This is a genomic window from Ensifer sp. Root127, from assembly GCF_001425225.1.
Lineage (GTDB): Bacteria > Pseudomonadota > Alphaproteobacteria > Rhizobiales > Rhizobiaceae > Ensifer > Ensifer canadensis.
Window position 1 is genome coordinate 230,025 of sequence record NZ_LMDX01000023.1, and the last position, 57,671, is coordinate 287,695.

Here is a 57,671-nt window from a genome sequence, read left to right on the forward strand (position 1 = left end):
ATATTTGCTTGATCGCTTCGCGCGGAACGAAATTGCGCCCGGTAACGTCCTTGAAAATCGTCAGCGCCAGTACAATGCTGTCGGGAGGTAGCTCGGCGGCTCGCTTGGTGAACTCTTCGATCGTCAGGTCTTCCAAGTATGTCGTTTCAAACGTTCTTGAGAAAACCGCAAGATCGGCTCGCGCGGTAGCAAGCCATGAACGGTCGAATTCGGATGATCCTCCAACTATGAAGAGATGCCGCGCATCAGGCTGGAGACCGCGGGCCATCTCAGCGGTCTTTACGATGTCAAATTCGCTGAAAGCTCCGATCACGTCGCTGGGCAAGTCCATTGCTTCGGCAGCGGAACTGCTGAAGCCCGCGACGATTATCCTTGCATCGCCCGAGATTTCCTTGCGGTTGGCAGAGATGAACCGAGCCGACTCCTCGCCGAGCGCAATCACCACGTCAGGGCGGCGATCGCCGTACTTGGCCGTAAGATATTCAGCCATACGGCGCATGTGCTTCGGCTCAGGAAATCGCGAAAGGTCGAGAAATTCGGAGAAAAGATCGATCCGGCCTTTGGTTGCGTCGAGAAGCCGCGACCTGACGGCCTCCCCGGCTGCGGTGGTCGCCGCGATCCGCTCGTCATAAGGATAGAGCACCAGCACACGCGGCACACTGTCAACAACTGCCTGACCGGCCGTCGCCGCTGACGCAGTCGCCAGGAATGCACACAGGCCCGGAACCACACCCCTGATCAGCCAGTGCGATTGCCTGGTCCGGTTACCCAGAACGCCCATGACTTTCCCCCGACAGATAGGCGCAATCTACCAAGGCGAACTTGCTAATACAACCAGAGCTTTAGAATTCAAGCGCAAGCTAACGAAGTGCGGTTTTGCCCGATGGTACAATATCCCCGCCGCAAGACGTCCGATAGTTTCACCGTCGTGGGTGGCCTCGCGCTGGCCACAGGCATCCAGACGAGAGGCCCTCGATCGAGGGCGTTCAGGCTACAGCATTGCTTCAATTTGCTTCGTTTCGATACAGCAAGGACAGGCGGCGGATCCCCTTAAACGCATCAGAACTCGTGCGTTTGGTGAACCCGATCCGCCCAAGCCTTCGGAGGAGTAGTCAATATGAATTTTCGCTTCATGTGCTCTGTCGGAGCCTTGGCGGCTTCGACATTTCTCGTTGGGGCCGCATCCCAAGTGCAAGCCCAGTCGCCGTCAAAACCCAACATTCTCTTTATCGTTTCCGACGACACGGGCTATGGCGATCTGGGCCCCTATGGCGGCGGCCAAGGACGCGGCATGCCGACGCCGAACATCGACAAGCTGGCCGATGAAGGCATGACCTTCTTCTCCTTCTATGCCCAGCCGAGCTGCACGCCAGGCCGGGCTGCAATGCAGACCGGGCGCATTCCGAACCGGAGCGGCATGACGACCGTGGCTTTCCAGGGGCAGGGTGGTGGTCTGCCGGCAGCGGAGTGGACGCTGGCGTCAGTGCTGAAGCGCGGCGGCTATCATACGTACTTCACCGGAAAGTGGCATCTCGGCGAGGCGGACTATGCGCTTCCGATCGCCCAGGGCTATGACGAGATGAAATATGTCGGCCTTTACCATCTCAACGCCTATACCTATGCGGATCCGACCTGGTTCCCGGACATGGACCCGGCACTGCGGGCTATGTTCCAGAAGGTGACGAAAGGCGCGCTTTCGGGCAAGGCCGGCGGCGAGGCGAAGGAAGACTTCAAGATCAACGGCCAGTATGTCGATACTCCGGTGATCGACGGCAAGGAAGGCGTTGTCGGCATTCCGTTCTTCGACGGCTATGTCGAGAAAGCGGCCATCGAATTCCTCGATGAGGCTGCAAAGAAGCCGGATGAGCCGTTCTTCATCAATGTCAACTTCATGAAGGTGCATCAGCCGAACATGCCGGCACCGGAGTTCGAGCACAAATCGATGTCCAAGTCGAAATATGCCGACTCGGTCGTGGAGCTCGACACCCGTATCGGCCGGATCATGGACAAGCTGCGCGAAACCGGAATGGACCGGAACACGCTGGTGTTCTACACAACCGACAACGGCGCTTGGCAAGACGTCTATCCGGACGCGGGATACACTCCGTTTCGCGGCACCAAGGGCACATTGCGCGAGGGTGGAAATCGTGTTCCCGCAATCGCAGTTTGGCCGGGCAAGATCAAGCCCGATACCAGGAACCACGAACTCATCGGCGGTCTCGATCTCATGGCGACGTTCGCTTCGGTCGGCGGTGTCCCACTGCCCGAAAATGATCGTGAAGACAAGCCAATCATTTTCGACAGCTACGATATGACACCGGTCCTGACGGGTAGCGGCCCATCGCCACGCAAATCCTGGTTCTACTTCACGGAGAACGAACTTTCACCCGGCGCAATCCGCGTAAACAACTACAAGTTCGCGTTCAATCTTCGCGGCGACGATGGAGCCCAGACCGGCGGACTGGCCGTTGACTCAAACCTTGGATGGAAGGGCGCGGAGAAATACGTGGCCACCGTACCTCAGGTGTTTGACCTTTGGCAGGACCCTCAGGAACGCTACGATATCTTCATGAACAACTTCACTGAGCGGACTTGGATGGGCGTTGTCATGGGGGAAGAACTGAAGAAGATCATGGCGACATACGTGAAATATCCTCCACGCAAGCTGCAGAGCATGGGATATACGGGCCCGATTACGCTTTCAAACTATGAGCGTTTCCAATGGGTGCGGGACTCCTTGGCGAAGGAGGGTGTTAGTATTCCGATGCCAACCGGCAACTGACCTTGGCGCGGCGGCTCCGTTCGTTCGGGGGCCGCCGTTTCTTTAACGGTCTGAGATTGCACACAGTTAGTCGACGGAGGCTCTGATGATTGCAACATGTATTTTCTTTAAATTCACCCGCACCGTGCTGCTCGGCATGGCAGCCTGCCTGTTTGTCACGACATCCGTGCTCGCCCAGACAGATCCATTGCCCTCGTGGAACAACACCGGGGCCAAGGCGGCCATCGTTGCCTTTGTGGACAGGGTAACCGCGGAAGATACGCCTGGTTATGTGCCCGAGGTCGAACGCATCGCGGTCTTTGACAATGACGGCACACTGTGGACCGAGCAGCCGATGTACGTGCAACTCGCCTTCGCACTTGATCGTGTCAAGACGGAAGCTGCCACCCACCCGGAATGGAAGGACACGCAGCCGTTCAAGGCCGTGCTCGACAACGACATGAAAGCCCTTGCCGCAACGGGAGAAAAGGGACTTGTGGAGTTGGTCCTGGCGACCCATAGCGGGATGACAACGGAGGAATTCCAGAAGATCGCCTCCGACTGGATCGCCACGGCGCGCCAACCGAGGTTCAATAAACCCTATACCGAGCTGGTCTATCAGCCAATGCTCGAACTGCTCGCCTATCTGCGTGAAAACGGCTTCAAGACGTTCATCGTCTCCGGTGGAGGCGTGGAGTTCATTCGCCCCTGGGCCGAGCAGGTCTACGGGGTCCCACCTGAGCAAGTCATCGGGTCGACCATCAAAACGCAGTTCGAGATGCGTGAGGGCGTGTCGACCTTGTTTCGCCTGCCACAGATCGACTTTATCGATGACAAGGCCGGCAAGCCTGTTGCGATCAACCAGTTTATTGGCCGCCGGCCGATCGCCGCCTTCGGAAATTCTGACGGCGACCTCGAAATGCTCCAATGGACCACGTTGGGCGGCACGACCACTCGCTTCGGCCTGATCGTCCATCATACCGATGCGGAGCGCGAATACGCATATGACCGCGACAGCCCGTTCGGCCGCCTCGACAAGGCACTGGATGCCGCGGCCGACAACAATTGGACGGTGGTCGACATGAAGGCAGACTGGAAGCAGATCTTTCCCGCGAAATGAAGCCGAGCGTTTCGCACGCGGCATCGCCGATATTTCCAATGGGGAGGAGAAATCACAATGAGGATCAATCGCATCGCGGGTTTGATAGGCTGTGTCGTCTCCCCCTTCCTCCCTTCTACTAGCCGGAAGCCTATTCCAGTAAACAGAAGAGCAATTGGTCCCGAGAAACGTGCCAAGCATCGCTGACCAAGGCTACCTCGGTTCGTTCCTTTGCCGATGCTTCGGCTGCGCCGCTCCGTGCGTCCTGATCATTTTTGGAGTAGTGGGAGGCGTGAGATTGAAGATTGCATTCTGTCTAGCGGCTGTTTCTCGGACGGCACTGCTGACTTGCGGATTATCGGTGTTCGCCGCCGCCGCTACGGCGGAAATGGCTGTGCCGCCTGCCGCGGACCCGCAGATCGAAATTCACGATAGCTTCGTAGATGAGAAGGCGTGTGCTTCCTGCCACGCTGGTCAAGCCGCCGCATTCGCGAAATCCCACCATGCAAAGGCGATGGCTCTTGCCAACGAGAAGACGGTGCTCGCCGATTTCAACAATACCCAGTTCGAATGGAACAGCGTCAAGGCAGTTTTTTCCCGCCGGGATGGCCGCTTCTTCGTTAGCACCGAAGGGCCTGACGGCAAACCGGCGGACTTCGAGGTGAAGTACACGTTTGCCTACGAGCCTCTGCAGCAGTACCTGGTCGATATTGGGGGTGGCAAGCTGCAGGCTCTCGACATCGCCTGGGACACGCAAAAGCAAAAATGGTTCTGGCTCGGCGAAGGCTCCTCGGCGAAACCTGGCTCGACGTTTCACTGGACAGGCCCGTTCTATCGATGGAACCGCACCTGCATCGACTGTCATTCCACCGATCCCCAGACCAACTTCCAGCCGCAGACGGACGAGTATCAATCATCCTATGTCGCGACCAGCATCGGCTGCCAGTCCTGCCACGGCGGCGGTGCAAAACATGTCGAATGGGCGAGAGCCAAGGTCGGGAATGCTCAAACGGCAGCAATTGCGGGCCTCGGCCTGTCGAAGGTCGATGCGAACACTTGCTTCGCCTGCCACGCGCGGCGCGCCCGGCTTGTCGATGGCTATCAGCCGGGAGGCTCCTTTCTCGACAATTTTTCCCCGGCGTTGCTGCGTAGCGATCTCTACTTTCCGGACGGACAGATTCTGGATGAGGTCTTCGAATACGGATCGTTCCAGCAGAGCAAGATGGCAAGAGCAGGTGTGACGTGTTTCGACTGCCACCGTCCGCATGAGGGCAGCGTCAAGGCCGTTGGAAACGCGCTATGCACCCAATGCCACACCCAGGATGCGCCAAAGCGCTTTGCCAGCACCGATCCGGGCGGCGCTTTCGACACTCCAGCCCATACGCATCATCCGGAAGGCTCCGCTGGCGCGCTCTGCGCCAACTGCCATATGCCCGAGCGGACATACATGAAGGTCGATCGTCGGCGTGACCATTCTTTCGTGATTCCGCGCCCAGACCTTTCCGACATGTACGGAACGCCGAACGCCTGTACGTCGTGCCACGACGGTAGGTCGAACAAGTGGGCATCGGAGACCCTGGATACTTGGTTTGGTGCAGGCTGGCGCAAGCGCCCGACGATCGCACATGCGTTCGCCGCCGCGGCGAAAAACGACGCTGCCTCGATCGAGGCCTTGCGGGCATTCGTCGGGGACGAAAAACAAGCTGGAATAGTCACAGGAAGCGCCATTGCCGAGATGAGCAGGCTCGCTGGAGCTGACGTCGCCGCAGACGTGAAGGCGGCGGCGGAGAGCCCCGATCCGCTGGTGCGTCTGGGGGCAGCCGAGGCTGCTGCCAACCTGCCGCGGGAGTATCGGCTTGATGCCATCGGCGGACTTGTCAGCGACGACGTACGCGCAGTGCGGGTGGCTGCTGCCAGGGCACTAGGAAGCACGCAGTCGCTGGACTTGCTCGGTGATCGACGTCGTGATTTCGACCGTGCGGTGGCCGATTTGAAAACGTATGTTCAAGCGAACGCGCACGTTGCCGAGACACAAAGCAGTTATGGAACGTTTCTGCTTGAACAAGGACGTCCAGAGGAAGCGGAGAAGGCGCTCCGTCAGGCGATCCATCTCGATCCAACCCTTGCGGGCGCGCGCATCAACCTCGCCGAACTCTACCGCGCAACAGGGGAGGGCGAGAAATCCGAACAGACCTACGCTGAAGCCGTGGCAACCGATCCGGATCGAGCCGACCTTCGCTACGGGCATGGCTTGTCGCTTGTGCGTCAGAAGGCAATGGAGGAGGCGACAGAAGAACTGAACGCGGCCGTTCGCCTGGATCCCGTCAATTCCAGATACAGGACGACAGCGGCGATTGCCCTGGATTCAGTCGGGAGAACGGAGCAGGCGTTTGCGCTCTTCGATGCTGCTGCCTTAAGCGGAGCAACGGACGCCAGTCTGCTCGGCACGGCAATTCAGATCGGTCTCAAACTCCGCCGTTATGCCGATACGCTCCAATTTGCACAGGCCTTGGCCCGTCTGCAGCCGGACAATTTACAGATTGCAGAACTCATCAGGCAATTAAAGGATGCAGTTGAGCATGGTCGATAAACTCTGAGTTTGCATTCGTGGCGGTCGGATCGTGCGCTAGCCTTCTTACGACGTGACGGGATGCCGGCCAGGCTTGGATTGGTCGCGGATTGGCAGCTTGCTCTCTAAACCTGCCCGGTGGTGTGGGCTAGCGGCAGCTTGATGGCATGCGGTCCGATGTTCAGGCCAATCTGCAGGCTGTCGGCGATGCGCCTCGCTCGGTCGAGAAAGAAGGCAGCGGCCTCGCCCTTGCAATGTTTGCCGACAGTCCCTTCGAAAATTTCCAGCCAGTGATTGAAATGCTCGGGAACAAGATCGAGACCCTGGTGGGCGACATGGGGCTTCCCGCCATAGTGTCCCGTTTTCAGGGCTATCGACGACCAGAAGTCGACCAGCGTTGAAAGGTGCAGATCCCAATGTTCGCCAATGCGGGCGTTGAAGATCGGCCCGAGCATGGGATCGTGGCGGATGCGGCCGTAGAAGTCGTGAACGACCGCCCTTATCAGTTCTTCGGACATGCTGGCTGGAAGCAGTGTCGCACACATGGTCTTCACCGATGCTTTGTGGTTCACCATTCCCTACAGCGCCGCGCGTCTTATTAGGCGCGCAAAGGTCGTTGTAGCACTTTGAATGGCTGCATGTTTTATCCTTAAATCGAATAGGATTTAAGGAAACATGCAGTAGGCCACGAGGTCGGCGCTGTAAATCCGCGGCCATGCGGCATGGTGTCGTCCTGACATAGGCCGTTCGGGTGGTCGAACGATGATCGCTTGCGTCAGCGCAAAGAGGCTCCACCGCTTTGCGCCTACCAAGGACGTGGACGAGCTCGCGTGGAGAAACCGTCTTCACGGACTAGGCGGAGATGCAGGACATGATCGAGTTTGGGATGAGGGATGAGACATTGTGCGATTGCACGATCGAGGTCGCCGAGTGGTTCGCCTGCATGCCGGGGTATAATGCTGAGGCCGGGCAGTTACTCGATCTTCTGGCGCACCGCCTCGAGAGAATACGCGACCGCTCGGAACGGGCGAGAACCATGCCGGACGCGCGCCTGTCGACCTCGACGACACTCGTTTGAGGGTGGCCATTGAGATCATCGCTAGATGCTGTTTGCATACCAGAACGTCTCGACACGCCGTCAATGTCGGGCCCCGGCTTGAGATATTTGCGAATGGCGCTCTATCCTTCATGACGAAAACCTGGTCCTCAGAGAGATCCGTTCAATGCTGACATTGACCAATAGGCGGGTTATCCGCGTCGAACGCGACCCCGAGGGCGATTTTTCCGTGCCGGCGCCAACGATGTCATCGGCACTCCGCCTGCCCCCGGCGGAGTTGAAAAACCGCCTGAGCCGAGGCGAGGTCAAGAGCCAGGTCGAGGTCGGTCAGGGCGAGCACGTTGGAACGTTCAGGCTAACGCTGCGATGTGGCGGTCGCTGCTGGACTGCGACGGTGTCTGCGGACGGAACGGTCATCGACGAAGTCTTTTCGTTTGATCGCGAGCGCTTGGCGAACTGGCGCCGGCGTCACCTGGACGCAAGCCAGCGTCGCTGACAGGCGCCAGGTTTGTCTTGGCATCGGGTGCGTCGGCCTCGTTACGCGCCGAGACCAAAGCGCCTCCGAGTGCCTGCCTGGCTCAAAAGATCCGCGCCAAGATCGGTCCGGGTATCGATCAGGGCCTTTATCTCTTGCGGCTCCATGAGGCTGAAGGCTGTCGACAGCGCATCCGCTGTGACCGCGTCATCGGCGACAACGCTCACGCGCCGATAAGACTGCATCGTCAAGCCGGTGCGGGGATCGAGAATATGCGACAGCCGTCCCGCCTCATCAAAACTGAAGCCTGCAATGCCAGACGTCGCGACCGCCCTGTCGACGAGCGGTAAAACGATGTCTGAGGCAGCGTCCACGTCGCTTGCCGCCAGCCCAACCTGCCATGGGCTGCCATCTGCGCGGGCCCCGATCGTCCGGCTTTCCCCCATATGGACCAGGCTGCTCGCCACGCCGTTTTGACGAAGCAGATCGACGATGCGATCGGTAATGTAGCCCTGTGCTATGCCGTTCAGAGTCAGAGCCATGTCAGGCATTGCAAACGCGATCCGGTCGCCATTGAACCGGACACGGGTGAGGTCGACGTAAGCCAGTGCCTGTCGGATTGCGCGTGCCGACGGACCGCGCTGATCGGAGGACGGTTTGGCGAAATGATCGGCATAGAGCGTCCAGAGCGGTTGAACCGTCGGATCGAATGTGCCGCCGGTCATTTTGTGAAAGGACGCGCAGATTTCAAGAAGATGTACCAGTTCCGCCGGCGGGGCGACGAGCGCGCCCATCCTGTTCAAGACCGAAAGGGCTGAATCACTGCGGTAGAGGCTGAATATCGCCTCCAGACGGTCAATTTCGACCACGACTCTGTCCAGCAGTCGGCGTGCCACTGCTTCGTCTTCATGATTAAGGATCAGTGTTGCCGATGCCCCAAGCGCCTGGCCACTCCACGTGACCGGACGCAGGGCCGCTCTGGCTGCGCCGGGTAATGGCAGCAGAGGCAGGCCTATGGTCGCCCCGATGATAGCGATTGCACGCCGCCGCCCGATAATCCTAGTCATGACTAGCCTCCGTCGGTTCGGAAAATGATGTCAACGCAGGCGATGCCCCATCTGCTCCCAGCACATAGTCTTGCGGTATGTTGCCAAAGCCGACGATTTGGCCGCCATGCCTTTCGGTGAAGCTGAGCGCATCTTGCCTTGAGGAGAAGGGAACGGCCTCGGCTGCCCCCATGCCGCCACGCAATCTGCTGCCGACGACATAAAAGGCGCTTTTGGCGTCGATCCAGTTGTCCGCTCCGGGCTTCTCCCAGGTCGGCGCCTTGCCCATGTCAGACACGTAGATAGCGGCGATCTCCTTTGGTTCTTCTGGCAGCAAGGTGAAGGCGACTGTGTCGCGGGCCGACGAAAACCAGATCGGTTCGGGTATCTGCTTGAGGATGACCTGACCCTTGGGGCCGGGATGTTCGAGCACGTTCATGCCGCAATAGCGCCCCATGGCGTCGTCGGTCAGTGAATATGGAAGAGGCGGGCTGTCTGCTTCTTCGGCGGCACATCCAACCAGCACGAAGGCACTCATCGCCACGGCGACGAGGTTGCGCGTTTTCATAGCTCTCTCCTTGAGAATATCGCAGTGGCTACCGCAAGCGGCGCAAATGTCCATGACACCAGCGCCAGGATGAGCCCGGTCTTGCCGAGTGCCGATTGCTCGGCCACGCCACCCATCCCCGACAGCGACGCTGCGTCGCCCGAGCCCAGATTGAGCAGTCGATAGGCGTCGGTCGGATTGAGCAGCAGCAAGGTATCGAGCAGGCCCGCCGGCAGTGCCTGGCCTTGCCCTGCCACAAGCGCCCCGAGCAGGGCCATGTCATAGATCAGAACGAAAAACAGCCACACCGCGATTGCGATGCCGCCAGCAGTGCTGCGTTCGCTGGCAACGGTGCTTGCGAGGTAGCCGATCGCGATGAAGACCGCGCCCAACAGGACGGACGAGCCGATCATGGAGGCGAAAGCAAGCCAGCTTGAGCGCGCTATGTTGCCATCGACGACTGCAAGTGCAACGGCGGCAGCGCCATAGCCGCAAAGCGTTGCAAACAGCAGGATCGTCAGGTGACCTGTAAACTTCCCAATGAGAATCTGCCTGCGGCCGATGGGATAACTGAGCAACAACAACATCGTGCCACGCTCGGTTTCGCCGACGATCGCATCGTGCGAGAGCAGGAGCGCGATGAGCGGAACAAGAAAAATGGTCAGGCTCGAGAGGCTGACGACGACAATATCAAGCCGGCTGGCACCGACATTGCCTGTCGGCACACTACCGAGGAACGACAAGGTGAGCGCCAGAGCCGCCAGCAGAAGGGTCGTCGCCACGACCCAGCGGTTGCGCATGCCCTCCTGGATCTCCTTGCGCGCAATGATCATGATGTTGTTCATCGGCTATCCTTTTGACCCTGAAGGAAGTGTGCGTAGAGTTCGTCGAGGGTCGGCTCCAGGACGACGAGGTTTGCAATCCCCAATGCGGCGGCGCTCAAACGGTGCAGGACGGCGAGCTTGTCCTCCTGCCTGACCTCTATTTCGAGATCGCCGTCGTGGTGTTTGACGACCTGGCCCGCGATTTCCTCCTCAAGCGACTTTCCAGCCTTGGTGGTCACGCGAATGCGGGTTGGCAGCCTTGCAAGCTTGCGAAGATCATCGAGGGTGCCGTCTGCGATCTTGTTGCCACCGTTGACGATGATGACGCGATCGGCACGTCCCTCGAGTTCCGTCAGCGCGTGCGACGAAAGCAGGATCGTCGTTCCCTTGGCGCGCAAGGCCTCGATGAGTTCGTAAAAATTGTGCCTCAGCGCCGGGTCAAGCCCGCTCGTGGGTTCGTCGAGAAGCAGGACATGTGGGTCGCCAAGCAGAGCCTGGGCCAAGCCGAGACGCTGGCGCATCCCCTTCGAATAGGTTCGCACCGGCCGGTCAACTGCCGCCCTGGAAAGGCCGACGCGATCGAAAAGTTCGGTCGCAGTGGTCGTGTCAGCGCGCTTCAGGCGGGCATAAAAGGCAAGCGTTTCCCGACCGGTCAGGGCGAGGTGAAAGGACACGCTCTCAGGCAGATAGCCAAGTCTTGCGCGAACGCCGAAATCGCCTGAGGCCGGGTCTTCGCCAAGGACGCTGACCCGGCCCGTCGTCGGTCGGATAAGGCCGAGCATCAGTTTGATCAAGGTCGTCTTGCCGGCGCCGTTATGGCCGACAAGGGCGATCGTTTCACCGGCACCCAGCTCAAACGAGACGTCTCGAAGAGCCTCCGTCTTGCCATAGTTCTTGCCTGCATTGGTGACGCTCACCGTAGGTGTCATGGTTGCTGGTCCTCGTCGTCCGGGCGCATCATCAGGGGATGGCTGTCGATTACGCCGCCCGGCAACAGCGCCGGAAAGCGCGACTGGGCAAAGCGAATGACTTGAACGGCCGGGCTTGTGATCAGAACCTTGGCCTGCGGTGCGGTCCAAAGTACCCGGTCGATCAAGTCGTTCGGCCGGTAGGGATTGTCGCCGACCCCGTCACCATTGAGATCGAAGGCCGGATTGTCGCTCCAGTAATTGCCGCGGCCATTTTCGGACCAGTCGAGATACCGGGCGCCGACATATTTGACCTGGTTTCGATTGTTGATGAAGGCATTGTCGGACAGTGCATTGCCCTCCGAGCCCGCCGTGAAGTGAATGCCGATCGAGCAGCCCTCAAAGACATTGCCGCGGAAGCGGTTCTTGTTGGCGTTGTAGATGAAGACGCATTTTTCCGGCCCCAATCGGACGGCCGTCCCCTCGGCAAACGTGTCTTGCGCGGCCGGCAGCCCGTGTTCGGGTTTTTCCTTGGCGCCACCGTTCGCCATCCAACGGTCGGAATTCTGAAGCCGCCCGCGTACGACGTTTCCGGTGATCTTGGAGCTGTTGGCGTAGTTGAGGAGCAGGCCGTGATCGCGATCGCCGTCCGAGACATTTCCGATGATCTTCAGGCGGCTTGAAAACATGATGGCGTAGCCGACAGAATTGCCGGTGGAGATGTTGCCGCTGATCTCGCTGTCGTTGGTGTACATGTAGTGGATGGCAAAGCGCAGGTTCTCAAACCTGTTCCCGTTGAACACGTTGCGTTTGCTGGCGTTGGTCGCGATCCCATCGCGTCCGAAGCTGATAGTGTTGTCGATGACACGTGCCCCGGGAGCGTTCCAGACCGTGACGCCGTTGCCGGTTTCGCTGAAGCGCCTGTCCTTCGTCCCGACAATGCGATTGCCGCGCGCCAGGGATCGGGCGGCGCCATGCAGGTAGATGCCATAGAGATTGCCGATGATCTCGTTGTCTTCAACGGATGCACCTTTTGCCGTCGCGGCAACGAAAACACCGGAGTCCATGGTTTCAAGGTTGCTGCCCGAACCCTCGATCCGAAGCCCGCGCAGGATCGTGTCAGCGGCGTTGATGGTGACGACGCTGCCCTTGCCACTACCGAGAATGGTCGCGCCAGGCTCGCCGATCAGCGAGATCGCGCTGTCGATCGTAACTGGCCCCAGAAAGCGCGCCGGTGGCAATATGAGCGTGTCGCCGGGCGTTGCGGCTTCGATGACATCTTGCAGCCTGGCATCAGCGTCGACACGGATCGTCGCAGCGCAAGCGGTGCCGATGGCGGCGCAGAGCGCCGCCATCGAAACACCGAGCATGAGAGTGCGCGCGTGCATCAGGCCTTCTTCGGCTCGACGAGCATGCGGCCCTTCATTTCCATGTGCATCGCATGGCAGAACCAGGAGCAGTAATACCACCACACGCCGGGCTTATCGGCGCGGAATGTGACGGAGGCTGTCGCCTGGGGCGCCACTTCCATGTTGATGCCATAGTTGATGATCGAGAAGCCGTGCGTCAGATCCTCCACCTCATCGATGTTGGTGATGTAGACGGTCACTTCGTCGCCCTGCTTGACCGTGAAGCTTTCGAGGCCAAAGGCCGGTGCGGCCGAAGTCATGTAGACACGCACTTTGTCGCCATCCCGAATGACTTCGGAATCAATCAAAAGATCGATACCGTCCTTCTTTGCCTGAGCCACGGCATCGGCAAAGAAGACATCGTCCCGGCTCCAGACGCTCACCGGATTGATCTTGGAATTGTGGACGATCGTCGCGTCATGCGGCTCGGCGAAGGTCGGATTATCGTGCACCAGAACCATCTGGTCGCCCGAAATGTCGATCAGCTGATCGTTTTCCGGCTTCAACGGACCGACGTTCAAATAGCGGTCCTTGGAGAACTTATTCAGCGAGATCAGCCATTTGCCATCGGCGTCTTTTGTCTGTCCCATGGGCGTGTGGTTGTGTCCGGGCTGGTAGTGGACATCAAGCTTCTGGCGGATCGGGTCTACCTTTTCGCCGGCAAAGGCTCGTTTGGCGTCGTCGATGTTCCACTTGCAGATCTGGCTGTCGATGAACAGCGTGGTATAGGCATTGCCCTTGCCGTCATAGGCCGTGTGCAGCGGCCCGAGACCAAGCTCCGGCTCGGCAACAACGGTGTCCCTCGGCTTGATCTTGTCGGCGAAAAGGTCGTCGAATTTGCGCACATCCATGACCGTAACAGTGGGCGAGAGCTTGCCGTTGGCGACGATGTGAATACCGTCAGGCGCAGTGTTCATTCCATGCGGTCCGTTCGATACGGGGATGTAGCGCGTATAGGGTGAGCCGTGGCGACCATCGAGGACGGGGACGCCGCCCATCTCCTTGAATTCGCCCTTTGCGACGGCCTCCTCGATCCGCTTGAGGTCAAAGACAACCACCCAATCCTGGTCCTTGGCCATCATCTCCGCAAGATTGACGCCCTCTTCGGAATTGTAGCAGGTGGCGAAGGCATATTTGCCCTGGTAGTCGGCATCGACATTGTCGAGGTTGCCGTCGATCATGACCTGCCAGGCGACCTTCATGGTCTCGCCGTCCACGGCGGTGAATATGGCGTGATACTGCTTGTGATCGTCGAGAACCGAGCCGTCGTTCGGCACTGGTACACGGTCCTCACCGTTGCAGAAGACATAGCCCGTCTTGGGATATTTCTGTACGCGCAGACCGTGAACCGTATGCTGGTTCGGCAATTGGATGATCTTGTCGCAGCGCATCACGTCGAGGCGAATGCGGCAGACGCGGGTATTTGCCTTGTCGTTGGCAAACAGGTAGCGCCCGTCATAGGTTCCCTCCGTGAATGAGGGGTGCGGATGATGCAGGTCGCCATTGAGATAGATGCCGCCCTTGTCTTCCAGATATGCTTTCGTTTCGGGCAAAAGTCCTTCGGTGAGCACCTTGCGGCTTTCATTGGTCTGGCCCCAGCCGGTGGCGCTGTCGCGATTGAAGACCGGGATACGCATCAGCTCGCGCATGGATGGCAATCCGAGAATGCGCAGTTCGCCGCTGTGTCCGCCGGAGAAGAAGACATAGTATTCATCGAGCTCGCCTGGCTTTACCTCGAAGGGCAAGCCGCCTGTGCCTTGAGCGAATGCCGGTGATGCGGTTGTGCCGGACAGGGCAAGCGCCCCACCAACACCTGCCGCCCCGGCGACGGCCGCCGCGGCTGTCGTGCCGAGAAGCTGACGTCGATTGAGGCGCACTGCTTTGTCTTCTGTTGCCATTTCGATTTCTCCTTGTGTGGATTTCAGATGGGTGTGGCTGGCGGCGGCTCGTCGCGCACGATCGGTTTTCCCTTGTGCGTAACCGCCGTCCTGCTTGGCGCTTCGCCTCGCGATGTGGGGGTCGAAAGGGCCTGAAACTTTTCTCTCTTGAGCCGGACCTGGATCATGTGCGGACAGCGCGTATCGTCCTGGTAGAGTTCCTGGCAGTGCATGCAGTAGATGCACTCGTTGACATTGATCTGCCCTTCAGGGTGGATCGACTGAACCGGACATTCCTTGGCACAGCGCTGGCAGGGCGAGCCGCATTCGGGCCAACGCTTTAGCCATTCGAACATGCGGATGCGTCCTGGAATGGCGAGGGCTGCCCCCAGCGGGCAAAGGTAACGGCAGTAGAAGCGCTCGATAAAAAGACCGGCCGCCAACAGCGTCAGTGCAAAGACGACGAAGGGCCATTCACGGGCGAACTTAAGGACGATCGCGGTCTTGAAGGGCTCGACTTCGGCAAAGACTTCGGCGAGCGCCAGTGAATAGAAGGACAGACCGAAAAGGCCGAGAAAAACGATGTACTTGATCGGCCAGAGACGCTCGTGAAGGCCCCAAGGAACCTTGATCTGCGGTACCTTGAGCCACTTCGCGATGTCGTTGGTCAGTTCCTGAAGGGCGCCGAAGGGGCACAGCCAGCCGCAAAACGGACCACGCCCCCAAAATAGAAGTCCTGCCGCCACGGCGGCCCACAGCAAAAAGATGAGGGGTGCCGACAGGAAGAACTCCCAGCGGAAACCGGTGATCAAGGCGTTTGTGAACGTCAGGACATTGACCACTGAAAGCTGCGCATTGGCGTACCAGCCGAGCCAGACAAGTGCATAGACAAGGAAACTGCGGCGGATCCAGGCAAACAGAATGGGGCGTCGGACGAGCCAGTCCTGGAAGAAGAAGATCGCAGTCAGAAACACAAGTGCCGTTGCGGTGAGGGCGACCGAGACACGGTTCATCTGCCAGATGCTGACCCACAGTGGTTGGCCGTCTGCTTCCTCGCCAACAATTGGCGCTGTGCCGTCAGAAGGGCTGACCTCGAGCGGGTGCGTGTCGGCAACCAGATACTTCTGTGGCAGGGCATAGCCGAGGTTGAAAGGCAATGTCGCCTTGTCTCGCCCACCGGCGCTTCGCTGCACCAGAAGTTGTACCTCCCATGGTGCCGTGACATCGAAGGCGAAGTCGGGCGACACGACAAAAAGGGCGATCTCGCGAAGATGAGGCGCACCTTGCGCTGCAAGCGATGTCAGGCGCGTGTGGTCGCGGTCGCGAAACCGCATGCCCTGGCCGTCCTGGAGCAATTCAATCCGATCGAAGATGCCGCCGCGCACATAGCCCGAACCCTTGAAGGAGTAGGCTCCATCGCCCGCGACGAGCAATGCGCTCTGACCGGGTTTAAGGCGTTTGACAAGGCGACCGTAGCCTTCCTCACCGAGCAGGCTTTTGCCGATGGCCGGAACGCTCACGGGCGCTGTGTAAAGGTCGATGAAGCGGTCGTTGGGCGTTACCGTTTCCGGCCGTTCTGCCGCTGTCGTTTGATTGGCCTGGCGAAATGCATCCGACACTTCGCCGACCGTCATTCTAAGGCTGCGGATCGAGCCGTCGCCGAGCAGGCTCTGCCAGTCGGCCGTCTCGTTCATTGCCGGATCGAGCTTGCGGACGGGAGGCGCAGGCTCTTGGGCGACGCTCGCCTTGGTACCAAGGCGATTGCTGCGGATCAGGCGAACGGCCGAACGAACAACACTGTCGCCCATGACCAGAACGGTGACGGTCGCGCCGCTGACGATATCGACCTGTGGCGGTCGCTCCTGTCCCCTCGCAACGCGACCGAGGTCGCGGCCGATGATGGCGTTCAAGGCGGCGACGACCTTGCGTTCCGGAATGCCGATCAGGACGATCGGTTCCTTGTGATCGACAAGTTTGATCCCCTTGACGATGCCGTTTGGATCGATGCCGACGGCGATGTGAATGGGCTTGCCGGAGTAGCCTATAGCGCTGGTGAAATCCGAGTTGAGATAGGCATAGCCGAGCAGTTCGGTACCCCGAAACACCGGCGCGATCGGTGGTTCGCCGACAGTGGCGCCGAAGCGATCTGCACCCGCAAAGAGCTCGGCGGGCACTATCTTTGAAAGATAGTCATCGAGCCCGCCGGCGGCATAGGAGCCGTGTGCTCCAAGCAAAACAAGGAGCGTCGCGAGCATCATGCAGAGCAAGCGGAGACGGTGGCGGTTTTTGTTGTTGTTGCGCATTTCTTGTCGTTCCGTCCCGACAGACTGGCTGCTCGGTTTGGCGGGCATCCTTGTTTCCGGCGAATTGACCGGCAACCTACGCAAAGTCCGATCACCTTCTTTGCGCTGCAACAAACGGAGGTGCGTTTGTTCCTGTAAAACAGTCGCATAGCGCAAGCGAAGGAGCCGTCATGCCGACACTCAGGATCGATCCGCCGTTGGTCGCAACGCTTGGGGAACTTCTTGAACTTGCCGTCAGGCTTGAGCGCGAAGCCATCGACGGCTACGTCATGCTCGCAAAACGCATGCGCCGCGAAAATCGAGCCGATCTAGCGGATCTGTTCGAAGGGCTTGCAGCTGATGAGCGCGGACATCTCGATATGGTTTCCGCTTGGATTGAAGAGGCGAACCCACCTGTAGGTCCGGCACGGATTTTCGCCGCGACAGACAATGCAGGTATGTTTGACGATGGGGATGCGCTTATCGTGGCCCCGGAACTGCTCAACGCCTACAGGGCTTTTTCAGTCGCCGTGCGCAACGAGGAGCAGGCGTTCATGCTTTGGAGCTATGTGGCGGCGGATGCGGCTTCCACCGAAATCAGACAGGCAGCAGAACGCATGGCGCTGGAGGAACTCGGCCATGTCCGCATCCTGCGCAAAGCCAGGCGAACAGCGTTTCACGACCTGCGGAGCCATCGATTAATCGTTGCTGACGACCTGGCGGCGGTTGAAACGCAGCTTGCCGATTGGCTGGAAATGAACGCAGGCGATGCAAGGGCAGAGGGCACCGCGTCATGGTCGTCCCTTTCAACTGATGCCCGGCAAAGAGCCCGCCAGATGATCGATGTTCCCTTCGCCGCCCCCTTGGGTTTAGCGCCACTGCCTGAGGGGGGCACGATTTCGGCGATGGTGCTCTGCGAGTTCCTGCTTGAGCGTTATCTCGACCTGTCCGAGCGTGAGGGCGACGATGGTCTGCGGCAACGCGCGCAGACCTTTGCAGCAGCCACGATCGATTGTTTGCAGGCCCTCCGTGGCAGAGCGAAGAAGAATGCGGCAACGCTTGCGACCTCGCCACAATGAACTTGCGTTTCGACAAAGAACGATCGGCCGAACTACCGCAACGTCTCTCCTGACATAACCTTCCGGGCATTGAGGAGAGCACATTGACGGAATTGAACTTGAACTTGGACGCCACCGTCGGGACGATTGCATGCGAACTTCCGGGTGCAGCCGAACTCTTCAGACAGCTTGGAATCGGTTTTTGCTGCGATGGCGATGTCTCGCTTGGTGATGCGGCGGCCGATGCCGGAGTTGTGGCGAGCGACCTGCTTGACCGCCTTCGGGCACTCGAGCAAGCCGCAAGGCGCGATGCGCCGGACGGCACCAACGAGCTTATCGCTCATATTCTGGAGCGATATCACCAGACACACCGAAACGACCTCGAATGGCTGATCCCGCTTGCGCAGAAAGTGGAACACGTTCACGCCGCCCATAGCAGCGCGCCGATGGGCCTTGCGAAGGCGCTTGTCGACCTTCAAGACCAACTGATCCCCCACATGGCCCGCGAGGAACTCGCCCTCTTTCCGATGATGCGCCACGAGCCGGACCCCGATATCGAGCACTTGATAGGCAGAATGCGAGACGATCATGCGTGCGAAGGCCAAAGCCTAGCCACCATCGAGCATCTCACCCACGGGTTTGCACTTCCAGACGGCGCCTGCCGATCCTGGACGGCTCTTTACGTCGGTCTTCAAAAGTTTTCCGAGGACTTGGTCACGCATATGCATCTGGAAAACAAGGTTTTGTTTCCGCGCTTTTCCAGCGTTGAGGACGTAGCGTCTCCGTCATGACATCTTCCATCGGTGGACAGATGGTCGCGACCGATATCGGCGTGGCGCTGTTATCGTTGCGAATTCGTTGTCGCTCTGCCTCGCTCTACCGGGCGGGGCGGCAGTTCTGGTTGAGGTGTCGGGTGGACCGGTCCTAACGAACCGGAGACTTTGGTTTCCTCTGGCTCCCGTTGCATTAAATTCCAGGCAACTGGCAGGGCTCGGTGTATTGTTTCACAAGCTCGCCAAGTGCAATTCTCCGCGGTCGGGATGACTGTATCAAACGCGCAAAATGGATCTGCTGGAAACGGCAGCATGAGCGATCTTTGAAGCAGGGGTTGCCGGCATTGAGCGGCGTAAATTGCGAAAACAGCTGGTGATCGCAATACCTTTGGGTCGCTCGACCGATTACGTCTCGGTTTTCTTCCGCTTTCTTTGAGATATCTCTTCTACCGGCTACCGGACCGAACTCTCTCACAACTGCAACTGAACTCGGATCATTTGAGCCTCGTCTCAAATGGCCAACGTTCGTTGCGAACTTGCCGCCGGGGGCCAGTATTCTCGCCGCTGGCCGTACGGCATCGGGCGAACCTGTCCGTCATTTTTAATAATCTGTCATACAGATTTGACAAAGCTGTGATGATCTGTCTAAATATGTGTCATACAGAATGGTGCGGGGAGCCGGCCACTTTCGCATACCGGAGGAACAATGATCATCACCGACGTCGATGTGCGAGTCTTCCGCACGACCACGCGCCGCCATTCGGACAGTGCTGGCCACGCGCATCCAGGCCGGCCGCATCAGGTGGAGCAGGCAATTCTGACCATTCGCACGGAAGACGGCCATGAAGGGCACTCCTTCACCGCGCCGGAAATTGTTCGTCCGCACCTGATCGATAAGTTCGTGAAGAAGGTTCTTATCGGCAAGGACCATCGTGATCGAGAAAAGCTGTGGCAGGACCTCGCCCACTGGCAGCGGGGCTCAGCCGCGCAGCTCACCGATCGCACGCTTGCGGCTGTCGATTGTGCGCTGTGGGATCTTGCAGGCAGGACGCTCAACCAACCTGTATACAAGTTGATCGGCGCTTACCGCGACAAGGTACTGGCCTATGGCTCCATCATGTGCGGCGATGAACTGGACGGCGGCCTGGCGACGCCGGACGATTACGGCCGTTTTGGCGAAACGCTGGTCAAGCGCGGCTACAAGGGCATCAAACTACACACCTGGATGCCGCCGGTCAGTTGGGCGCCGGATGTTAAGATGGATATCAAGGCCTGTGCTGCCGTGCGCGAAGCGGTGGGTCCGGATATCCGTCTGATGATCGACGCCTTCCACTGGTATTCCCGTACGGATGCGCTCGAACTTGGGCGGGGCTTGGAAAAGCTCGGCTTCGACTGGATCGAGGAGCCGATGGACGAGCAGTCGCTGTCTTCCTACAAGTGGCTTGCCGACAATCTCGACATTCCTGTGGTCGGGCCGGAAAGTGCCGCGGGCAAGCATTGGCATCGCGCCGAGTGGATCAAGGCCGGTGCCTGCGACATACTTCGCACCGGCGTCAACGACGTCGGCGGCATAACCCCTGCGCTCAAGACCATGCATCTCGCTGAAGCTTTCGGCATGGAATGCGAGGTGCACGGCAACACTGCGATGAACCTGCATGTGGTCGCCGCCACCAAAAACTGCCGCTGGTACGAACGCGGCCTGCTGCACCCGTTCCTCGAATATGATGATGGCCACGATTATCTGAAGTCACTTTCCGACCCGATGGATGGGGACGGCTACGTCCACGTGCCTGATCGCCCCGGGCTCGGCGAGGATATCGATTTCGACTTCATCGACAACAACCGCGCGCGATGACAGTGAGGTGATTGGGCAATGAAGACAGTTCTCGCCTTTGGCGACAGCCTGACCTGGGGGGCGGACCCTGCAACTGGGCTGCGTCATCCGCCCGAGGGCCGCTGGCCCGAGGTTCTCGACCGGGAACTTGGTGACGCGGCGGCGATCATATCGGAAGGGCTCGGTGGCCGCACCACCTGCTATGACGATCATGCCGGGCCCGCTTGCCGCAATGGCGCCAAGGCGTTGGAAGTGGCGCTTGCCAGCCATATGCCGCTCGATCTCGTGATCATCATGCTTGGGACCAATGATATCAAGCCGGTGCACGGAGGTCGTGCGGAGGGTGCGGTTTCCGGCATGCGCCGCCTGGCGCAGATCGTGGACACATTTCCGTACAAGCCGAGTGGCGCGAAACCGAAGCTTCTGATCGTTGCGCCACCACCCTGTTCGCCCGGTCCAGATGGACACCCGGCGGCTGGCAGAAGCGTAGCAGAATCCGAGCGGCTTGCCCCGCTTTACCACAAACTCGCCTGCGAACTCGGGCACGCGTTCTTCGATGCCGGCGCGGTTGCCCGTGGATCACAGGTCGATGGTGTGCATCTGGAAGCCGCGGCGACCGCAGCCGTTGGCCGGGCGCTCGCCGCGCCCGTCGGCGCAATTCTTGGCTGATCCGTCCCAACACCTGCGGAGGAGCAGGCAGGCGGATCATGAAACTGGTAGGCCGAAATCCGCATGGACGGCCGCAAAAGGAGGAAGCATGAGACACTTTTTTGCAACGGCCGCCCTCGGCGTGCTGCTCACCACAGCCTCGCCGATTGGCGTGTTCGCCGAGACACCGGCCGACCAATTGGTCGTCGCCACGACCATGAGCAACATCCTGACGCTGGATCCCGCTGCCATTACCGGCCGCGAGACCGTACAGGTGCTCAACAACATCTATGACACTTTGGTCGTCCTTTCGCCGCAAGACCGTAGCGTTCAGCCTCGCCTCGCCGAACGCTGGGAGATCGCCGAGGATCGCAAGTCGATCCGCTTCCACCTGCGCGGCGATGCAAAATTTGCTTCGGGCAATCCTGTCACGGCCGGCGACGTCGCCTGGAGCCTGAAGCGGCTGCTTGCCCGCAACCTGGCGCAGTCATCTTTCCTCAAGTCGCGTGGCTTCACGCTTGAGAATGCCGACAAGGCGTTGGTCGCTGAAGACGACCACACCTTCGTGATTCATCTGCAGAAGCCCGACGACCCGAACCTGTTGCTGATGATCCTTGCGCAGAATGGCCCTGGCTCCATTCTGGACAGCAAGGTCGCGCTCGAGAACGAGAAGGACGGCGACCTCGGTGCTGGTTGGCTGACGCTGAATTCCGCTGGTTCAGGTCCCTTTACACTGACGCAGTGGAAGTCGAACGAATACATCATCCTCACACGCAACGATGACTATTGGGGTGAAAAGGCCGCGATGAAGCGCGTGTTGATGCGCCACTTGCCGGAATCCCAGTCGCAGCGGCTGCTGTTGGAAAAAGGCGACATAGACGTCGCCTATTCTCTGCAGGCACCGGACCTCAAATCGCTGGAGGCCGACAAGGCGATTGTCATCGAATCGACGCCGGGTTCAGGTTTCTACTACCTCAGCGTTTCGATGAAGGATGAGCGTTTTGCCAACAAGAAGGTCCGCGAGGCGCTGCGCTACCTCATCGACTATGAAGGCCTCGACAAGGCGGTCATGCCCTATTACGGCAAGCTGCATCAGCGTCCGTTGTCGTCCGGCGTGCTCGGCGCCCTTCCGGACGAGGGCTACAAGTTGGACGTGGAAAAGGCAAAGGCGTTGCTCGCCGAAGCCGGCTATCCGAACGGTTTCAGCACCACGCTGCGGGTCCTGTCCGAAGATCCGTTCATGAAGGCGGCGACGGCGATCCAGAACACGCTCGGCCAGGCCGGCATCCAGGCGGAGCTCATCAGCGGTTCGGGTGACCAGATTTACGGCGCAATGCGGGAGAGAAACTTCGAATTGCTGGTCGGCCGCGGCGGCGGCGGTCAGCAGCCGCATCCGGACAACAACCTGCGCTCCATCGCCTACAATCCTGACAATTCCGACGAGGCGAAGTTGACCAACTACCAGAGCTGGCGCACCAGCTTCTACGACGAGAAGCTGAACAAGCTGATCGAGGAAGCACTGGTCGAGCGCGATCCCGCCAAGCAGGCCAAGCTCTATGAAGGCGTGCAGGCCTACATGGATGAGGCGGTGATGTCGATCCAGCCCTTCTCCGAAGTTGTCGACACTGCGGCCTATCGCAGCGACGTCAAGGGTATGATCGTCAGTCCGTGGCTTTCACGTTTCGAGGGCGTGACCAAGGAGCGCTGATACCACCACCCGTCTCATTCTCCAAAACCAAAAGGCGCGTGCTGGCACGCGCCTTTCTCGCGTTTCAATGAGGTTTGGCCCCATAATGGCTCCAGAGGTGTGGCGTTGCTCGACGGACAAGCATCTCCCCCATGCAAGTGGTTTTCCCACGGGCCGGAGTGGCCCGATGGGGCGCCTTTTTACCTGTCGGGAGCCGCCCGACATCCATCGGCAAGCAATGACGCCAGGACACGCTTTTCCATCCGAGGCGATGTTCCAGACTCAGCAGTACTAAAAGGTAACCGATGTTCTGCAACCTTGCGGACGTCACGTCGAGCTTGACCTTTAGGTTGCAGGTGAGCCCCTTCGCCGGCATTGTCCTGTCTCAAGCCAAGGGGGGCTCATGCCAAAGGTCGTTGGAATAGGCGGTGTGTTCTTCAGGGCAGCGGACCCGGCTGGGCTGGCCGAATGGTATTGGTGTTGATGACCTGCACAAGTCCGTGTGGCAGCAAGAGGCAGGAATGACAATTTTTGGGCCCTTCTCTGAGAACACCGACTATTTGGGACGAAGAGAACAACAATGGATGATCAATTTCAGGGTAGATGATCTGGAAGGGCTCATTTCAAACCTCACGGCGAGCGGGATCGCGGTGGAAACGCGAGCCGAGTGGAACTCGGAAGTCGGTCGCTTTGCCCGGATCCACGATCCCGAGGGCAATCCGATCGAGCTCTGGGAACCAACGAAGGAGTGATGGCGAACAACCCGCCATTCCATGCTCGGTGAGTGTCCTGACGTTTGATTTTGACCAGGGCCTGCTGCCGTGACTGCTTGTGGCGCGTGGATGCCACGGAGCTTCACGCGCTGGCATCTCATCCCGTCGGCCTGTATTGCCCACGGCTTGCGCTAAGCCACGGGCCGTTGTGGGTTGTCATGTGAAGAATTGGGCTGCTGCCGATCGGCAGCGCTCTGGGCTTGCTTATGCCGCTTTCGCGTGACCGGGGAGCTGGCACGTCGAGGGCAATTTCAGACGGAGTGCCCGAGCTTCAATTAGTCGAGCTCAGTGCGCGCTTTCGTATTCGAGTGAGGCGCCGATGAGTTCTCGGGCATAGGGGTGGGTCGCTCCGTTTCCGGGGATCGCATCGCGTGGAAGCACCTCGGTGATCTCTCCGTGGAGCATGACAGCAAAACGATCGCACATGTGGTCGACCACCGCGAGATCGTGCGTGACCATGATGTAGGTGAAACCGCGTTCCTCGCGCAGGCGCTGCAGCAGGTTCAGGATTTCCGCCTGGACGGAGACATCGAGCGCCGACGTGGGTTCGTCCAGTAGCAACAAAGAGGGCTCCAGGATGAGCGCGCGGGCAATCGCCACCCGCTGCCGCTGGCCACCGGAGAGCTGGTGTGGAAAGCGGTCGAGGAAGGAAACGGGCAGGCCGACATCGGCAATGGCCTTGCGCATGCGATCCTCGCGATCGCCGAGCTTGTGAATGACGAGTGGCTCGCTGAGCACGGTGCGTACCGACTGGCGCGGATGCAGCGAGCCGTACGGATCCTGAAACACCATCTGCAGCGTGCGGCAGCGCTCGATAAGCGGCATCTCGCGCACAGGCTTGCCGCCGATGAGGATGTCGCCCGTCCAGATATCGGTCAGCATGGAGACGCAGCGCAACACGGTGGATTTGCCCGAGCCGCTTTCTCCGACGAGGCCGAAGCACTCGCCCGGGCTTACCGAGAAACTGACACTCGGCAAGACTTTGGTGGCGGTTGGTCCAGCGCCGAAGGTGATGGACACATCGCGGGTTTCGACGGAAACGGACATCAGGCTTTCTCCTCCAGCCATTCGGGTTGGCGGTCGAGCACGGCGAGAGGTGCACGCCCGCCACCGATCCTTGGTTGGGCTGCCAACAGGCCGCGGGTATAGGGGTGTTCGGCCCTGTCGAGGTCGCGGGCGGCGAGTGTTTCAACCACGCGACCGGCATACATGATGAGAACGCGGTCGCAGAAATTGCGCACAAGGTTCAGGTCGTGACTGATCATGATGAGGCCAATGCCTCGGTCGCGCACGAGGCCGTCGAGGATATTCAACACTTGAAGCCGGACGGTAACGTCGAGCGCGGAGGTGGGTTCGTCGGCGATGACAAGATCTGGGTCTGCCAAAAGCATCATCGCGATCATCACACGCTGACCCATGCCGCCGGATATTTCATGCGGGTATTGATCATAGACCCGCTTCGGGTCACGAATCTTGACGGCTTCCAGCATGGTGAGCGCCTTGTCACGGGCCTCTGCCTTCGAGCATCTGAAGTGGCGCAGATAGGTCTCTGCCACCTGGTCGCCAACACGCCGGATCGGGTTGAGCGAGAATTTGGGATCCTGGAGGATCATTGACATCCGCCGGCCACGAACCTTCAGCATCTCTTTTTCGGAGAGCGTCAGGAGGTCGAGGTTCCCAAAGCGCAACGTGTCGGCCGTGATTGTCGCGCCGGGCAGAAGACGCAAAAGAGCGCGTCCAACCGTGGACTTGCCTGAACCGGATTCTCCGACGATCCCCAACCGTTCCCGGCCAAGCGTGAAGGAAACCCCACGCACGGCCTCTGCCGGCGCGCCGCCATAGCGAATGCGGAGATTTTCGACCTCGAGTATGGATTTTTCCACGGGGCTACCTCCGATTTATCTGCTTGGGATCGAGCGCATCGCGCAATCCATCGCCGAGCAGGTTGAATGCGAGGCTGACAGACAGGATCGAGATGCCCGGGAAGGTGACGAGCCACCAACTGTCCAGCATGTACCGGCGGCCGGTTGCGATCATCGCGCCCCATTCGGGCAGCGGCGGCTGGGCGCCGAGGCCGAGGAAACCGAGGCCGGCAGCCGTGAGGATGACGGTCGCCATGTTGAGGGTCAGACGGATGAGGACCGAAGGCAAGCACATGGGCATGATCGACTTGAAGATGATGCGCGCCGGCGATGCCCCCTGAAGTCTTGCGGCAGAAATGTAATCTGCCTTGCGGAACGTCATTGCCTCGGCGCGGGCAAGCCGAGCGATCGGTGGCCAGGAGGTCAGCGCGATGGCGACAATTGCGTTGTTGAGGCTTGGGCCTAGCGCCGCGACGAAGGCGAGCGAGAGAATGAGGCTCGGAAACGACAGGAAAATGTCGGTGATGCGCATCATCACCGTATCGATCTTGCCACCGAGATAGCCGGCGGTCGTACCGATGATGAGGCCGATGGGGCCGACGACGATCGACACGAGGAAGATGATTGTCAGCGTGATGCGGGCACCCCAGACAAGGCGGCTGAAAATGTCGCGGCCAAGCTCGTCGGTACCGAAGACATGCCCGTTGCCCGGCGGCTGCAGCGTTTTGGCAAGATCCTGCACATAAGGGTCGTGGGTGGCGATCAAAGGTGCAAAGGCAGCTACCAGAATGAGCAGCACCAGGACGGCGAGGCCGAATGTCGAGGTCGGGCTTTTCAAAAGGAACAGCACGATGTTCTTCAATGCGTGCAACGGAGCCGGCAGGCGGAACGTAGGTTCGGTGCGGGTAGACATCAGCGTGTCCTTGGATCGAAGATGCGGTAGAGAACGTCGGACAGTAGATTGAGCCCGATGAAGATGACGCCGACGATCAATACGCAGGTCATGACGGCATTCATGTCGCCGGTGATGAGATTGTTGGTGAGATACTGACCAAAGCCCGGCCAGGCAAAGACGGTCTCGATAAGGACCGCTCCTTCGAGCAGTGAACCGTAGGCGAGCGCGATGATGGTGACGAGCTGCACCCGGATATTGACGAAGGCGTGCTGCCAGATCGTCTGATTGCGCGAAAGCCCCTTCACTCTCGCGGTCGTCACATATTCCTGCCCGAGTTGATCGAGCATGAAACTGCGGGTCATGCGGGTGATGTAGGCGGAGGAGGAATAGCCAAGTAGCGCCGCTGGCAGGATGATGTGGTTCACCGCGGACCAGAAGACGTCCATCTCGCCGGCGATCAGGCTGTCGATCAAGAGAAAGCCGGTACGCTCTTCGACGAGACCGATGTAGAACTGGTCCATCCGCCCGCTGCCGCCGACCAGCCCGAGATGGGCGTAAAAGACGATGAGCGCAATCATACCTGTCCAGAAGATCGGCATCGAATGGCCGAAAAGGCTGAAGACACGCACCACATGATCCGGCCAACGATCCTTGTTGACGGCGGCAAAGACGCCAAGCGGCACACCCAGGCCTGCTCCAATAAGGATTGCGAAAGTGGCCAGTTCGATCGTCGCCGGCATGACATGAAGGATGTCCTGTATGACCGGCTGACCGGTGCGAATAGAGGTACCGAAATTGCCGGTGAAGACATCGCCTAGGTAATATATGAACTGTTCCCAAAGAGGACGGTCCAGGCCGAGCGCGTTGTAGACCTGTTCATAGGTCTCGCGGGTCGCATCTTCTCCGACTATGGCCCGCACCGGATCAGCGGGCATGAGCCGGCCAATGAAAAAAGTCAGGAGAAGCAGGCCGAGAAGCGTGACCGCAATGGTCCCGATCTGCCCGGCCGCTCCGTAGAAGCGTATGCGACGTAAAGACATGAATCCTCCGTTTGTCATCCGCCGGAAGGTGAGGCGGTACAGGCTCCCGTCCTGTATGACAACTTAAGGAAATCTGTCACAGGTTATGGGTACTGTCAAGCTAATCTGCTCACAGGAAGTCGTCTCGGCGGGGTGTGAAGCAGTCAATAAGTTCGCCGGTCTCCAGGCATTGGCACCCATGCTCAGTGTTTGAGGGGATGACGAGACTATCGCCGGCCTTCAATTCATGGGCTTCGCCGTCACGGAAAAAGCGGAAACGGCCACGCGAGACGTAGGTGGATTGAACGTGCGGATGGCTATGTAGTCGGCCGCTAGCGCCGCTTTCGAAGCGGAAAGATACGACCATGATCTCCGGTGAGTGCGAAAGAACTTGCCGGGTAACGCCAGTATCGGTCGAGATCGCGGGATAGGTGGGAAGGGTCATGGATGCCTCGTTGATGATGTACGACATCTCCAACATACATGCATTGCAGGCTGTATGACAAGCTAAGACAGGTTGACCTCTTCGGGGGCCAGTGTGCGCGAGCGCAGCAATACCTTGTAGCGATCCAGGCTGCCGCGAAGATGGGCGCGCATGCGCTCGCGCGCAGTGTCGCTATTGCCTTCGATAATGGCATCCACGATCAGGCCGTGCTCTTCCTGAAGGTGAAGGTTATAGTCCTTCGGGCGCGAGCCGGGAGCGGAGCCTTGCAGTTCGCCTCGAGGAATGATGCCGGACCGGATGAGCTGCAGGAATTCGGGAAAGCGACGGTTCTGCGTAGCCTCCGCGATGGCGAGATGCAGTTCGAAATCGGCGTCACGGGTGGGGCTCCCGGTGGCGAGGCATTCGCCAACGTGGTGATGGGCCTCGAGGATCGCCTCGATCTGTGCAGCAGAACGGCGCGAGGCCGCAAGCCCGGCGGACTCCACCTCAAAGACTGTCCTAAGCTCCAAAAGCTCTATGACCGAGGAAATGCGCTCGGTGGTCAGGTCCTTGAATGGTTGTTTCTTGTCTTCGAGCGTCTGCAGCGCGAAGATGCCGGCGCCCTTGCGCGCTTCCACCAGGCCGTCGGCGCGAAGGATTGCAATTGCTTCGCGCACTACGGTGCGGCTCACGGAATATTCGCGTGTGAGCGCACTTTCGCTCGGAAGCCGGTCGCCGGGCTGGAAGACGCCTTCGGTCAGGTCGCGACGCAGATCGGCGCTGATCTTTGCCGCCAGCGACGTGCCTCTCGCGTGATTGTTTTGGGCTTCCATTGCTGCTTCACCTGCATTGAACCTGTCTGGCATGTTATCGGTTATCTGTCCGAATGCAAGGGCAGGCTGTCTAAACCTGTACCTCAGCGAAGCACTCGTAGCATGGCGCGGTACCGCGCCTGACTGTTCTTCAGGTGAGCGCGCATGGCTGAGCGGGCCTGTGTCTCGTCGCCATTTTGAATGGCGACGAGGATCGCTTCATGTTCGTCCACGAGCCGCTCGATATCGACCAAGGGCAGCGTCGTCTCCTCACCGTTCTCGGTCACCGCCCGGCGCGGAATAAGCGTCGGACCGAGCATCTGCAGGAATTCTGCGAAGCGCGGGTTGTTGGTGGCCTGAGCAATCGCGAGGTGGAAGGCAAAATCGGCCTCTGCGCTCGGTCGGCCTTCCGCGGAACTCGTGCGGAAAGCATCGAAGGCCTCGATGATCTTTTCCTCCTGCCCGGGCGAGCGGCGAAGCGCCGCAAGGGCTGCAGCATCTCCTTCTACGGCGGTGCGAAGTTCGAGCATCTCGATCAGCGAAGATACGCGCGCCAGATCGACATTTTGAAACGGACGGCGGGTGGCAAGCGTTGGAGCGAGAACAAAGACGCCCGCTCCTTGGCGTGGCTCCACCAGTCCGTCAGAACGTAGTGCTGCAATTGCCTCGCGCACGACCGTGCGGCTCACACCGAATTCCTGCGTCAGTTGGGCCTCGGAGGGCAGCCGATCACCCGGCTTGTGATGACCCTTGGACATGCGTGCGCGAAGCGCGTCTGCAACCTTGACCACCAGCGTCGTGGTTGGCAGCGGAGCCGGTTCGTGGGTGGTCACTTTCGTCATGCGTGCCGCCATTCGGTGAATAAGGCGGGAATCCGCCGTTGATTGTGGATACGCCATTGCCCCACAACGGCGCAATCCGTGCCTAGATCGATTTGAGGTCGTCCGGCTGCAGCTCCTCAGGCAGGTTCTGGTAGCAGACGGGCCTGAGGAACCTTCGGATGGAAAGGGTTCCAACGGACGTTGCGCCGAAGTTTGTGGATGCCGGATAGGGGCCGCCGTGGACCATGGCATCGCAGACTTCGACCCCGGTCGGGTAACCATTTGCCAGAACACGACCCGCCTTGCGCTCCAGGATCGCCAACAGGCTGCGTGCAACTTGAGTGTCGCCCGCATCAAGATGCAACGTGGCGGTAAGCTGGCCATTGAAGCTCTTTGCTACGGCAATCATCTCCTCGATAGTCTCGACCGTCACAATAAGGCCGAGCGGACCGAACACTTCTTCGGAAAGTAGATGGTTGGAGAGCCAGTCCTCGGCGGAAACGCGGAAGAGGAAGGGTGTGGCGTCGCGCTGGTCGCAGGTGGTGGTCAAGACCTCGCGCACACCGGCGCCGGCAGCGATGCGCATGCTTCCCTCGCGATAGGCTTTGGCCATGCCGTCAGTCAGCATCACCTGCGGACCGACCCCTGAGAGCGCGGAACGGGTCGCTTCGGCGAACGCGTCGGCCTGATCGGAAAGGATAATGGCGATGCCCGGATTGGTGCAGAATTGCCCGGCGCCGATCGTCAGCGAACTCGCCCACCCTTTTGCGATTTCCGCGCCGCGGGCTTTCAGCGCTTCCGGCAGGATGAACATCGGGTTCACCGAGCCCAGTTCGCCGAAGAAGGGAATGGGTTCGGGACGTGAGACGCAGAGATCGAAGAGCGCGCGACCGCCGGCAAGCGAACCGGTAAAGCCGACCGCTTTGACGAGCGGATGCGTGACGAGTGCGGTGCCGACATCGCGACGACCGCCTTGGATCAAAGAGAAGACGCCCGGGTGGAGGCCAAGTCTCCTGATGGCGGCATCGGCGGCTTCCGCCACAATCTCACTTGTGCCGGGATGGGCGGAGTGACCCTTGACGATGACCGGACACCCGGCGGCAAGCGCAGAGGCGGTGTCGCCGCCCATCGTCGAGAAGGCAAGCGGGAAGTTGGAAGCGCCGAACACGGCGACCGGGCCGATTGGGCGCTGCATCAAACGAATATCCGGTCGGGGCAGGGGGGTGCGGTTCGGCAGCGCCTCGTCATGGCGCCTGTCCAGATGTTCGCCCTTGCGGATGTGGGAAGCGAAGAGGCGCAGCTGACCCGTGGTGCGGCCGCGCTCGCCTTCGAGGCGGGCGGCGGGCAAGCCGGTTTCCGAGGCGCCGATCTCAGTGATCTTGGTCCCACGGACCTCGATTTCGTCGGCAATGGTGTCGAGGAGGGCAGCGCGCGTCTCGCGGGACGAATAACCGTAGGACCAGAAGGCTTCCTCGGCGGATTCGGCCGCCGTGTTGACCAGTTCGACGGTGCCGACGGAAAAGTCAAAGGCATCGCCGTGGGCGGGCTCGCTGCGGAATTTGATCTGCGCTGCGCGCCATTCGCCGGCGATCAGGTGTTTGCCATGTGGCTCATAGGTCATTTCTTACTCCTTGAATATCGGATTGTTTACGAAGTCGCCGCCCTGGAAACGTGTCGTCGGGTCGCTCGGGTCGGGCCTCGGGGTGAGGGCCTCAATGTGGGTGCGATGGGCCTCGGCATTGTCTTTGGGCTTCCAGCCCAGCCAGCCAAGATGCGAGTTGTCCCACCAGCCGGCGTCGTTGGCCGAGCTGCCCCAGATGACCGGGCAGCCAAGGGTCGACACGCGGAAAATTGCCTCGATCATCGAAGCGAAATCGTCGTGAGAGAGAAAGGTCGACAGCATTCGATAGTTCGTTGGCTCGAGCGTACAGGAGCCGATGCGTACCAGGGCGGTTTCTTGGCCAAATTTGTCGAAGTACAGGCGAGCGAGGGCCTCGCCGAAGCATTTGGAGACCCCATAGAGTCCGTCCGGGCGGTATGGGGCGTCTGGCCCGAGCCGCTCGGTCTGCGGATAGTAGCCGATCGTGTGGTTGGAACTCGCAAAGACGATGCGGGGCTGACCGTGAGAGCGTGCAGCTTCATAAAGATTGTAAAGGCCGACAATATTGCCGGCAAGGATCTGGTCGAAGGGCCGTTCGACGGAAACGCCGCCAAGGTGGACGATGCCGTCGCAGCCGGCGACCATCTCATGGACTGCTGCTGCGTCAGAAAGATCGCAGGACATGCACTCCTCATCGCGCTCGGGCGGGTCAAGCCGAGCAAGATCCGCAAGGCGAATTGTATCGGCGAGAGGCGCAAGCCGTTTGCGCATGACCCGGCCCAGCTGGCCCGCCGCGCCGGTGATCAAAAGGCGTCTCATTTGGGGTATTCCTTTGCGCATTGCCGCATTGCCAGGCACGGCACCGCAGCCATTTCGACCTGCCAATGGCGTGAACCGGCAGAGCCTCAACCTTCTAGCGGTCTTCGTGCCCGAAAAAGCTGCCATCGTTTCACTCGAAACCACATTCGGTCTCGCGTCATTCCTGCGGGCACCTTGACCTCCGATGACATATCATACAATAACGGTAACACATATTATATGTTGTCGACAACTTGAAGGAGGAATTTATGCTGACTGTTGAAACAAGGCAGGCGGTCAACCCGGAATACGCCAAAACACTCGATACATCCGGACTTCGAAAGCATTTCTTGGCCCAGGATATGTTCAGGGCCGGAGAGATCCGACTGGTCTACACCCACTACGATCGTTTCGTGATCGGTGGAGCGGTGCCGGGTGATGCGCCCCTGACGCTTGACAAGGTGGAGGAAACGAAGACCCCGCTGTTTCTCGATCGCCGTGAAATGGGCATCGTCAACATTGGCGAGACCGGTACTGTTGCCGCCGGCGGGCAGACCTATACCTTGAACCGGGGCGATGTGCTTTATCTCGGTGCCGGATCGGGGGCGGTCACCTTTGCTGGCAAGGGCCGGTTCTATATCACGTCCTGCCCGGCCCATCGCAGCCTGCCGGCGCGCCTCATCACGGCCGCCGAAAGCAAGGAAGTGAAGATGGGCGCATCGGAAACCTCCAACAAGCGCACCATCAATCAGTTCATCCATCCGCTCGTGATGGAAAGCTGCCAACTGGTGCTCGGCTATACCACGTTGGAGGACGGTTCCGTCTGGAACACCATCCCTTCGCATATCCATGACCGTCGCATGGAGGCCTATCTCTATTTTGGTATGGATGAAAAATCCCGGGTGCTTCACCTGATGGGCGAGCCCCAGGAGACCCGCCACCTGTTCATCTCGAATGAGCAAGGCGCGCTTTCCCCACCCTGGTCCATCCACTCCGGCGCGGGCATCGGCTCCTACACATTCATCTGGGCCATGGCTGGCGACAACGTCGACTACACCGACATGGACTTCATCCAACCGGAGGATCTGAAATGATAAATTCCTTTTCACTTCAAGGGCGTAAAGCTCTTGTCACGGGATCGAATACCGGACTTGGTCAAGCGATTGCGGCAGGACTTGCTGCCGCAGGCGCCGAGGTGATCTGCGCGGCCCGCCGCTCGCCCGACGAAACTCTGGATTTGATCGGCAGGGCCGGCGGCAAGGCGAGTGGCATGCAGCTCGACTTCAAGGATCCCATGGCGGCACGAGACATATTTGTCGGCCGGGACATCGATATCCTCGTCAACAACGCCGGCATCATCCGACGGGCGGATGCGGTGGATTTCACCGAGGAGGACTGGGACGCGGTCGTCGATGTGAACCTGAAGGCATTGTTTTTCACGACCCAGGCGTTCGCAAAGGAGTTGTTGGCCAAGGAGCGGTCTGGAAACGTGGTCAATATCGCTTCGCTTCTTTCCTTCCAGGGCGGTATCCGCGTTCCCTCCTACACGGCCGCAAAACACGGCGTCGCCGGTCTCACCAAATTGCTTGCCAACGAATGGGCGGCGAAGGGCATCAATGTCAACGCAGTTGCCCCCGGCTACATCGAGACCAACAATACCGAGGCGCTACGCGCCGATGCCGCGCGCAACAAGGCAATCCTCGATCGCATCCCTGCCAATCGTTGGGGTCGCCCCGAGGACATCGCAGGGGCGGTGGTCTTCCTCTCCTCGCCAGCGGCGAATTACGTCCACGGTGCGGTCCTCAATGTCGACGGTGGCTGGTTGGCGCGTTAATCGACGGCTCGTGGCAATTTGTCATTTAACTTGTATGATGACTTATTGACATATGTATGATGTCTAGCTATGGCTACGGTCAGTTGAATGCACAGAGGAATACTGAAATGACCCCCGAACAAATCAAGGTTGCTCTTGGCTCCGGCCTTCTTTCCTTCCCGGTCACGCATTTCGATGCGCAAGGCCGCTTTGCGCCAGAAAGCTACAAGGCGCATGTCGAGTGGCTCGCGGGTTACAAGGCCCCGGTGCTTTTCGCAGCCGGTGGCACGGGGGAGTTCTTCTCGTTGCGGCCAGATGAAATCCCAGGCATCGTCGCATCCGCCAAGGAGGCTGCAGGCGAAACCGCCATCGTGTCGGGTTGTGGCTACGGCACCGAAATCGCTGTCGATATCGCCCGATCGGTCGAGAAGGTTGGGGCCGACGGCATCCTGCTACTGCCGCACTATCTTATCGATGCGCCTCAGGAAGGGCTCTATGCCCACATTAAGAAAGTCTGCCAGTCGGTCGGTATCGGCGTCATGGTCTATAACCGTGACAATTCGGTGCTGCAGGCCGATACGCTTGCCCGGCTGTGCGACGAATGCCCGAACCTGATCGGCTTCAAGGACGGCACGGGTGACATCGGGCTTCTGCGCCAGGTTACCGCAAAGATGGGCGATCGCCTGATGTATCTGGGCGGCATGCCCACGGCCGAGCTTTTTGCCGAAGCCTATCTCGGCGCCGGCGTCACCACCTATTCATCCGCCGTGTTCAACTTCGTACCGGGCCTTGCCAACGAGTTCTACGTGGCACTGCGCGCCGGCGACCGCTCTACTTGCGAGCGCATCCTGGTGGATTTCTTCTATCCGTTCATGGCGATCCGCAACCGGGTGAAGGGCTACGCCGTCTCGGCGATCAAGGCCGGCGTGCGGCTACAGGGCTTCGACGCGGGACCGGTGCGCGCGCCGCTGGTGGACCTGACGGATGAGGAACTGGGCATGCTCGACAAGCTCATCGGCGGGCACAAACGCAAGGTCTGATACCGCGACTTCCGGAGGAATGCATGAAGATCACCGCCGTTCGCACGCATCTCTTGGAACACCGGCTCGACACGCCGTTCGAAAGCGCCTCGATGCGCTTTGACCGCCGTGCTCATGTCCTGGTGGAGATAGAATGCGATGATGGAACGATCGGCTGGGGCGAATGTCTCGGTCCGGCAAAACCCAACGCGGCGGTGGTCGCAGCCTTTTCGCCCTGGCTTATCGGTCAGGACCCGCGCTCAACCGAGAAAATCTGGGCCGTGCTCTACAATGCACTGCGCGATCAGGGACAGCGTGGTCTCACCGTCACCGCACTGTCGGGCATCGACATCGCGTTGTGGGACATCAAAGGCAAGCACTACGGCGCCTCGATCTCCATGCTGCTTGGTGGACGCTGGCGGCAAAGCGTGCGCGCCTATGCCACGGGTAGCTTCAAGCGTGACGGCGTCGATCGGGTTGCCGACAACGCCAACGAAATGGCGGAGCGCCGCACACAGGGGTTCCACGCCTGCAAGATTAAAATTGGTTTCGGCGTCGACGAGGATCTGCGCGTCATCCGCGCTGTTCGCGAGGCGATAGGCTCCGAAATGCGCCTGATGATCGACGCCAATCACGGTTACACCGTCACCGAAGCGATCCGGCTCGGCAAAGCAGCAGCGGAGTATGATATCGACTGGTTCGAGGAGCCGGTGGTGCCCGAACAGCTGTCGGCCTACCTGGAGGTTCGCACATGTCAGCCGATCCCCGTTGCGGGTGGCGAGACCTGGCATACAAGGTTCGGCATGTGGCAGGCGCTGGAGGCCCGTGCGGTCGACATTCTCCAGCCCGATCTCTGCGGCTGCGGCGGCTTTTCCGAAGCGCAGAAGATCGCAAGCCTGGCGACACTTCATGGTATCCGCGTCGTGCCACATGTCTGGGGGACAGGCGTGCAGATCGCCGCGGCACTGCAATTCATGGCAACGATGGTGCCCGATCCGGTCCGCGCCAATCCGATCGAGCCGATCCTGGAATTCGACCGAACGGAGAATCCATTCCGGCAGGCGGTGCTTAAGACACCACTGGAGGCGGTCAATGGCGTCGTCACTATTCCAGATGGTCCAGGTCTCGGGATCGAGATCAATCGTGATGCCCTCGTCGAATTCAAGATGCTCCAATCGTGAAACGAACGAGCGCAGTCTTCCAGCACGCGTACCGCGTTTGCAAAGCGGCGCTTTAGACGCAGCGTGGCCGTGAACTAGGCTGACTCCGATGGATCTAAGGGGTCCTGGCCCGCTAGCTTCATAATTTCGATCGTCCGTTTATCGCTTCTCGATCGTGCGGGCGGTTGCAAGGCGTATTTCCTGCTCCGGTTCGTCGAGTTGCATCAAGTCGCCATGCCGGCTCTGATGAACCTTGTTCAGGTGGTCGCGGGGGCTGAGCCCAAGTGTGCGCTTGAACATGCGCGAGAAGTAATAGGGGTCTGCATAGCCGACCTCCGCAGCCGCTGCCGCAACCGAAAGCCCTCCTTCCAGAAAATGCATCGCGCGCTCCATTCGCTTGAGCTCCTGGTATTTGCGTGGCGTGCGGCCGACGCGCTTCTGGAATTCGCGCAGAAAATAATCGTAGTTGTAGGGTGCGGCATCGACCGCCCTCATGGCGATGTCGGTTTCAAGCGGATTGGCCGAGATCATCGTTGCTGCCTTCATCACCGCAAGGTCAATCGCATCCGCGCCCTCCGGCTGGTAGGTCGCGTGGTCGCGCCACCCGAGAAACGCATCCTCGATGAAGGCGATGAGAAGGACCATGAAAAGATGGTGCTGGCCGAGCGATACCGAGGAAGGGGGCGCGCTCTGACGGTAGTGACGGGCAATCGGTTCCAGAAACGGCCAGCGGCTCAGTTGCAGTTTGGGCCTGAGTTGCATCTGCTCGATGAGATTGTGACGACCATAGATGTCGAGCGTAAAGTGCTGCGCCACGCCTATATAGGTTTCGCGCCCTTCATTCCAGCCGATGAAGTGTTGGCCGCCGCTGATCAGCATGGCGTCGCCCCGCTCCATCACGCGTGGTTCGCCGTCGATCAGATAATGACCGCGGCCCTCAAGGCAGATGACGAGATCGTCGACCGGATTGGATTTGTCGATCCGCCAGGTTTGCGAATGCTCCATGCGGATCGCCGCGCGCGTCAGGTTGAGCGTCAACGCCGCGGCGGGAATCGCCGATAGAATACCACCTTCGATTTCGTCCATCTTTTTCCTTCCCTTTGTGAATTCATTCTGATCTGAAAATAGCCCAATGTCACCGAATAAACCGTGTCTTCTGGGGAGGAGATCGGTTCGTGGTATAGAAACGTGGCATTCCGCCCATTCTTCCTGCACCGAATTGGGAGCCAGATTTGTACAAAATTGCATCTATGCAGGCTGCGCTCAAGGGCTGCCCGGGAGGGATGTCATGAAGATGCAGCGCCTTATGGGGCTGGGCTATCTCGCCCCGTATATCATCGGCCTTCTGGTCTTCACGGCGATCCCTTTCATCGGGTCGCTGTACCTGAGCTTCACCAGCTATGACCTTATGAGCGAACCTCGGTGGACAGGGATTGCCAATTACGAACGGCTCTTCACTCGCGATCGCACCTTCACGAAGTCGCTGAACGTCACGCTGCTTTATGTGTTCCTGACGGTACCGTTGAAGCTTGCCTTCGCGCTCTTCATCGCCGCGATCCTAAACTACAAGCTGATGTTCATCGGTCTCTTCCGAACCGCCTTCTACGTTCCCTCCATCCTCGGCGGCTCAATCGCCATTGCCGTTTTGTGGCGCTACATCTTCGCCACGGAGGGGCTTGCCAACATGGCGCTGACGACGGTCGGTTTTTCTCCGGTTGACTGGTTTGGTGATCCGACGAACGCGCTGTTCACCATCACGCTATTGCGATGCTGGCAGTTCGGATCAGCCATGGTGATTTTCCTCGCCGCTCTGCAGTCGATTGACAAGTCGCTTTACGAGGCAGCAGCCATCGACGGCGCGGGCAAGGTGCGCACCTTCTTCTTCATCACGTTGCCACTGCTGACCCCGGTCATTTTCTTCAACCTCATCATGCAGATGGTTCAAGCATTCCAGGAGTTCAACGGACCTTACATCATCACACAGGGTGGTCCGCTGAAGGCGACGTATCTGCTGCCGCTCTACATCTACGACGAGGCCTTCAAGAAGTTCAACATGGGCTATGCCTCGGCCATAGCATGGGTGCTCTTCACCATCGTCACCGCCCTGACCCTCGTTGCCTTCTGGTCATCGAAGAAATGGGTCTTTTACGCAGGCGACAAGAGGAGCTGACCGCAAATGACCGATCTCGCAACCTTCAACGATCTCCAGGCCGCTCGCAGGGCAAGGCTCCGTCTCGTCTCGACGGCGGTCCGCTATGTTCTGCTCTTCGCAGTCGGCTTCGTCATGCTCTATCCGCTCATCTGGCTGGTTGGAGCGAGCTTAAAGACAAATTCCGAAATCTTCGCAGGTGCAGGCTTCCTGCCGGAGAACCCGACTGCCGAAGGTTACATCAAGGGCTGGCAGACATCGACACCCTATACGTTCGGCCGGTTCTTCTGGAATTCCTTCCTGATCATCCTGCCAAAGGTGATCGGGACGGCCATCTCCTGCACGCTGGCGGCCTATGCGTTCGCCCGGTTCGATTTCCCATTCAAGAAGATCCTTTTCGGCTCGGTCATTGCAATCCTGCTGTTGCCCAATGTCGTCACCCGCATTCCTCAATATATCCTGTTCCGTGATCTTGGCTGGCTCGACAGTTTTCTGCCGCTCTGGGTGCCGTCAGCGCTCGCTGGCGACGCCTTCTTCGTTTTCATGTTGGTGCAATTCCTGCGCTCATTGCCAACAGACATGGAGGAGGCGGCACGGGTGGATGGTGCCAATAGCATCCAGACGCTGATCTATATCGTGGTCCCGATGCTCGCCCCGGCACTGATTTCGGTGTGCCTGTTCCAGTTCATGTGGACCATGAACGATTTCCTCGGGCCGCTGATCTATCTGTCCTCGGTGGACAAGTATCCGGTCAGCCTCGCCCTCAAGCTTTCGATCGACACGACCGAAGCTTTCGAATGGAACCGCATCCTCGCGATGTCGGTGCTCACGATCGCCCCTGCTCTGATCGTGTTCTTTGCTGCGCAACGTTACTTCATTGAAGGGATCTCCTCCGGGGGGATCAAGGGCTGAACATGGCTAAGGTTCAACTGAAAAATCTCGAAAAGGTCTATGGCAACGCCTTCAAGGCGGTCCATGGCATCAATCTCGACATCAACGACGGCGAGTTCATGGTTTTCGTCGGCCCGTCGGGCTGCGCCAAATCGACGACGCTGCGCATGGTGGCGGGGCTCGAGGAGATTTCCGGCGGGGAAGTCCTCATTGGGGACCGGCGCGTCAACGATCTGCCGCCGGGCAAGCGCTCAATTGCCATGGTCTTCCAGAACTACGCTCTTTACCCTCATATGAAGGTTCGCGGAAACCTGGCCTTCGGGCTCAAGATCGCCGGCAAGCCGAAGGCGGAGATCGAGGCCGCGATTAAGCAGGTGGCCGAGATCCTCGAAATCGAGCCGCTTCTCGACCGCCTTCCCAAGCAGCTTTCAGGCGGTCAGGCCCAGCGCGTGGCTCTCGGTCGCGCGCTCATCAAGAAGCCGGGCGTCTTCCTGTTCGATGAGCCACTATCCAATCTCGACGCCAAGTTGCGAGCCTCGATGCGCGTCCGCATAACCGACCTGCATCGCCAGCTCAAAGCGGAGGGCTTGTCGTCGACGGTCATCTACGTGACGCATGATCAGACCGAGGCCATGACGATGGGGGATCGCATATGCGTAATGCAGGCGGGTCACATCATGCAGGTGGCCACGCCCAAGGAACTCTACGATCGCCCGGCGAACCTGTTCGTGGCCGGCTTCATCGGCAGTCCGGAAATGAACCTCGTCGACGCCCGGCTCGACGGATCTTCCTTTTCAATCGGCAGCCAAACCTTGCCGCTCGGACCACACCTTGAAGGTCGACTTTCGGCCCGCCCGACAGAAGCCGTGATCGGGACCCGACCACAGCATCTATCGCTGGCGGCGGATGGGCCGGCGCTCACCGCGAAGCTCACCAATGCTGAGTTCATGGGGCACGAGGTCTATCTCCACGCTGATCTCGAGGGTCGCAAGGTGGTGAGCGTCGTCGGCGCAGCCGAGTTCGAGGCACTGGGAGGGTCGGAGATCATCCGCCTTCGTCCCGATCCGGAACGATTGCACATTTTCGACAAGACTGACGGTCGCAACGTGTCGCTTTGAGGAGGCGGCGTTGGGCCATACACCAAGAAGGAGGAGAACCATGAAGACTGCGAAAACCTTGCTTGCATTGACCGGCGTCGCCTATGGCGCGCTCACGTTCGGTGCCACCGCTGGCGCCGCCGAACTGCGCATGGCGTGGTGGGGCGGTGATAGTCGTCACGTAGCCACTCAAAAGGCGACAGCTGCCTGCGGCCAGAAATACGGCCACACGGTCAAGGGCGAGTTCACCGGCTTCGACGGCTACCTCGAAAAACTGACGACGCAAATGGCCGGCAGGACCGAAGCTGATATCGTTCAGGTCAACTGGCCGTGGCTGCCGCTGTTTTCCAAGAATGGCGAGGGGTTCGCCGACCTTCGCACGCTGAAGGCAATCGACCTGTCCAACTGGACGGAAGGCGATCTCGCGGCCGGTTCGATGAATGGGGTCCTGCAGGGGCTATCCGTCTCGACGACGGGTCGTGTCTTCTTCTTTAACGCGACGACCTTCGAAAAGGCAGGCGTCGAAATTCCGAAGACCTGGGACGAGTTCTTCGCCGCAACCGCGACCATCAAGGACAAGCTCGGCAAGGACCACTACACCTTCAACGCGGTGAAGGAGACTGCCCAATTGCTGGTGACCCTTGCCGTCGTGCAGAAGACTGGCAAGGATCTCGTCGATCAGACGAGCAACCGCGTAGCATGGACGCCAGAGGAACTCGCCGAAGGCATCTCCTTCCTCGGCAAGCTGGTGGAAACCGGCGCGATCCGCTCGCAGAAGGAGGAGGCCGCCGACGGCAACGTCAATCTGTTTGAAAAGCCCTCCTGGGCCGAAGGCAAGGTCGCCGGCTCCTACGAATGGGATTCAACTTACTCCAAGTATGCCGACCCGTTGAAGGATGGTCAGGTTCTCAAGCCTGTACCAATGCTGAAGCTTTCGGATGCGGTTACCGAAGGCGTCTATCGCAAGCCTTCCATGGTGTTTTCGATCTCCAAGAACTCGAAGAACCAGGATGCGGCGGCGCAGATCGTCAACTGCCTCCTGAACGAGCCGGAAGGCATCGATGCTCTAGGCACCTCGCGCGGTCTTCCCGCGTCGAAAGCGGCCGCTGCCAGGTTGGGCGACAAGGGCGAACCCGAGGTTCGCGCCGCCAATGCGATCGTCATGGCCGCCACGGGGCCGATGGTTTCGCCCTTCAATGAACACCCAGAAATTCGTGCCGCTTTCATCGATACGCTTGAGGAGTACGCCTATGGCCAGATCAGCGCAGAAGATGGCGCCAAACAGATCATCGACACGGTGAACGACGTTCTGGCCGAGTTCGACTGACCATTGATACTGCCCGCCGCGGATGCCGCGGCGGGTCCTCCGTCTCTTGGCGGCACGCAACACGAGGCACGACATGACCCGACCTTCCATCATCGCGCGCTCGGCGCGAACGGCGGCGCTATGCCTGCCGCAGCCCGGAGCCCTCTACCGTTTGAAATCGAGGACGGTCTGGCGGCTTTCATCCCCGGATGAGACCGGCGTTCTGCAACACGGAGAAGCCCAAACGGTCGTCACCCTTCTGCACGGGCTTCGTCCGGCTACCCGTTATCTTTTCGAGGTGGAGGGATTTCAGCCGCTGTCGTTTCAGACTGCGCCCTGCGCAGGTGTCGTTGAAGCAACCGATTTCGGACTCGTCGCCGATATTGCGCCTGACGATATTGAAGGCGCGCGCAGCAATGCTGCGGCCCTTTGCGAAGCGGTCGCAGCCGTTCCAACCGGAGGCACGCTCCATCTCGGTCCGGGCCTGTGGACGTCCTTTCCACTTAGGCTCAAAAGTCAAATGACTTTGCACCTTGCCGAAGGGGCGACGCTCCAAGCGCCTTCGGTGCGCGCGGGCTGGCCTGTTCTCCCTTCCCACGATCACAACGGTAGGATGCTTGGAAGTTGGGAAGGTCTGCCGGCGGCCTGCTTTAATGCCCCGGTAAACGCGGTGCAGGCGGATAACCTGGTGATCGAGGGCAGGGGCGTCTTCGACGGATCTGGCGACAGGGGCGATTGGTGGAGTTGGCCGAAAGAGACGCGTGATGGTGCGCGTCGCCCGCGTGGCCTGCATCTTATCAACTGCCGTGATGTGGCACTGCTCGGTTTTACGATCCGCAATGCACCGTCCTGGACGATCCATCCGCAAGGCTGCGCTCGGCTGACCGCTGCCGGACTAACCATCGTTGCCCCAGCTGACAGCCCGAACACCGATGGGTTCAACCCTGAGAGCTGTCGTGAGGTCGTGATTGCGGGCGTGCGCTTTTCAGTCGGCGACGATTGCATTGCCGTCAAGGCAGGAAAACGCGGCCCGAACGGCGAGGCTGATCACCTTGCCGAAACGCGCGGCGTCCGTGTCAGTCACTGCCTGATGGAGCGTGGCCACGGCGGCCTGGTGATTGGCTCGGAGATGTCCGGCGGCGTCGTTGACGTCTCCGTCGAGGATTGCGAGATGATCGGCACCGATCGCGGCCTGCGGCTGAAGACCCGTCGCGGTCGCGGCGGGTCGATCACCAATATCGTAATGCGCCGCGTATTGCTCGATGGCGTCGAAACGGCGCTCTCGGCCAACGCTCACTATCATTGCGACGCGGATGGCCACGATGACTGGGTGCAGTGCCGTGAGCCGGCGGTCGTCAATTCTGGAACGCCGCTCATCGACGGCGTCATCATTGAAGACGTCGAGATCCGCGGGCTCGCCCATGCGGCGGGCGCATTTCTCGGACTGCCTGAAGCCCCGATCCGCAACGTTCGTGTCCGCCGCCTTAAAATCACCTCGAGCAATCCCGCGGCAGTCGCAACGCCACCCATCATGGCCGATCGCGTGCGAGCCATGCGTCATGAGACGATTGTCAGCGAGCGGGCAGAGGTCGATTGCGACGATCCCTCCTTGTTGAGCGCTGCCCCCGTGTCCCTTCCTTTCGATGAGATGCTCTCGTGAACCCGACAGAATATTTCGACGAATTCGCCAAGCGTTATAACCACTATAAGGGCGGTAGCTGGTGCTACGAGGATGGTTGCGTCTATCGCGGCCTCAGTCTTCTTTTTGATGCGACAGGCGAAACGCGCTGGAAGGCGCATCTTCATCGTCTCGCCGATCAGCAGATCGCGGCCGATGGCGCACTTTCGGGCTACGACCCCCAGGAATACAATATCGACAATATCCTGGCCGGGCGCGCCTTGTTCCCGTTGGCTGAAGGTGCCGATGATGTGCGCTACCGGTTGGCCGCCGATCGGCTGGCCGGGCAGCTGGAGACGCACCCCCGCATTCCCGCCGGCAATTACTGGCACAAGAAGCGCTATCCGCACCAGGTCTGGTTGGACGGGCTGTATATGGGACTGCCCTTCCAGATCGAATATGCGACGATGACCGGCCGCAAGGACCTGATCGCCGATGCGTTGCAGCAGTTTTCAACGGCTTTGGCACTCACGGCGACTACACGCGGCCTCTATGTTCATGGCTATGATGACAGCCGCCAGCAGCGCTGGGCTGACCCTGTGACAGGCAAGTCTCCCGCTGTCTGGGCACGGGCCGTGGGCTGGCTGGCAATGGCAGTGGTCGATGCTCTGGCGACACTTCCTGTTGACCAGGCGACCGCCTCGTTGCGCCAGCGCGCCCGCTTGCTGCTAAAGGAGATCATGGCCCGTCAGGCAGCCTCCTCCGGCCTTTGGCATCAGGTGCTCGACGCGCCGGATCTGAAGGGCAACTACCTCGAAAGCTCTGCCTCGGTCATGTTTGCCTATTCGCTTTTGCGCGCCGCTCGTCTTGGTCTAGTCGAGGCGGACACTGCTGCGGGGGCGGCTGCGGCCGGGCAGCGCGCCCTTGACGCGCTGTTGAATACCCGGCTCGTTGCCGATGCCGAAGGGATCACCCGCTTCACGACCATTGTCCATGTCGCCGGTCTTGGAGGTTTCGAGGGCAACTATCGCGATGGTTCACCGAGCTACTATCTCACCGAACCCATCGTTTCGGATGACGCCAAAGGTGTGGGGCCCTTGATGATGGCATATGCGGAAAGCCTGATGGCCGCTTCGTGAAGCCGCTTGATCAGTCGCTTTCACCAGGAACGAGATCCATGGGCCACAGGCATCGCGCGGATCGCTCGCGGTAGATCTCGGCAAAGGCCGGCATCGTCGCAAGCAGGGATTCGGCAAGTGCAATGCCAAGGTCCCGTAGCGACAGGCTGAACGATGTCAGTCGTGGCGACAGAAACTGCGAATGCGGGCTTTGACGCCCGATGATCGCCAGGTCGCGCCCGGGTTTTATTCCGGCTTCGACCAGTCCGCGATAAAGCCCGACGGTAATGGCCTCGTTGATGAGGACGATTGCCGTCGGACGTGTCTCAAGCGCGCTCAGTTCCCGGGCGATCTGGTACCCCCCGGCCTCGTTGGGCGTCGAGCGGAAGACGTGACGCGCGTCGAGATTAAGGCCGTGCCGGGCGAGGGTGGCGCGGCACTGGTCCTCGAACACATAGCCAAGGTTCATGTCGTCGTGCGGACGGGTAACGGCGATATGCTTGTGTCCGCGCGCAACCAGCCGGTCGATAGATGCCTCGGCCATGCCTTCGAAATCGAGATCCAGCCAGGGCTGGCCGACATCGGTCAGGCTTCGTCCGAGCGTGATGAAGGGGATCTTGCGCTTTGCCAGCAGTTCGAAGCGGGCATCGTGGCGCCGGGTGGCCGACAGGATGATGCCGTCGGCAAAGCCGCGGGCGACGACGCGCTTCAGATAGTCGTTCGGGTCCTCTTGCGAGGAGCAGAGCAAGGCGACCAGATCGAGCTTGTGACGAGCAAAGACGGTCTGAACGCCGTCGAAGACGCTCATGAAGAAGGTGTCGCCCTGGCCGGTGATTTCGGACCCCGTCTGCATCATGAAGCCGATGACGCCGGTCGTCCCCTTCCTCAGCGCACGGCCCGATTGGTTGGCGACATACCCGAGGGATTCCGCTGCTTCGAGGACTCTTTTTCGCGTCTCTTCGTTGACGTCGGGTTTGCCGTTCAGCGCGCGGGAGACCGTGCCGATCGAGATATCGAGGTGTTCGGCAAGTTGGCGAATCCCCTTCATTTTTCCGCGTTCCTCCCCAGACCCGCGACTGGCCATTTTCACACCTCTTGACACAAAAACCCTTTGCCGCATAGTATCGTAAACGTTTACGGAAGCCAACTGAGGAGTTTCGGCTTTCGTTCCTGGAGGAAATCACGTGAGACACAGGGCCGTTTTGTGCGGGTGCGGAGCTATGGCCAAAGGCTGGCTGAAGGCTCTGACGGAGAGCGACTTTCTGAGAGGGAAGGTGGAGGTTGTGGGCCTCGTCGATCTCGATCAAACGACGGCGCAAGCGCTCGCTGCCGAGTTCAAGCTTCACGACATCATCATCGGTACAGACCTGCCGGCAGTCCTTCGCCAGAGCAGGGCCGATCTGCTGTTTGACGTTGTCGTTCCAGCCGCGCGGCGCGCGGTCGTGGCAGCCGGTCTGGCCCATGGTTGCCACGTGCTCAGCGAAAAACCGATGGCCGCCACCCTCGATGATGCGCGCGAACTGCGCCGTCTCGCAGTCGACGCTTCACGTATTCACGCGATCGTCCAGAACCGCCGCTTCATCGACGGCGTTCGCCGGATCCGCCGCCTCATCCAATCCGGCAGCCTCGGTGAACTGACGGCGCTGCATTGCGATTTCTTCCTCGGTCCACACTTCGGCGGCTTCCGCGAGCAGATGGACAACGTCCTGCTGCTCGACATGGCCATCCACACCTTCGACGCTGCGCGCTTCATGTCAGGCAAGGATCCCCTTGCCGTCTATTGCCACGAATACAATCCGCAAGGCTCCTGGTACCGCCACGGCGCGGCAGCCAATGCGATCTTCGAATTCTCCGACAATGTCGCCTTCACCTATCGCGGATCCTGGTGTGCGCAAGGCGCCAATACCAGCTGGGAAAGTGCGTGGCGGATCACCGGCTCAAAGGGAACGCTCATCTGGGATGGCGGCGAACGCTTCGAAGCCAATGTCGTCAGCGGTCATGAAGGTTTTCTGCGGGCGGTCGAGCCGATCACGGTTCCCGAGGCTGAAGACCGTGCCGACACGCACGGCCATGCGAGTGTCATCGAGCGCTTCATCTGCGCAATCGACACGGGAACCGTGCCTGAAACGGACGGTAGCGACAACATCAAGAGCCTTGCCATGGTCTTCGGCGCGATCGACAGCGCCCGTGATGGCAAACGCGTCACCATTGCAGCCTAGGAGCCCATCTTGACGAACCCTGCAAAATCCATCCGCATCGGCACCATGATCTCGGCCACCAAGGGCGGTGCCGACAAACGCATCGACCAGATCGCCGAAATGGGCTTCGAAAGCTTCGAACCGTTCTTCTGGCAGACGACCAATGGCCAGGACCTTGCCGAGCTCGGCAAACGTTGCGTGGAGGCGATCGGCGGCCGCGACATCACCATCTCGACGCTCGGCATGTTCGGAAACCCGCTTGAGACGACCGCGATCGACGAAGAGACATTGCAGGGGTGGCGAGACTGCATCGACAATGCCCACCATTTCGGCGCTACTTGCGTTGCCGGTTTCACCGGCCGCATCCGCGGCAAGCCGTTGACCGACAGTCTGCCGCGCTACAGGGAAATCTGGTCCGAACTGTCAAAACGCGCGGCCGGCAAGGGTGTGAAGATTGCCTTCGAGAATTGCGCCATGGACGGCAACTGGCAGACCGGTGACTGGAACATCGCCCATAATCCGGATGCCTGGGAACTGATCTTCAACGAGACGCCGGACGACCACATCGGAATCGAGTGGGAGCCCTGCCATCAGATGGTCTATCTGATCGATCCACTGCCGCAGATCCGCAAATGGGCGACAAAGATCTTCCACGTGCACGGCAAGGACGCGACCATCCGCTGGGATGTCATCCGCGAACACGGCATCTTCGGCAAGGAGAAATTCGTCTTCATGCGCACGCCGGGCTTCGGCGACACCAATTGGACCGACGTGATTTCCGAGCTTCGGCTGGCCGGCTGGTCCGGCTCGATCGACATCGAGGGCTGGCACGATCCGGTCTACCGCGACGCATTGGAGATGACCGGCCAGGTCCATGGCCTGAACTATCTCAAGGCTTGCCGGGGCGGCGACTTCGTCGCCGATCCGGTCTGAGGTGTGCATATCGGCCGGCATGGAGGGTGCCGGCTGCGGGATAACCAAAGGAGGAGAAAATGGCTATCCGCGGATCCGCAATCCTGGGCGTTCTCGCCCTTGCAGGTGTCTCTTTGTTCGGGCTTTCGGCCAAAGCCGAAGACGTCACGATCAACGTCTGGTCGCTTGATCGCGACATCCAGCCGGCACCGAACCTGATATCGGACTTCAACAAGTTGAACGCCGGCATCAAGGTCGAATATCGCCAGATCCAGTTCGATGATGTCGTCAGCGAGGCGATGCGAGCCTATTCGACCGGCCAGGCGCCGGACATCATCGCCATCGATAATCCCGAGCATGCGCTGTTTTCGTCGCGCGGCGCCTTCCTTGATCTCACCGACATGATCGCCAAGTCGACGGTGGTGAAGACGTCGAACTATTTCCCCGGGCCGCTCGCTTCCACCATGTGGGACGGCAAGAACTACGGCCTGCCGAAGGCAACCAACACGATTGCGCTCTACTACAACAAGGACATGTTCAAGGCGAAAGGCCTTGATCCGGACAAGCCGCCCCAGACCTGGGACGAATTGGTCGATGCGGCGCGCAAGCTGACGGATCCTGCAGCCAACGTCTATGGTCTCGCCTTCTCGGCCAAGGCAAACGAGGAAGGGACATTCCAGTTCCTGCCCTGGGCGCAGATGGCTGGCGGCAGCTACGAGCACATCAACTCGGACGGCGCGGTCAAGGCGCTCGAGGTCTGGAAGACGATCATCACCGAGAAACTGGCCTCGCCGGATACGTTGACGCGCGGCCAATGGGATTCGACCGGCACCTTCAATTCAGGCAACGCCGCCATGGCGATCTCCGGGCCATGGGAGCTCGACCGCATGGTGAGCGAAGCGAAGTTCGATTGGGGCGTGGCGCTGCTACCGGTCCCTGAAGTCGGTGCGGAGCGCTCTTCGGCGATGGGCGACTTCAACTGGGCGATTTTCTCCAACACGCAACATCCGGCCGAAGCCTTCAAGGTGCTCGAATATTTCGTCTCCCAGGACAACCGCATGTTCAAGGACTTCGGGCAGCTGCCGGCCCGCTCCGACATCGCCATTCCTGAAACCGGCGTGCCGCTCAAGGACGCCGCCCTCAAGGTGTTCAACGAGCAGCTCAAATTCGCAAAGCCGCGCGGTCCGCACCCGGAATGGCCGAAGATTTCCAAGGCGATCCAGGATGCGATCCAGGCCGCCCTGACCGGGCAGATGGCGCCGAAGGAAGCACTCGATCAGGCGGCCGAAAAGATAAAGGCGGTCCTTGGCTAGAGCATTTCCAGGAAAAGTGCGAAGCGGTTTTCCGTCAGGGAATGCGTGAAACAAAGAGCTAGAGCGGTTCTGCGGCTAAGCCGGAAACGCTCTAGAATTCTTGAATGGGGCGAAGCGCTTCTGGCGTTCCCTGAAGTGCGTTCGCCGGCCCGCATCAAGGGTGCTCCGCCGCACTAAGGCGCTGGAGCGGAAAGCCAGGAAGTTTGTGCCGGCTGTCGGCATCAGTTCGGTCGTTCTAGTTTGCAGGTCGAGACGCGTGCCGCCGATGTCGGCTGCCATCTCGGCGGCGGAGGAGCCCATGAAACGATTTTTGTCCAGCATGATCGACGGTCGCGGTTTCGATATCGGCCTCGTCAGCCTGCCGCTTGCGTTCCTGTTCACTCTGTCCGGGCTGCCGCTGCTCTACAATATCGTCATGAGCTTCCAGGAAGTCGACATGTTCAGCCTTGGCAGTTTCTGGCGCCCTTTCGTCGGCCTCAAGAACTACCGGGATTTGTTCGCCCAGCCGGAAACTTGGCCGATCCTTGCCAACACGGCGACCTTCGTCATCGCCTCGATTGCCGGCCAGTTCCTCGTCGGTTTTGGCCTGGCATTGTTCTTCTGGACGAACTTTCCGGGCGCCTCGTGGCTGCGCGGCCTCTTTCTGGTTTCGTGGGTGATGCCGGGACTTGTCGTTGGCGCGATCTGGAACTGGATCCTCTCCGGCGACTTCGGCGTGCTCAACTTCATCCTGCGTGAAACCGGTCTCATCAGCGGCAATATCTTCTGGCGCTCGGATCCCGATTTTTCCCTCTGGGCCGTCATCATCGCCAATATCTGGCTCGGCACCTCGTTCAACATGATCCTGATGTCCGTTGGCCTTTCGGCAATTCCGCGCGATCTCTACGAGGCGTCTGAACTCGATGGCGCCAATGTCTGGCAACGCTTCTGGACGATCACGCTGCCGATGATGCGTTCGTCCATTGGCGCGATCATCGCGCTGGGGCTGATTTTCACGCTGCAGCAGTTCGATCTTTTCGCGGCAATCACCTCGGGAGGGCCGAACAATGCCTCGAACGTCACGCAATATTGGGCCTGGGACCTCTCTTTCCGGCAGTACGACTTCGCCAAGGGCGCGACCATTTCGGTGATCATGATCGTCTTCGTGATGATCGCCTCGGTCGTCTACGTGCGCTCGACACGGCATGAGGTGCGCGGATGAATACCGTGTCCCGTGACCGGCTGATGCTGGCAATCGCAATCGTTCTCGCCGGTGTCTACCTGTTCCCGCTCTACTGGATGTACATCACCACGATCAAATCCGGTTCAGAGATGTTCGCCACCCCGCCGACCTTTTGGCCGACGGATCCTCAATGGCACATTTTCGGCGACGTCTGGCTAAGTCGGAACATGGGCCGCTATATCTGGAATTCGCTGGTTATCGCCTGCGGCGCCGTCGCGGTCATCACCGTGCTCGGTGTCGGCTGTGCCTATGTCCTAGCGCGCTATCGCAACATATGGGTCGATATCGGCCTCTTCCTTGTCCTCATGCTACAGGTGCTTCCGGCATCGCTGATGGTGACGCCGATCTTCGTCGGCTTTTCCCAGATCGGACTACTCAACTACCCCAGGCTCGCGGTCATCCTGGCGATTGCCGCCAAGAGCATGCCGTTTTTCGTGGTGCTGGTGCGCGCGACCTTCATGAGCGTGCCGCAGGAACTGGAGGAGGCCGCGCTTGTCGACGGCAATTCGCGCGTCGGTGCCTTCTTCAACATCGTCCTGCCGCTCGCGCGCAATGGTATTCTCGTCAGCGCCATCCTGATCTTCATGCAGGCCTTCGGTGAGTTCGTCTATTCGAAATCCATGATCCAGGCCGTCGAACTGCAGCCGGCAAGCGTCGGGCTGAACTCCTTCATGGGGCCGAACACCAACGAATGGAACAACATCATGGCCTATGCGGCGATCTACGTGACCCCGATCCTCGCCATCTTCGTCCTCCTGCAACGCCGCATCGTCTCTGGCCTTACCTCGGGAGCGCTCAAATGACCGCCCAGATCGAACTGACCAACGTCAACAAATACTATGGTGCCTACCACGCGCTGAAGGACATCGAGCTTTCAATCCGCAAGGGCAGCTTTACAGCGCTGGTCGGTCCATCTGGCTGCGGAAAGTCGACGCTGCTGCGGTCCCTCGCAGGGCTCGAGAGCATATCGTCCGGCACCTTGAGGATCGCCGGCGAGGTGATGAACGCCGTGCCGCCGCGCAAGCGCGATGTGGCGATGGTGTTTCAGTCTTACGCGCTCTATCCGCATATGACGGTCGAGGAGAACCTGACCTACAGCTTGCGCATCAGGGGGGTGGCCAAGGCCGAACGCAAGAAGGCCGCAAACGAAGTCGCAGCCGTCACCGGGCTCACCCATCTGCTCGGGCGCTATCCGCGGGAGCTTTCGGGCGGCCAGCGCCAGCGCGTGGCGATGAGCCGGGCAATCATCCGCCATCCCAAGGCGTTTTTGTTCGACGAGCCGCTTTCGAACCTCGATGCAGCACTGCGCGTTCATATGCGCAAGGAAATCCGTGCGCTGCACGATCGGTTGGGCGCCACATCCGTCTACGTCACCCATGACCAGATCGAGGCCATGACGATGGCTGACCACGTCGTCATCATGCGCGATGGCGTCATCGAACAACAGGGGAGCCCGCTTGAACTCTACGATCGGCCGGTCAACAAATTCGTCGCCGGGTTCATCGGATCCCCGGCAATGAATTTCATACCCGCCGTGGGGGGCCAGGATGGACGCTCGGTCATCCTCGACGTCGGTGTCAAACAGGCGATCGTCCTCGATCGGCCTGTGCAACCGGGGCAGGCCCTCACCGTTGGATTGCGTCCAGAGCACATCGAGATTGCCGAGCCCGATAAAGGCGCTCTCTCTGTCCCGGTCGCGCTGCTCGAATCGACAGGCGCGACGTGTTTCCTGACGATGGCAACGACGCCGGAGCTTTCGGTGGTCTTCAATGGTCGATCGAGTGTGACTGCGGGCGACAAGGTCGGCCTGACCTTCGCGCCCGCCAACATTCACCTCTTCGACGCGCAAACCGAACGGCGGTTGCCCTAGCGCCTATGCGGCGAGGGCATGGCTCCGGCCGCTCGGGGGAAACGCTTATGCGTGTGGTGCTGTTTCGGCACCCGCTTCAAAGGAGCCCATACCGGTGCAGGATCTCCTCGATCTGGTCGTCCTGGGTCTTGTTGGGCAGCAAGGCCGGCTCGCGGCTGGCACCAACGGAGCTGTCCTGTAGAAAGAGCGATCGCTTCACCATCGCAGGCGCAAAGCCAAGCGCGTAGAGATCCGTGCGGAAGGCCGAATAAATCGCCTGCTGTCTTTCGGCTTCGGCAATGTCGCCTGAATTGAAGGCGTTCAAAATTCCCGCCAGCACGTGCGGCATGGCATTGCCGAGGCCCGATATGCAGCCGGCCGCACCGTTTTGCAGCGCCCACAGCACCAGATGATCAGGGCCTGAGTAGACTTCGAAACCCTCAACGTCCCTGGCCACTTCGAGATAGGCTTCGAGCGTCTCTTTTGCTCCGCCGGAATCCTTGATGCCGGCGATGTTGCCGTGCTGTGAAAGCCTGCGCGCGGTCTCCGGCTCGATATGGTTCTGGGTGCGGGCCGGAATATCGTAGAGATAGATGGGGGTTTCGACCGCGTCCGCAACGGTCGAGAAGTGACGGATCAGACCATCCTGGGTGCAGGCGATGAAGAACGGGGTTATCACGGCAATACCATCGACGCCGATGCGATCGAATTCGCGTGCGAGTTTCAGCGTTTCGAAGGTTGCGGGCATGCCGGCATTGACGATGACCTTGACGCGGCCGGCGACCTCATCGACGACCTCCTCGGTCAGGCGCACTTTCTCGTCGTAGGTCAGGGCGCTGAAATCACCGTTCGTACCGGCGCACATGATGTTGTTGCCGGCGTCCACCTGTCGGCGGACCTGAGCGCGCGTCGCGTCGTAGTTGATCGTCTCATCGTCGTTGAAGCAGGTAACGAGCGCGACAAAGGCTTGCTTGGACATTGTTATCTCCAGTGATGGGAGCGCTCTCTAGGAGGCGCATTCGAGGCGGGCGGCGCGATTGGCCGCCTGGACGTCGGGATCCGGATCAAGTCCGGCAGCCAGAAGCGCGCGCGTATAGTCTTGGCGTGGGGTCTCGAAGACCTCACGCACGGTGCCGAGTTCGACGACATTGCCCTTCTGCATCACCATGACGTGGTCGGCGAAGTCGCGAACGACCGGAAGATCGTGGGCGATGAAGATGAAGGCAATGCCAATGTCCTTGCGAAGCTTGTCAAGGAGGGCAATGACCTGGGCCTGAACCGAGACATCGAGCGCCGAGACGGCCTCGTCGCAGATGATCAATTGCGGCTCGAGCGCCAGCGCTCGGGCAATGGCGATGCGCTGGCGCTGACCGCCGGAAAACTGATGTGGATATCGCCCCATATGTTCCGGGCCAAGGCCGACCTGAACCAGAAGCTCGGCGACGCGCTCGCGCCATTTCGCCTTGGGCAGGATGTCCGGATGGATCACCCATGCCTCGGAGATCAGCTGGTAGACGGTCATGCGCGGATTGAGCGACTGGGTGGGGTCCTGAAACACCATCTGCAGGTCGCGCCGCAATTTGTAGAGTTCCCCCGGCGACAGCTGGAAAAGGTCACGGCCCTTCCATAGCGCGCTGCCGCTGTCGGGCTCGTCCAGCCTGAGCAGGATGCGGGCGAGCGTGGATTTTCCCGAGCCGCTTTCGCCGACGACAGCCATGGTCTCGCCAGGCATGAGGTCGAACGAGATGCCTTTCAGGGCTTCGAAGCTGCCATAATGTTTGCGGACGTCGCGAACCGACAGGACCGGCTCGCCACGCGTTCCCGGCGAATGCATCTTGCCCTTTCCGGGGGCAGCGGCGATCAGCTTGCGGGTATAGGGATGTTGCGGGTTCTTGTAGACATCGCGAACCGTTCCCGCCTCGACCAGTTCGCCCTTTTCCATCACCACGACGCGGTCGGCAACCTCGGCGACGACGCCCAGGTCATGCGTGATGATCAGGACTGCCATGCCGGTTTCCTGCTGCAACTCCTCCAGAAGCGCCAGCACCTCGGCCTGAACAGTCACGTCGAGCGCCGTCGTCGGCTCGTCGGCGATCAGCAGATCAGGGCGGAGCGCAAGCGCCATGGCGATCATGACGCGCTGGCGCTGACCGCCGGAGAACTCGTGCGGATATTTGTCGAGCGATTTCTCCGGGTCGGGAATGCCGACGCGGGTCAACAGCCGCAGAGCTTCCGCCTGTGCCTCGGTGCTTCCCGTGCCGTGGGTCGTCAGTGCCTCACGGATCTGCCAGCCGACCGAATAAACCGGGTTCAGGTGGCTGAGCGGATCCTGAAAGATCATTGCGATGCGGCGACCGTTCACTTCCCGACGCTTGTGTGTCGGCATCGTCAAGAGGTCGACGCCGTCAAGCAGGATCTCGCCCGAGCTGATACGGCCGGGCGGCATGTCGATCAGGTTCATGATCGCCGACGACGATACGGACTTTCCTGAACCGCTTTCCCCCAGGATCGCCAGCGTCTCGCCGCGATCGAGGTGATACGAGATGTTGCGGACCGCTTTGACCACACCCATCACGGTGTGAAACTCGACCGAGAGGTTGCGGACTTCCAGCAGATGGTCAGCCATTCTTGCGACCTTTCATTTCCAGGCGCCAGCGCTGGACGGGATCAAGGGCGATGCGCATCCAGTTCGAAAGCAGGTTGAGCGACATGGTCGTCAGGATGATTGCAAGGCCGGGCCAGAAGGACAGCCACCAGGCATTGGTGAGATATTGCCTGCCTTGAGAAATCATCAGGCCCCAGGTGATTTCAGGCGGCTGAATGCCGATGCCGAGGAAGGAAAGCGCGCTTTCCGCCAGCATCACATAGGCAAAGTCGAGGGTCGCCAGCGTCGTCAGCGTTGGCAGGACCACGGGCAGGATGTGCCGGAACAGGATGCGCTTGCTGGAGGCGCCCATGACGCGCGCAGCTTGCACGAACATGCGCTCGCGGATCTCCAGCACCTCCGCGCGGGTGGTGCGCAGATAGACCGGAATGCGGGTGATCGCGAGAACCAACATCAGGTTCAGGATCGACGAGCCGAGAACATAAAGCACGATAACCGCGATCAGCAGCGACGGGAACGACATGATGACGTCGGCCAGCCGCATGATGACCTGGTTGACGCGCTCGGAGGAAAAACCTGCGATCAGGCCAAGCGTGGTGCCGACGATCGCGGAGATCGCGACGGCGCCGGCGGCAACCATCAGCGTGTTTTGCGTTGCCACGAGGATGCGGGCAAACAGTGGGCGCCCGAGCGCATCCGCCCCCATCCACCAGACCCAGCCGCGTTCCCATTCGAACGGCGCTGCGTTTCGGCCGCGCAGGTTTTGCTTCGTCGCAAGGTCGCCAAGCCAGCTCGGCCCGACGATCGCCAGAATGAGAACGGTGATCAGAAAGATTGCAGCGCACAGTGCGAACTTGTCCGCCCACAGCATGCGCGCCATGCGCACAACAAAGGTCGGCTCCTGGAGTATCGCCGTATCTGTCGTCTGTAAGGTCATGGCTGAACTCTTCAATGACGGATGCGTGGATCGAGAAGCGTATAGGCAAGGTCGATCAACAGGTTCATGACGAAAATCGCCAGCGCGGTCACGAGAATGGCGGCCAAAACGACGTTGAAGTCACGCTGCAGGATGCTGTCGATCATCAGCTTGCCGACGCCGGGGAAGCCAAAGATGGTTTCGACGATGACCGCACCGTTCAGGAGGCTCGCGGCCTGGTCGCCGATGACGGTGATGACCGGAAGCATGGCGTTTCGCAGCGCGTGGATGAAGATGACCGGTCCGGACTTCACGCCCTTGGCGCGTGCCGTCTTCACGTAGGCAGACGAAAGCGCGCTGATCATCGAACCGCGAACGACCTGGACGATGATCCCGAACGGGCGGACGAACAGCACGCCGATGGGCAAAATCCAGTGCAGGAGCGAGCCGGTGCCGGATGTCGGAAGCCAGGCAAGGTTCACCGAGAAGACGACGATCGCGACAATGGCGAGCCAGAAGTCCGGGACGGCCGCGCCGATCAGCGATATCACCGAGGAGAGGCGATCGAAAAAACCGCCGGCGCGGAACGCGGCCAGTGAGCCGACGACGATGGCAGCGCCCGTCACCAGCGACATGGTGATAGTGGCAAGCCAGAGCGTCCACACGAAAGCTTCCAGAACCACATCGAGTGCCGGCCGTGCCTTGCGCAGCGACTCGCCGAAATCGCCGGTTACGATGTCGCCAACGTAGCGGGCAAACTGAACCATGATCGGATCGTTAAGGCCGTGGATCTCGCGAAACTGGTCCTTCATTTCCGCCGAGGCTTCGACGGGAAGGAACAGGGCGGCGGGATCTCCCGTCAGGCGCGAGAGGAAAAAGACCATCACGATCAGCCCGATAAGGGAAATCAGGCTGGCCAGGGCCCGTTTGCGAATGAAGCTCATCTTTGTGCCTCTCGATTGCATAGGGCGGCGGGATCCTCCCGCCGCCTTGATTGCGTCTGTCACTGGCGGATTTCATCATCGCCAGAACGGATCACTTGATGCCGATCTCCGAGAGCTGAAGCATCGAGTTGGTCGCCATGGTGGGCTTGAAGTCCAGGCGTTCGGAAACGCGCGAGAATCCAACCATGTGGAAGAGCAGCACGTCAGCCACCACTTCATCATGCACATAGGCAATGGTTTCAGACCAGAGCTTGGCGCGTTCTTCGCCGACAGCCGCCGAGGCGCGCTTGATCAGATCGTCGACCTTGGGGTCTGAAAAGCCCGACTGCGTGCCCTCGGTCGCGTATTTGAAGAACATCGAGAAGGACGGGTCACCCTTGGAGTTGTCGTGCATGGCAGCAACGAGCTGCGGCCCGCGACCTTCCTTGAACGGCTTGGAATAGTAGCCTTCATGTTCGGCCACTTCGACGAACTTGAGATCGATCTTGAAGCCGACTTCCTGCAACTGCGCCTGAATGGCTTCCATGATCTCGGTCACGTTCGGGAAGTTTGCCGAGCGTGCGATGATGGTGATCGGTGTATCGACCTTCACGCCTGCGGCCTTGGCTTCCTCCAGAAGTTTTTTCGCGGCTTCTGGATCGAAGGGGAAGACCTTCACGTCAGGGTTCCAGCCGAGCGTCGGGGGCGGCACGATCGCGGTGGCGAGCAGCGCGCTATCGGGAACCAGAGTACCTAGGAACGCCTGACGGTCGATGGCCATGTTAAGGGCACGACGCACGCGCACATCGTTCAGAGGCTCGATATTGTGATCAATGCGCAGATAGACCGTCTCGCTGTCGAGATAGGAGAAGTCGGTCTTCGGGTTGGTTGCGTCGAGCTGCGAGATCGAGGGCGAGAGATCGGCTTCGCCGGCCTGAACCATTGCGGCTCGCACTGACGGATCTGCGCGGAACAGGTAGGTTGCTTCCGTGACCTGCGGCTTCTGGCCCCAATAGTCATCGCGCCCGGTCAGGACGATCTGCTGGCCCGGCGTCCAGTTGGTCAGTTTGTAGGGGCCGGTGCCGATCGGCTCGCGGATGAACTCGAGTGGCGTTTCTTCCGGAACGATCGTGACGAGCGACATCAGCAGCGGCAGGATCGGCTGAACCGGATCCGCGCTGAAATCGATCGTGTGATCGTCGACGACATTGGCAGTAACCGTCATCCCGCCAAAGTATCGACGAGACTCACAGGCATTCTTGTCGCTCATGATGCGGTCGAAGCTGTGCTTGACGTCCTTGGCGTCAAAGGTCGTGCCATCAGAGAATTTCACCCCCTGGCGAAGATGGAAACGCCAGCTTCCGTCTTCATTCTGCTCCCACTTTTCGGCAAGGCGTGGCACGACGCCCTTGTCGCCGCGAACGTCGAGCTCGGTCAGGGTCTCGCTGACATTCTGCATGATAACGCGGCCGATATTCGAGCGGGTTGCCATGCAGGGCTCGAGCAGATCGGCCTCCTCGGCCAGCACGATCTTGATCGGTCCCGATGCGGCAAAAGCAGGCGACATGGCGGAGCCCAACAGGAGCGCCCCCAGGATAAGCGTTTTCTTCATTGCATTTTCCTCCCTAGAAAGTCTCGTTCAGTCCGGCGCCTTGCCAGACCTGAATTTTCCGGAACGCGCGGCGATCAATGCGGCGCAGCATA

The 57,671-nt window shown here is 59.9% G+C and carries 51 protein-coding genes and 1 pseudogene (2 of these 52 cut by a window edge); 26 read left to right on the forward strand and 26 right to left on the reverse strand.

The annotated features are described in order from the left end of the window. A protein-coding gene (locus ASD03_RS23285) for a HAMP domain-containing sensor histidine kinase (protein WP_057216758.1) crosses the window boundary here: on the reverse strand, positions 1-781 show its start. The gene continues 1,103 nt to the left of window position 1, outside the view; 781 of the gene's 1,884 nt are visible here — the first part of the coding sequence; the start codon lies at positions 779-781; the stop codon falls past the left edge of the window. 336 nt (positions 782-1,117) lie between these two features. On the opposite strand from ASD03_RS23285, the gene ASD03_RS23290 reads away from it, so the two are divergent. From ASD03_RS23290 to ASD03_RS23300, 3 genes are all read left to right on the forward strand, one after another. Then, positions 1,118-2,782 carry an arylsulfatase gene (locus ASD03_RS23290; RefSeq protein WP_057207015.1) on the forward strand — a complete coding sequence of 555 codons (1,665 nt, stop codon included), beginning with the start codon at positions 1,118-1,120 and terminating at the stop codon, positions 2,780-2,782. Between the two features lie 85 nt (positions 2,783-2,867). Further along, positions 2,868-3,881, forward strand: coding sequence for an HAD family hydrolase (locus ASD03_RS23295; RefSeq protein WP_057216761.1), 1,014 nt, complete (start codon positions 2,868-2,870; stop codon positions 3,879-3,881). A gap of 367 nt (positions 3,882-4,248) precedes the next feature. Further along, entirely contained in the window at positions 4,249-6,450 is a 2,202-nt protein-coding gene (locus ASD03_RS23300) for a tetratricopeptide repeat protein (protein ID WP_082557400.1), read from the forward strand. Positions 6,451-6,554: 104 nt separating this feature from the next. Here ASD03_RS23300 and ASD03_RS23305 read toward each other — a convergent pair whose 3' ends face one another. Beyond that, positions 6,555-7,004 (reverse strand): group III truncated hemoglobin, encoded by a 450-nt coding sequence (locus tag ASD03_RS23305; protein WP_225906216.1) that lies wholly within the window; start codon positions 7,002-7,004, stop codon positions 6,555-6,557. 296 nt (positions 7,005-7,300) lie between these two features. On the opposite strand from ASD03_RS23305, the gene ASD03_RS23310 reads away from it, so the two are divergent. Beyond that, on the forward strand, positions 7,301-7,507 hold the full coding sequence (locus tag ASD03_RS23310; RefSeq protein WP_128090348.1) for a hypothetical protein: 207 nt from the start codon (positions 7,301-7,303) through the stop codon (positions 7,505-7,507). Positions 7,508-8,023: 516 nt separating this feature from the next. Here ASD03_RS23310 and ASD03_RS23320 read toward each other — a convergent pair. The 7 genes from ASD03_RS23320 to ASD03_RS23350 are packed head-to-tail and all read right to left on the reverse strand — an operon-like array spanning position 8,024 to position 16,875. Continuing rightward, positions 8,024-9,028 (reverse strand): FAD:protein FMN transferase, encoded by a 1,005-nt coding sequence (locus ASD03_RS23320; protein ID WP_025430425.1) that lies wholly within the window; start codon positions 9,026-9,028, stop codon positions 8,024-8,026. Further along, a complete protein-coding gene (locus tag ASD03_RS23325; protein ID WP_225906231.1) occupies positions 9,021-9,545 on the reverse strand; it encodes a nitrous oxide reductase accessory protein NosL in 525 nt (174 codons plus the stop codon). Before ASD03_RS23325 ends, ASD03_RS23320 begins: the two co-directional genes overlap by 8 nt. Positions 9,546-9,571: 26 nt before the next feature. Continuing rightward, positions 9,572-10,399: an ABC transporter permease gene (locus ASD03_RS23330; protein ID WP_057207023.1), complete on the reverse strand. Its 828-nt coding sequence runs from the start codon at positions 10,397-10,399 to the stop codon at positions 9,572-9,574. After that, positions 10,396-11,307 (reverse strand): ABC transporter ATP-binding protein, encoded by a 912-nt coding sequence (locus tag ASD03_RS23335; RefSeq protein WP_025430422.1) that lies wholly within the window; start codon positions 11,305-11,307, stop codon positions 10,396-10,398. The genes ASD03_RS23330 and ASD03_RS23335 overlap by 4 nt, the downstream gene beginning before the upstream one ends. Continuing rightward, positions 11,304-12,674, reverse strand: a complete 1,371-nt coding sequence (locus tag ASD03_RS23340) for a nitrous oxide reductase family maturation protein NosD (protein WP_025430421.1) — start codon at positions 12,672-12,674, stop codon at positions 11,304-11,306. Before ASD03_RS23340 ends, ASD03_RS23335 begins: the two co-directional genes overlap by 4 nt. Continuing rightward, on the reverse strand, positions 12,674-14,593 hold the full coding sequence (nosZ, locus tag ASD03_RS23345) for a TAT-dependent nitrous-oxide reductase (RefSeq protein ID WP_057216770.1): 1,920 nt from the start codon (positions 14,591-14,593) through the stop codon (positions 12,674-12,676). The genes ASD03_RS23340 and nosZ overlap by 1 nt, the downstream gene beginning before the upstream one ends. 23 nt (positions 14,594-14,616) lie before the next feature. Next, positions 14,617-16,875: a NosR/NirI family protein gene (locus ASD03_RS23350; protein WP_057216773.1), complete on the reverse strand. Its 2,259-nt coding sequence runs from the start codon at positions 16,873-16,875 to the stop codon at positions 14,617-14,619. Between the two features lie 197 nt (positions 16,876-17,072). Here ASD03_RS23350 and ASD03_RS23355 point away from each other — a divergent pair, with 197 nt between their 5' ends. The 6 genes and pseudogenes from ASD03_RS23355 (at position 17,073) to ASD03_RS23380 (ending at position 23,606) form a co-directional block, all read left to right on the forward strand. After that, positions 17,073-17,933 carry a ferritin family protein gene (locus ASD03_RS23355; protein WP_225906217.1) on the forward strand — a complete coding sequence of 287 codons (861 nt, stop codon included), beginning with the start codon at positions 17,073-17,075 and terminating at the stop codon, positions 17,931-17,933. Between the two features lie 104 nt (positions 17,934-18,037). After that, on the forward strand, positions 18,038-18,703 hold the full coding sequence (locus ASD03_RS23360) for a DUF542 domain-containing protein (RefSeq protein ID WP_244494698.1): 666 nt from the start codon (positions 18,038-18,040) through the stop codon (positions 18,701-18,703). 688 nt (positions 18,704-19,391) lie between these two features. Next, a complete protein-coding gene (locus ASD03_RS23365; RefSeq protein ID WP_025430416.1) occupies positions 19,392-20,540 on the forward strand; it encodes a mandelate racemase family protein in 1,149 nt (382 codons plus the stop codon). A gap of 18 nt (positions 20,541-20,558) precedes the next feature. After that, on the forward strand, positions 20,559-21,188 hold the full coding sequence (locus ASD03_RS23370) for an SGNH/GDSL hydrolase family protein (protein WP_025430415.1): 630 nt from the start codon (positions 20,559-20,561) through the stop codon (positions 21,186-21,188). An 88-nt stretch (positions 21,189-21,276) separates the two neighbouring features. Further along, complete coding sequence (locus ASD03_RS23375) at positions 21,277-22,875, forward strand: ABC transporter substrate-binding protein (RefSeq protein ID WP_057207030.1); 1,599 nt, start codon at positions 21,277-21,279, stop codon at positions 22,873-22,875. Between the two features lie 382 nt (positions 22,876-23,257). Further along, positions 23,258-23,606: pseudogene (locus tag ASD03_RS23380) on the forward strand (VOC family protein). Between the two features lie 306 nt (positions 23,607-23,912). On the opposite strand, the gene ASD03_RS23385 reads toward ASD03_RS23380, so the two are convergent. The 9 genes from ASD03_RS23385 to ASD03_RS23425 all read right to left on the reverse strand — a co-directional run bounded on the left by ASD03_RS23385 (position 23,913) and on the right by ASD03_RS23425 (position 31,879). Beyond that, entirely contained in the window at positions 23,913-24,674 is a 762-nt protein-coding gene (locus ASD03_RS23385; RefSeq protein WP_025430413.1) for an ABC transporter ATP-binding protein, read from the reverse strand. Continuing rightward, complete coding sequence (locus ASD03_RS23390; RefSeq protein WP_025430412.1) at positions 24,674-25,510, reverse strand: ABC transporter ATP-binding protein; 837 nt, start codon at positions 25,508-25,510, stop codon at positions 24,674-24,676. The genes ASD03_RS23385 and ASD03_RS23390 overlap by 1 nt, the downstream gene beginning before the upstream one ends. A 4-nt stretch (positions 25,511-25,514) precedes the next feature. Next, positions 25,515-26,402, reverse strand: coding sequence for an ABC transporter permease (locus tag ASD03_RS23395; protein ID WP_025430411.1), 888 nt, complete (start codon positions 26,400-26,402; stop codon positions 25,515-25,517). After that, entirely contained in the window at positions 26,402-27,424 is a 1,023-nt protein-coding gene (locus ASD03_RS23400) for an ABC transporter permease (RefSeq protein ID WP_025430410.1), read from the reverse strand. The genes ASD03_RS23395 and ASD03_RS23400 overlap by 1 nt, the downstream gene beginning before the upstream one ends. A 109-nt stretch (positions 27,425-27,533) precedes the next feature. Then, a complete protein-coding gene (locus tag ASD03_RS23405) occupies positions 27,534-27,848 on the reverse strand; it encodes a cupin domain-containing protein (RefSeq protein WP_057207316.1) in 315 nt (104 codons plus the stop codon). Between the two features lie 62 nt (positions 27,849-27,910). Then, positions 27,911-28,660 (reverse strand): FadR/GntR family transcriptional regulator, encoded by a 750-nt coding sequence (locus ASD03_RS23410; protein ID WP_057207033.1) that lies wholly within the window; start codon positions 28,658-28,660, stop codon positions 27,911-27,913. 83 nt (positions 28,661-28,743) lie between these two features. Beyond that, positions 28,744-29,481, reverse strand: coding sequence for a FadR/GntR family transcriptional regulator (locus ASD03_RS23415; RefSeq protein WP_057207317.1), 738 nt, complete (start codon positions 29,479-29,481; stop codon positions 28,744-28,746). Positions 29,482-29,563: 82 nt separating this feature from the next. After that, positions 29,564-31,081 (reverse strand): aldehyde dehydrogenase (NADP(+)), encoded by a 1,518-nt coding sequence (locus ASD03_RS23420; protein WP_057216780.1) that lies wholly within the window; start codon positions 31,079-31,081, stop codon positions 29,564-29,566. 3 nt (positions 31,082-31,084) lie between these two features. Beyond that, positions 31,085-31,879 carry an NAD(P)-dependent oxidoreductase gene (locus tag ASD03_RS23425; RefSeq protein WP_057207038.1) on the reverse strand — a complete coding sequence of 265 codons (795 nt, stop codon included), beginning with the start codon at positions 31,877-31,879 and terminating at the stop codon, positions 31,085-31,087. Positions 31,880-32,127: 248 nt separating this feature from the next. Here ASD03_RS23425 and kduI point away from each other — a divergent pair, with 248 nt between their 5' ends. The 4 genes from kduI (at position 32,128) to ASD03_RS23445 (ending at position 35,871) form a co-directional block, all read left to right on the forward strand. Next, the gene (gene kduI / locus ASD03_RS23430) at positions 32,128-32,952 is read left to right on the forward strand and encodes a 5-dehydro-4-deoxy-D-glucuronate isomerase (protein ID WP_057216783.1); all 825 of its coding nucleotides are present in this window, start codon (positions 32,128-32,130) and stop codon (positions 32,950-32,952) included. Further along, positions 32,949-33,692 (forward strand): 2-dehydro-3-deoxy-D-gluconate 5-dehydrogenase KduD, encoded by a 744-nt coding sequence (kduD, locus tag ASD03_RS23435; protein WP_057207041.1) that lies wholly within the window; start codon positions 32,949-32,951, stop codon positions 33,690-33,692. Before kduI ends, kduD begins: the two co-directional genes overlap by 4 nt. 107 nt (positions 33,693-33,799) lie before the next feature. After that, positions 33,800-34,711: a 5-dehydro-4-deoxyglucarate dehydratase gene (gene kdgD / locus ASD03_RS23440; protein ID WP_057216786.1), complete on the forward strand. Its 912-nt coding sequence runs from the start codon at positions 33,800-33,802 to the stop codon at positions 34,709-34,711. A gap of 23 nt (positions 34,712-34,734) precedes the next feature. Continuing rightward, complete coding sequence (locus tag ASD03_RS23445; protein WP_057207045.1) at positions 34,735-35,871, forward strand: mandelate racemase/muconate lactonizing enzyme family protein; 1,137 nt, start codon at positions 34,735-34,737, stop codon at positions 35,869-35,871. A 138-nt stretch (positions 35,872-36,009) separates the two neighbouring features. Here ASD03_RS23445 and ASD03_RS23450 read toward each other — a convergent pair whose 3' ends face one another. Next, the gene (locus ASD03_RS23450) at positions 36,010-36,936 is read right to left on the reverse strand and encodes a helix-turn-helix domain-containing protein (protein WP_025430400.1); all 927 of its coding nucleotides are present in this window, start codon (positions 36,934-36,936) and stop codon (positions 36,010-36,012) included. 202 nt (positions 36,937-37,138) lie between these two features. Between ASD03_RS23450 and ASD03_RS23455 the strand changes: the two genes are divergently transcribed. The 6 genes from ASD03_RS23455 to ASD03_RS23480 all read left to right on the forward strand — a co-directional run bounded on the left by ASD03_RS23455 (position 37,139) and on the right by ASD03_RS23480 (position 44,050). Next, on the forward strand, positions 37,139-38,020 hold the full coding sequence (locus tag ASD03_RS23455) for a sugar ABC transporter permease (protein ID WP_025430399.1): 882 nt from the start codon (positions 37,139-37,141) through the stop codon (positions 38,018-38,020). 6 nt (positions 38,021-38,026) lie between these two features. After that, a complete protein-coding gene (locus ASD03_RS23460) occupies positions 38,027-38,911 on the forward strand; it encodes a carbohydrate ABC transporter permease (RefSeq protein WP_025430398.1) in 885 nt (294 codons plus the stop codon). Positions 38,912-38,913: 2 nt separating this feature from the next. After that, positions 38,914-40,008, forward strand: a complete 1,095-nt coding sequence (ugpC, locus tag ASD03_RS23465) for a sn-glycerol-3-phosphate ABC transporter ATP-binding protein UgpC (protein ID WP_025430397.1) — start codon at positions 38,914-38,916, stop codon at positions 40,006-40,008. Between the two features lie 40 nt (positions 40,009-40,048). Next, entirely contained in the window at positions 40,049-41,314 is a 1,266-nt protein-coding gene (locus tag ASD03_RS23470; protein ID WP_025430396.1) for an ABC transporter substrate-binding protein, read from the forward strand. Between the two features lie 73 nt (positions 41,315-41,387). Next, a complete protein-coding gene (locus ASD03_RS23475) occupies positions 41,388-42,953 on the forward strand; it encodes a glycoside hydrolase family 28 protein (protein WP_057216789.1) in 1,566 nt (521 codons plus the stop codon). Next, positions 42,950-44,050, forward strand: coding sequence for a glycoside hydrolase family 88 protein (locus ASD03_RS23480; protein WP_057216792.1), 1,101 nt, complete (start codon positions 42,950-42,952; stop codon positions 44,048-44,050). Before ASD03_RS23475 ends, ASD03_RS23480 begins: the two co-directional genes overlap by 4 nt. Positions 44,051-44,060: 10 nt before the next feature. Here the strand turns inward: ASD03_RS23480 and ASD03_RS23485 are convergent, their stop codons facing one another. Further along, positions 44,061-45,077: a LacI family DNA-binding transcriptional regulator gene (locus ASD03_RS23485; protein ID WP_057216795.1), complete on the reverse strand. Its 1,017-nt coding sequence runs from the start codon at positions 45,075-45,077 to the stop codon at positions 44,061-44,063. A 136-nt stretch (positions 45,078-45,213) separates the two neighbouring features. Here ASD03_RS23485 and ASD03_RS23490 point away from each other — a divergent pair, with 136 nt between their 5' ends. The 6 genes from ASD03_RS23490 (at position 45,214) to ASD03_RS23520 (ending at position 51,544) form a co-directional block, all read left to right on the forward strand. Then, positions 45,214-46,248, forward strand: a complete 1,035-nt coding sequence (locus tag ASD03_RS23490) for a Gfo/Idh/MocA family oxidoreductase (RefSeq protein ID WP_156408055.1) — start codon at positions 45,214-45,216, stop codon at positions 46,246-46,248. Between the two features lie 9 nt (positions 46,249-46,257). Beyond that, entirely contained in the window at positions 46,258-47,160 is a 903-nt protein-coding gene (locus ASD03_RS23495; protein ID WP_057216802.1) for a sugar phosphate isomerase/epimerase, read from the forward strand. A 59-nt stretch (positions 47,161-47,219) separates the two neighbouring features. After that, entirely contained in the window at positions 47,220-48,452 is a 1,233-nt protein-coding gene (locus tag ASD03_RS23500) for a sugar ABC transporter substrate-binding protein (RefSeq protein ID WP_057207060.1), read from the forward strand. Positions 48,453-48,750: 298 nt separating this feature from the next. Next, a complete protein-coding gene (locus ASD03_RS23510) occupies positions 48,751-49,653 on the forward strand; it encodes a sugar ABC transporter permease (protein ID WP_057216808.1) in 903 nt (300 codons plus the stop codon). Next, positions 49,650-50,477 (forward strand): carbohydrate ABC transporter permease, encoded by an 828-nt coding sequence (locus tag ASD03_RS23515; protein ID WP_057216812.1) that lies wholly within the window; start codon positions 49,650-49,652, stop codon positions 50,475-50,477. Before ASD03_RS23510 ends, ASD03_RS23515 begins: the two co-directional genes overlap by 4 nt. Further along, a complete protein-coding gene (locus ASD03_RS23520; RefSeq protein ID WP_025430387.1) occupies positions 50,474-51,544 on the forward strand; it encodes an ABC transporter ATP-binding protein in 1,071 nt (356 codons plus the stop codon). Before ASD03_RS23515 ends, ASD03_RS23520 begins: the two co-directional genes overlap by 4 nt. Before the next feature lie 76 nt (positions 51,545-51,620). Here ASD03_RS23520 and ASD03_RS23525 read toward each other — a convergent pair whose 3' ends face one another. The 6 genes from ASD03_RS23525 to ASD03_RS23550 form a co-directional block, all read right to left on the reverse strand. Beyond that, positions 51,621-52,502, reverse strand: coding sequence for a dihydrodipicolinate synthase family protein (locus ASD03_RS23525; protein ID WP_025430386.1), 882 nt, complete (start codon positions 52,500-52,502; stop codon positions 51,621-51,623). A 27-nt stretch (positions 52,503-52,529) separates the two neighbouring features. Continuing rightward, positions 52,530-54,149: an ABC transporter ATP-binding protein gene (locus tag ASD03_RS23530; protein ID WP_057216815.1), complete on the reverse strand. Its 1,620-nt coding sequence runs from the start codon at positions 54,147-54,149 to the stop codon at positions 52,530-52,532. After that, on the reverse strand, positions 54,142-55,065 hold the full coding sequence (locus tag ASD03_RS23535) for an ABC transporter permease (protein ID WP_057216818.1): 924 nt from the start codon (positions 55,063-55,065) through the stop codon (positions 54,142-54,144). Before ASD03_RS23535 ends, ASD03_RS23530 begins: the two co-directional genes overlap by 8 nt. Before the next feature lie 11 nt (positions 55,066-55,076). Further along, the gene (locus ASD03_RS23540) at positions 55,077-55,988 is read right to left on the reverse strand and encodes an ABC transporter permease (protein WP_057216820.1); all 912 of its coding nucleotides are present in this window, start codon (positions 55,986-55,988) and stop codon (positions 55,077-55,079) included. Between the two features lie 91 nt (positions 55,989-56,079). Then, positions 56,080-57,579 (reverse strand): ABC transporter substrate-binding protein, encoded by a 1,500-nt coding sequence (locus ASD03_RS23545; RefSeq protein WP_057216823.1) that lies wholly within the window; start codon positions 57,577-57,579, stop codon positions 56,080-56,082. Between the two features lie 27 nt (positions 57,580-57,606). Beyond that, a protein-coding gene (locus ASD03_RS23550) for a DMT family transporter (protein WP_057216825.1) crosses the window boundary here: on the reverse strand, positions 57,607-57,671 show its end. It continues 820 nt past the right edge of the window; only the last 65 of its 885 coding nucleotides appear in the window; the start codon falls outside the window, past its right edge; its stop codon occupies positions 57,607-57,609.

What these genes read in the sequence shown, in the direction of transcription:
- ASD03_RS23290 (WP_057207015.1), top strand. Translation starts at nt 1,118, where the DNA reads ATGAATTTTCGCTTCATGTGCTCTGTCGGAGCCTTGGCGGCTTCGACA.
- ASD03_RS23295 (WP_057216761.1), top strand. Translation starts at nt 2,868, where the DNA reads ATGATTGCAACATGTATTTTCTTTAAATTCACCCGCACCGTGCTGCTC.
- ASD03_RS23300 (WP_082557400.1), top strand. Translation starts at nt 4,249, where the DNA reads ATGGCTGTGCCGCCTGCCGCGGACCCGCAGATCGAAATTCACGATAGC.
- ASD03_RS23305 (WP_225906216.1), bottom strand. Translation starts at nt 7,004, where the DNA reads ATGGTGAACCACAAAGCATCGGTGAAGACCATGTGTGCGACACTGCTT.
- ASD03_RS23310 (WP_128090348.1), top strand. Translation starts at nt 7,301, where the DNA reads ATGATCGAGTTTGGGATGAGGGATGAGACATTGTGCGATTGCACGATC.
- ASD03_RS23320 (WP_025430425.1), bottom strand. Translation starts at nt 9,028, where the DNA reads ATGACTAGGATTATCGGGCGGCGGCGTGCAATCGCTATCATCGGGGCG.
- ASD03_RS23325 (WP_225906231.1), bottom strand. Translation starts at nt 9,545, where the DNA reads ATGAGTGCCTTCGTGCTGGTTGGATGTGCCGCCGAAGAAGCAGACAGC.
- ASD03_RS23330 (WP_057207023.1), bottom strand. Translation starts at nt 10,399, where the DNA reads ATGAACAACATCATGATCATTGCGCGCAAGGAGATCCAGGAGGGCATG.
- ASD03_RS23335 (WP_025430422.1), bottom strand. Translation starts at nt 11,307, where the DNA reads ATGACACCTACGGTGAGCGTCACCAATGCAGGCAAGAACTATGGCAAG.
- ASD03_RS23340 (WP_025430421.1), bottom strand. Translation starts at nt 12,674, where the DNA reads ATGCACGCGCGCACTCTCATGCTCGGTGTTTCGATGGCGGCGCTCTGC.
- nosZ (WP_057216770.1), bottom strand. Translation starts at nt 14,593, where the DNA reads ATGGCAACAGAAGACAAAGCAGTGCGCCTCAATCGACGTCAGCTTCTC.
- ASD03_RS23350 (WP_057216773.1), bottom strand. Translation starts at nt 16,875, where the DNA reads ATGCGCAACAACAACAAAAACCGCCACCGTCTCCGCTTGCTCTGCATG.
- ASD03_RS23365 (WP_025430416.1), top strand. Translation starts at nt 19,392, where the DNA reads ATGATCATCACCGACGTCGATGTGCGAGTCTTCCGCACGACCACGCGC.
- ASD03_RS23370 (WP_025430415.1), top strand. Translation starts at nt 20,559, where the DNA reads ATGAAGACAGTTCTCGCCTTTGGCGACAGCCTGACCTGGGGGGCGGAC.
- ASD03_RS23375 (WP_057207030.1), top strand. Translation starts at nt 21,277, where the DNA reads ATGAGACACTTTTTTGCAACGGCCGCCCTCGGCGTGCTGCTCACCACA.
- ASD03_RS23385 (WP_025430413.1), bottom strand. Translation starts at nt 24,674, where the DNA reads ATGTCCGTTTCCGTCGAAACCCGCGATGTGTCCATCACCTTCGGCGCT.
- ASD03_RS23395 (WP_025430411.1), bottom strand. Translation starts at nt 26,402, where the DNA reads ATGTCTACCCGCACCGAACCTACGTTCCGCCTGCCGGCTCCGTTGCAC.
- ASD03_RS23400 (WP_025430410.1), bottom strand. Translation starts at nt 27,424, where the DNA reads ATGTCTTTACGTCGCATACGCTTCTACGGAGCGGCCGGGCAGATCGGG.
- ASD03_RS23405 (WP_057207316.1), bottom strand. Translation starts at nt 27,848, where the DNA reads ATGACCCTTCCCACCTATCCCGCGATCTCGACCGATACTGGCGTTACC.
- ASD03_RS23410 (WP_057207033.1), bottom strand. Translation starts at nt 28,660, where the DNA reads ATGGAAGCCCAAAACAATCACGCGAGAGGCACGTCGCTGGCGGCAAAG.
- ASD03_RS23415 (WP_057207317.1), bottom strand. Translation starts at nt 29,481, where the DNA reads ATGACGAAAGTGACCACCCACGAACCGGCTCCGCTGCCAACCACGACG.
- ASD03_RS23420 (WP_057216780.1), bottom strand. Translation starts at nt 31,081, where the DNA reads ATGACCTATGAGCCACATGGCAAACACCTGATCGCCGGCGAATGGCGC.
- ASD03_RS23425 (WP_057207038.1), bottom strand. Translation starts at nt 31,879, where the DNA reads ATGAGACGCCTTTTGATCACCGGCGCGGCGGGCCAGCTGGGCCGGGTC.
- kduI (WP_057216783.1), top strand. Translation starts at nt 32,128, where the DNA reads ATGCTGACTGTTGAAACAAGGCAGGCGGTCAACCCGGAATACGCCAAA.
- kduD (WP_057207041.1), top strand. Translation starts at nt 32,949, where the DNA reads ATGATAAATTCCTTTTCACTTCAAGGGCGTAAAGCTCTTGTCACGGGA.
- kdgD (WP_057216786.1), top strand. Translation starts at nt 33,800, where the DNA reads ATGACCCCCGAACAAATCAAGGTTGCTCTTGGCTCCGGCCTTCTTTCC.
- ASD03_RS23445 (WP_057207045.1), top strand. Translation starts at nt 34,735, where the DNA reads ATGAAGATCACCGCCGTTCGCACGCATCTCTTGGAACACCGGCTCGAC.
- ASD03_RS23450 (WP_025430400.1), bottom strand. Translation starts at nt 36,936, where the DNA reads ATGGACGAAATCGAAGGTGGTATTCTATCGGCGATTCCCGCCGCGGCG.
- ASD03_RS23455 (WP_025430399.1), top strand. Translation starts at nt 37,139, where the DNA reads ATGAAGATGCAGCGCCTTATGGGGCTGGGCTATCTCGCCCCGTATATC.
- ASD03_RS23460 (WP_025430398.1), top strand. Translation starts at nt 38,027, where the DNA reads ATGACCGATCTCGCAACCTTCAACGATCTCCAGGCCGCTCGCAGGGCA.
- ugpC (WP_025430397.1), top strand. Translation starts at nt 38,914, where the DNA reads ATGGCTAAGGTTCAACTGAAAAATCTCGAAAAGGTCTATGGCAACGCC.
- ASD03_RS23470 (WP_025430396.1), top strand. Translation starts at nt 40,049, where the DNA reads ATGAAGACTGCGAAAACCTTGCTTGCATTGACCGGCGTCGCCTATGGC.
- ASD03_RS23475 (WP_057216789.1), top strand. Translation starts at nt 41,388, where the DNA reads ATGACCCGACCTTCCATCATCGCGCGCTCGGCGCGAACGGCGGCGCTA.
- ASD03_RS23485 (WP_057216795.1), bottom strand. Translation starts at nt 45,077, where the DNA reads ATGAAGGGGATTCGCCAACTTGCCGAACACCTCGATATCTCGATCGGC.
- ASD03_RS23500 (WP_057207060.1), top strand. Translation starts at nt 47,220, where the DNA reads ATGGCTATCCGCGGATCCGCAATCCTGGGCGTTCTCGCCCTTGCAGGT.
- ASD03_RS23510 (WP_057216808.1), top strand. Translation starts at nt 48,751, where the DNA reads ATGAAACGATTTTTGTCCAGCATGATCGACGGTCGCGGTTTCGATATC.
- ASD03_RS23515 (WP_057216812.1), top strand. Translation starts at nt 49,650, where the DNA reads ATGAATACCGTGTCCCGTGACCGGCTGATGCTGGCAATCGCAATCGTT.
- ASD03_RS23520 (WP_025430387.1), top strand. Translation starts at nt 50,474, where the DNA reads ATGACCGCCCAGATCGAACTGACCAACGTCAACAAATACTATGGTGCC.
- ASD03_RS23525 (WP_025430386.1), bottom strand. Translation starts at nt 52,502, where the DNA reads ATGTCCAAGCAAGCCTTTGTCGCGCTCGTTACCTGCTTCAACGACGAT.
- ASD03_RS23530 (WP_057216815.1), bottom strand. Translation starts at nt 54,149, where the DNA reads ATGGCTGACCATCTGCTGGAAGTCCGCAACCTCTCGGTCGAGTTTCAC.
- ASD03_RS23535 (WP_057216818.1), bottom strand. Translation starts at nt 55,065, where the DNA reads ATGACCTTACAGACGACAGATACGGCGATACTCCAGGAGCCGACCTTT.
- ASD03_RS23540 (WP_057216820.1), bottom strand. Translation starts at nt 55,988, where the DNA reads ATGAGCTTCATTCGCAAACGGGCCCTGGCCAGCCTGATTTCCCTTATC.
- ASD03_RS23545 (WP_057216823.1), bottom strand. Translation starts at nt 57,579, where the DNA reads ATGAAGAAAACGCTTATCCTGGGGGCGCTCCTGTTGGGCTCCGCCATG.